The 56,544-nt window shown below is 59.4% G+C and carries 50 protein-coding genes, 1 tRNA gene, 2 rRNA genes and 2 pseudogenes; 15 read left to right on the top strand and 40 right to left on the bottom strand.

From position 1 onward, the window contains the following. Positions 1–59: 59 nt before the first annotated feature. Genes ACQY1K_RS17605 through ACQY1K_RS17595 form a run of 3 tightly spaced genes read right to left on the bottom strand, consistent with a single transcriptional unit; the run spans position 60 to position 2,916 of the window. Positions 60–1,358, bottom strand: coding sequence for an ABC transporter substrate-binding protein (locus ACQY1K_RS17605; protein ID WP_430259932.1), 1,299 nt, complete (start codon positions 1,356–1,358; stop codon positions 60–62). Between the two features lie 29 nt (positions 1,359–1,387). Then, positions 1,388–2,239, bottom strand: coding sequence for a metallophosphoesterase (locus ACQY1K_RS17600; protein WP_430259930.1), 852 nt, complete (start codon positions 2,237–2,239; stop codon positions 1,388–1,390). Between the two features lie 41 nt (positions 2,240–2,280). Beyond that, positions 2,281–2,916 carry a TetR/AcrR family transcriptional regulator gene (locus tag ACQY1K_RS17595; protein ID WP_174197842.1) on the bottom strand — a complete coding sequence of 212 codons (636 nt, stop codon included), beginning with the start codon at positions 2,914–2,916 and terminating at the stop codon, positions 2,281–2,283. Positions 2,917–3,304: 388 nt separating this feature from the next. Here ACQY1K_RS17595 and ACQY1K_RS17590 point away from each other — a divergent pair, with 388 nt between their 5' ends. Beyond that, positions 3,305–3,451, top strand: a complete 147-nt coding sequence (locus ACQY1K_RS17590; RefSeq protein WP_192087224.1) for a hypothetical protein — start codon at positions 3,305–3,307, stop codon at positions 3,449–3,451. 5 nt (positions 3,452–3,456) lie between these two features. On the opposite strand, the gene ACQY1K_RS17585 is transcribed toward ACQY1K_RS17590, so the two are convergent. The 5 genes from ACQY1K_RS17585 to ACQY1K_RS17565 form a co-directional block, all read right to left on the bottom strand. Further along, positions 3,457–4,161, bottom strand: coding sequence for an amidohydrolase family protein (locus ACQY1K_RS17585; protein WP_430259928.1), 705 nt, complete (start codon positions 4,159–4,161; stop codon positions 3,457–3,459). Positions 4,162–4,673: 512 nt separating this feature from the next. Further along, positions 4,674–5,648 (bottom strand): aliphatic sulfonate ABC transporter substrate-binding protein, encoded by a 975-nt coding sequence (locus tag ACQY1K_RS17580; protein ID WP_430260573.1) that lies wholly within the window; start codon positions 5,646–5,648, stop codon positions 4,674–4,676. 46 nt (positions 5,649–5,694) lie between these two features. Then, the gene (locus ACQY1K_RS17575; protein WP_430259926.1) at positions 5,695–6,468 is read right to left on the bottom strand and encodes an ABC transporter ATP-binding protein; all 774 of its coding nucleotides are present in this window, start codon (positions 6,466–6,468) and stop codon (positions 5,695–5,697) included. Then, a complete protein-coding gene (locus ACQY1K_RS17570) occupies positions 6,465–7,199 on the bottom strand; it encodes an ABC transporter permease (RefSeq protein ID WP_430260571.1) in 735 nt (244 codons plus the stop codon). Before ACQY1K_RS17570 ends, ACQY1K_RS17575 begins: the two co-directional genes overlap by 4 nt. A gap of 111 nt (positions 7,200–7,310) precedes the next feature. After that, the gene (locus ACQY1K_RS17565) at positions 7,311–8,747 is read right to left on the bottom strand and encodes a sulfatase family protein (RefSeq protein WP_430259924.1); all 1,437 of its coding nucleotides are present in this window, start codon (positions 8,745–8,747) and stop codon (positions 7,311–7,313) included. 170 nt (positions 8,748–8,917) lie between these two features. On the opposite strand from ACQY1K_RS17565, the gene ACQY1K_RS17560 reads away from it, so the two are divergent. Next, positions 8,918–10,006, top strand: a complete 1,089-nt coding sequence (locus ACQY1K_RS17560; protein ID WP_430259922.1) for a LacI family DNA-binding transcriptional regulator — start codon at positions 8,918–8,920, stop codon at positions 10,004–10,006. Here ACQY1K_RS17560 and ACQY1K_RS17555 read toward each other — a convergent pair. Further along, a complete protein-coding gene (locus ACQY1K_RS17555; protein ID WP_430259920.1) occupies positions 10,003–11,499 on the bottom strand; it encodes a sulfatase family protein in 1,497 nt (498 codons plus the stop codon). The genes ACQY1K_RS17560 and ACQY1K_RS17555 overlap by 4 nt on opposite strands. 159 nt (positions 11,500–11,658) lie before the next feature. On the opposite strand from ACQY1K_RS17555, the gene ACQY1K_RS17550 reads away from it, so the two are divergent. Then, entirely contained in the window at positions 11,659–12,330 is a 672-nt protein-coding gene (locus ACQY1K_RS17550; protein ID WP_430259918.1) for an SDR family oxidoreductase, read from the top strand. A gap of 9 nt (positions 12,331–12,339) precedes the next feature. Here the strand turns inward: ACQY1K_RS17550 and ACQY1K_RS17545 are convergent, their stop codons facing one another. After that, entirely contained in the window at positions 12,340–13,173 is an 834-nt protein-coding gene (locus ACQY1K_RS17545) for a formylglycine-generating enzyme family protein (protein WP_430259916.1), read from the bottom strand. A gap of 249 nt (positions 13,174–13,422) precedes the next feature. Here ACQY1K_RS17545 and ACQY1K_RS17540 point away from each other — a divergent pair. Both ACQY1K_RS17540 and ACQY1K_RS17535 read left to right on the top strand, forming a co-directional pair. After that, positions 13,423–13,587, top strand: a pseudogene (locus ACQY1K_RS17540) (transposase); the annotation flags it as partial. After that, on the top strand, positions 13,556–13,804 hold the full coding sequence (locus tag ACQY1K_RS17535) for a diguanylate cyclase domain-containing protein (RefSeq protein WP_184655523.1): 249 nt from the start codon (positions 13,556–13,558) through the stop codon (positions 13,802–13,804). The pseudogene ACQY1K_RS17540 and the gene ACQY1K_RS17535, both read left to right, overlap by 32 nt. Positions 13,805–14,339: 535 nt before the next feature. Here ACQY1K_RS17535 and ACQY1K_RS17530 read toward each other — a convergent pair. From ACQY1K_RS17530 to ACQY1K_RS17485, 10 genes are read right to left on the bottom strand one after another with little or no spacing between them, the layout of a single operon-like run. Next, entirely contained in the window at positions 14,340–15,206 is an 867-nt protein-coding gene (locus tag ACQY1K_RS17530; RefSeq protein WP_174196913.1) for a D-amino-acid transaminase, read from the bottom strand. 57 nt (positions 15,207–15,263) lie between these two features. After that, positions 15,264–16,199 (bottom strand): 2-hydroxyacid dehydrogenase, encoded by a 936-nt coding sequence (locus tag ACQY1K_RS17525; protein WP_430259913.1) that lies wholly within the window; start codon positions 16,197–16,199, stop codon positions 15,264–15,266. A 32-nt stretch (positions 16,200–16,231) separates the two neighbouring features. Continuing rightward, positions 16,232–16,645 (bottom strand): VOC family protein, encoded by a 414-nt coding sequence (locus tag ACQY1K_RS17520; protein WP_113110352.1) that lies wholly within the window; start codon positions 16,643–16,645, stop codon positions 16,232–16,234. A 35-nt stretch (positions 16,646–16,680) separates the two neighbouring features. Further along, positions 16,681–17,889, bottom strand: coding sequence for a glutamine amidotransferase-related protein (locus ACQY1K_RS17515; protein WP_113110351.1), 1,209 nt, complete (start codon positions 17,887–17,889; stop codon positions 16,681–16,683). A 26-nt stretch (positions 17,890–17,915) separates the two neighbouring features. Continuing rightward, positions 17,916–19,085 (bottom strand): M24 family metallopeptidase, encoded by a 1,170-nt coding sequence (locus ACQY1K_RS17510; protein ID WP_113110350.1) that lies wholly within the window; start codon positions 19,083–19,085, stop codon positions 17,916–17,918. Beyond that, positions 19,082–20,179, bottom strand: coding sequence for a mandelate racemase/muconate lactonizing enzyme family protein (locus ACQY1K_RS17505; protein WP_430259910.1), 1,098 nt, complete (start codon positions 20,177–20,179; stop codon positions 19,082–19,084). The genes ACQY1K_RS17510 and ACQY1K_RS17505 overlap by 4 nt, the downstream gene beginning before the upstream one ends. Next, a complete protein-coding gene (locus ACQY1K_RS17500) occupies positions 20,176–21,339 on the bottom strand; it encodes a M20 family metallopeptidase (protein ID WP_113110348.1) in 1,164 nt (387 codons plus the stop codon). The genes ACQY1K_RS17505 and ACQY1K_RS17500 overlap by 4 nt, the downstream gene beginning before the upstream one ends. 13 nt (positions 21,340–21,352) lie before the next feature. Continuing rightward, positions 21,353–22,102: an amino acid ABC transporter ATP-binding protein gene (locus ACQY1K_RS17495; RefSeq protein WP_430259907.1), complete on the bottom strand. Its 750-nt coding sequence runs from the start codon at positions 22,100–22,102 to the stop codon at positions 21,353–21,355. A 29-nt stretch (positions 22,103–22,131) separates the two neighbouring features. Then, entirely contained in the window at positions 22,132–22,860 is a 729-nt protein-coding gene (locus ACQY1K_RS17490) for an amino acid ABC transporter permease (protein WP_174196911.1), read from the bottom strand. A gap of 33 nt (positions 22,861–22,893) precedes the next feature. Beyond that, positions 22,894–23,703, bottom strand: a complete 810-nt coding sequence (locus ACQY1K_RS17485; protein ID WP_430259905.1) for an ABC transporter substrate-binding protein — start codon at positions 23,701–23,703, stop codon at positions 22,894–22,896. A gap of 277 nt (positions 23,704–23,980) precedes the next feature. On the opposite strand from ACQY1K_RS17485, the gene ACQY1K_RS17480 reads away from it, so the two are divergent. Continuing rightward, positions 23,981–24,919, top strand: coding sequence for a GntR family transcriptional regulator (locus tag ACQY1K_RS17480; protein WP_162728295.1), 939 nt, complete (start codon positions 23,981–23,983; stop codon positions 24,917–24,919). A gap of 207 nt (positions 24,920–25,126) precedes the next feature. Here the strand turns inward: ACQY1K_RS17480 and ACQY1K_RS17475 are convergent, their stop codons facing one another. The 11 genes from ACQY1K_RS17475 to ACQY1K_RS17425 form a co-directional block, all read right to left on the bottom strand. Next, positions 25,127–26,755, bottom strand: coding sequence for a GMC family oxidoreductase N-terminal domain-containing protein (locus ACQY1K_RS17475; protein ID WP_113110344.1), 1,629 nt, complete (start codon positions 26,753–26,755; stop codon positions 25,127–25,129). Continuing rightward, positions 26,752–28,155: an FAD-binding oxidoreductase gene (locus tag ACQY1K_RS17470; RefSeq protein WP_430259902.1), complete on the bottom strand. Its 1,404-nt coding sequence runs from the start codon at positions 28,153–28,155 to the stop codon at positions 26,752–26,754. Before ACQY1K_RS17470 ends, ACQY1K_RS17475 begins: the two co-directional genes overlap by 4 nt. Next, a complete protein-coding gene (locus ACQY1K_RS17465; protein WP_430259900.1) occupies positions 28,152–28,967 on the bottom strand; it encodes a shikimate dehydrogenase family protein in 816 nt (271 codons plus the stop codon). The genes ACQY1K_RS17470 and ACQY1K_RS17465 overlap by 4 nt, the downstream gene beginning before the upstream one ends. Before the next feature lie 44 nt (positions 28,968–29,011). After that, on the bottom strand, positions 29,012–29,821 hold the full coding sequence (fabG, locus tag ACQY1K_RS17460) for a 3-oxoacyl-ACP reductase FabG (protein WP_430259898.1): 810 nt from the start codon (positions 29,819–29,821) through the stop codon (positions 29,012–29,014). Positions 29,822–29,823: 2 nt separating this feature from the next. Next, positions 29,824–30,528: an ABC transporter ATP-binding protein gene (locus ACQY1K_RS17455; protein WP_430259896.1), complete on the bottom strand. Its 705-nt coding sequence runs from the start codon at positions 30,526–30,528 to the stop codon at positions 29,824–29,826. Continuing rightward, positions 30,515–32,296 (bottom strand): branched-chain amino acid ABC transporter ATP-binding protein/permease, encoded by a 1,782-nt coding sequence (locus ACQY1K_RS17450; RefSeq protein WP_430260569.1) that lies wholly within the window; start codon positions 32,294–32,296, stop codon positions 30,515–30,517. The genes ACQY1K_RS17455 and ACQY1K_RS17450 overlap by 14 nt, the downstream gene beginning before the upstream one ends. 35 nt (positions 32,297–32,331) lie before the next feature. Then, positions 32,332–33,219, bottom strand: coding sequence for a branched-chain amino acid ABC transporter permease (locus tag ACQY1K_RS17445; RefSeq protein WP_430259894.1), 888 nt, complete (start codon positions 33,217–33,219; stop codon positions 32,332–32,334). An 87-nt stretch (positions 33,220–33,306) separates the two neighbouring features. After that, positions 33,307–34,509 carry an ABC transporter substrate-binding protein gene (locus tag ACQY1K_RS17440; RefSeq protein WP_184656055.1) on the bottom strand — a complete coding sequence of 401 codons (1,203 nt, stop codon included), beginning with the start codon at positions 34,507–34,509 and terminating at the stop codon, positions 33,307–33,309. A 44-nt stretch (positions 34,510–34,553) separates the two neighbouring features. Then, positions 34,554–36,299 carry an acetolactate synthase catalytic subunit gene (locus ACQY1K_RS17435; RefSeq protein ID WP_430259892.1) on the bottom strand — a complete coding sequence of 582 codons (1,746 nt, stop codon included), beginning with the start codon at positions 36,297–36,299 and terminating at the stop codon, positions 34,554–34,556. A gap of 29 nt (positions 36,300–36,328) precedes the next feature. Further along, the gene (locus ACQY1K_RS17430) at positions 36,329–37,330 is read right to left on the bottom strand and encodes an NAD(P)H-quinone oxidoreductase (protein WP_430259890.1); all 1,002 of its coding nucleotides are present in this window, start codon (positions 37,328–37,330) and stop codon (positions 36,329–36,331) included. Then, positions 37,327–38,391 (bottom strand): zinc-dependent alcohol dehydrogenase, encoded by a 1,065-nt coding sequence (locus ACQY1K_RS17425; RefSeq protein ID WP_430259889.1) that lies wholly within the window; start codon positions 38,389–38,391, stop codon positions 37,327–37,329. Before ACQY1K_RS17425 ends, ACQY1K_RS17430 begins: the two co-directional genes overlap by 4 nt. Positions 38,392–38,561: 170 nt before the next feature. On the opposite strand from ACQY1K_RS17425, the gene ACQY1K_RS17420 reads away from it, so the two are divergent. Then, a complete protein-coding gene (locus tag ACQY1K_RS17420) occupies positions 38,562–39,242 on the top strand; it encodes a GntR family transcriptional regulator (protein WP_430259887.1) in 681 nt (226 codons plus the stop codon). A gap of 240 nt (positions 39,243–39,482) precedes the next feature. Here the strand turns inward: ACQY1K_RS17420 and ACQY1K_RS17415 are convergent, their stop codons facing one another. After that, the gene (locus ACQY1K_RS17415) at positions 39,483–39,833 is read right to left on the bottom strand and encodes a DUF427 domain-containing protein (protein ID WP_430259885.1); all 351 of its coding nucleotides are present in this window, start codon (positions 39,831–39,833) and stop codon (positions 39,483–39,485) included. 166 nt (positions 39,834–39,999) lie between these two features. Continuing rightward, positions 40,000–40,692, bottom strand: coding sequence for a FadR/GntR family transcriptional regulator (locus ACQY1K_RS17410; RefSeq protein WP_430259883.1), 693 nt, complete (start codon positions 40,690–40,692; stop codon positions 40,000–40,002). Between the two features lie 256 nt (positions 40,693–40,948). On the opposite strand from ACQY1K_RS17410, the gene ACQY1K_RS17405 reads away from it, so the two are divergent. Genes ACQY1K_RS17405 through ACQY1K_RS17380 form a run of 6 tightly spaced genes read left to right on the top strand, consistent with a single transcriptional unit; the run spans position 40,949 to position 48,023 of the window. After that, entirely contained in the window at positions 40,949–42,010 is a 1,062-nt protein-coding gene (locus tag ACQY1K_RS17405; RefSeq protein WP_430259881.1) for an ABC transporter substrate-binding protein, read from the top strand. A gap of 53 nt (positions 42,011–42,063) precedes the next feature. Beyond that, complete coding sequence (locus ACQY1K_RS17400; protein ID WP_430259879.1) at positions 42,064–43,479, top strand: BPL-N domain-containing protein; 1,416 nt, start codon at positions 42,064–42,066, stop codon at positions 43,477–43,479. Next, on the top strand, positions 43,476–44,579 hold the full coding sequence (locus tag ACQY1K_RS17395; protein WP_430259877.1) for an ABC transporter ATP-binding protein: 1,104 nt from the start codon (positions 43,476–43,478) through the stop codon (positions 44,577–44,579). Before ACQY1K_RS17400 ends, ACQY1K_RS17395 begins: the two co-directional genes overlap by 4 nt. Further along, on the top strand, positions 44,576–45,439 hold the full coding sequence (locus ACQY1K_RS17390; RefSeq protein WP_184656064.1) for an ABC transporter permease: 864 nt from the start codon (positions 44,576–44,578) through the stop codon (positions 45,437–45,439). The genes ACQY1K_RS17395 and ACQY1K_RS17390 overlap by 4 nt, the downstream gene beginning before the upstream one ends. A gap of 3 nt (positions 45,440–45,442) precedes the next feature. Beyond that, positions 45,443–46,225 (top strand): ABC transporter permease, encoded by a 783-nt coding sequence (locus ACQY1K_RS17385; protein WP_430259874.1) that lies wholly within the window; start codon positions 45,443–45,445, stop codon positions 46,223–46,225. A gap of 10 nt (positions 46,226–46,235) precedes the next feature. Beyond that, positions 46,236–48,023 carry a gamma-glutamyltransferase family protein gene (locus ACQY1K_RS17380; RefSeq protein WP_430259872.1) on the top strand — a complete coding sequence of 596 codons (1,788 nt, stop codon included), beginning with the start codon at positions 46,236–46,238 and terminating at the stop codon, positions 48,021–48,023. 178 nt (positions 48,024–48,201) lie between these two features. Here ACQY1K_RS17380 and ACQY1K_RS17375 read toward each other — a convergent pair whose 3' ends face one another. Next, entirely contained in the window at positions 48,202–48,495 is a 294-nt protein-coding gene (locus ACQY1K_RS17375; RefSeq protein WP_184656067.1) for a type II toxin-antitoxin system mRNA interferase toxin, RelE/StbE family, read from the bottom strand. Then, on the bottom strand, positions 48,492–48,800 hold the full coding sequence (locus ACQY1K_RS17370; RefSeq protein WP_184656068.1) for a type II toxin-antitoxin system RelB/DinJ family antitoxin: 309 nt from the start codon (positions 48,798–48,800) through the stop codon (positions 48,492–48,494). Before ACQY1K_RS17370 ends, ACQY1K_RS17375 begins: the two co-directional genes overlap by 4 nt. 207 nt (positions 48,801–49,007) lie before the next feature. On the opposite strand from ACQY1K_RS17370, the gene ACQY1K_RS17365 reads away from it, so the two are divergent. Continuing rightward, positions 49,008–49,244, top strand: coding sequence for a hypothetical protein (locus ACQY1K_RS17365; protein ID WP_430259870.1), 237 nt, complete (start codon positions 49,008–49,010; stop codon positions 49,242–49,244). A 47-nt stretch (positions 49,245–49,291) separates the two neighbouring features. Here ACQY1K_RS17365 and ACQY1K_RS17360 read toward each other — a convergent pair whose 3' ends face one another. After that, positions 49,292–49,996: an IS6 family transposase gene (locus tag ACQY1K_RS17360; protein WP_430259868.1), complete on the bottom strand. Its 705-nt coding sequence runs from the start codon at positions 49,994–49,996 to the stop codon at positions 49,292–49,294. A 51-nt stretch (positions 49,997–50,047) separates the two neighbouring features. After that, positions 50,048–51,516: pseudogene (locus ACQY1K_RS17355) on the bottom strand (hypothetical protein); the annotation flags it as partial. A gap of 51 nt (positions 51,517–51,567) precedes the next feature. On the opposite strand from ACQY1K_RS17355, the gene ACQY1K_RS17350 reads away from it, so the two are divergent. Then, positions 51,568–52,272, top strand: a complete 705-nt coding sequence (locus ACQY1K_RS17350; protein WP_430259866.1) for an IS6 family transposase — start codon at positions 51,568–51,570, stop codon at positions 52,270–52,272. A gap of 200 nt (positions 52,273–52,472) precedes the next feature. Here the strand turns inward: ACQY1K_RS17350 and ACQY1K_RS17345 are convergent. The 3 genes from ACQY1K_RS17345 to ACQY1K_RS17335 all read right to left on the bottom strand — a co-directional run bounded on the left by ACQY1K_RS17345 (position 52,473) and on the right by ACQY1K_RS17335 (position 55,994). After that, positions 52,473–52,549 (bottom strand) — tRNA-Met (locus tag ACQY1K_RS17345). A 259-nt stretch (positions 52,550–52,808) separates the two neighbouring features. Beyond that, positions 52,809–52,923, bottom strand: a 5S ribosomal RNA gene (rrf, locus tag ACQY1K_RS17340). Positions 52,924–53,180: 257 nt separating this feature from the next. Continuing rightward, a 23S ribosomal RNA gene (locus tag ACQY1K_RS17335) occupies positions 53,181–55,994 on the bottom strand. Between the last annotated feature and the right edge of the window lie 550 nt (positions 55,995–56,544).

Here is a 56,544-nt window from a genome sequence, read left to right as displayed (position 1 = left end):
GGCTTGGTAGAAGTGGGGGCGCGCGTCGTCGCGGATGCAACGCCCCCACTCGCGCGTGGTCAGGGCATCAGCGCCTGGGCATTGACCTGCGCCTCGGTCAGGGTCTTCACCACGTCATTGGGACCGAGCACGGCCTCGGAGACGGCTTCCTTCATCATCGTTTCTGCCTGGCGATAGTTCGGGCCGGGGAAGGCGACATTGGGGGTAAGGCGGGACAGCTGTTCGAGGTTCGGACGGATCAGCGGGTGCGTCGCTGTCCAGGGACCGAGCAGCTTCGGATCGTCGACGATGTTGAGGCGAAGCGGCAGATAGCCGATTTTCGAGGTGATGATGGTGTAGCCGTAGTCGGAGGTGAGGAACTTCATCAACTCGTAGGCGGCGCGCTGCTTGACCGGATCCTGCGAGAAGGCATAGAGCGCCGAGCCCGAATTGGTGGGCGCAGTCGGCTTGGTCCCGAAGGCCGGCATGCCGGTTACGCGCAGTTCCCACTTGCCGTCGGCGGATTTGGACAGGGAGTTCTGCAGGGCGCTGGTGTAGAGATACATGCCCAGCCGGCCGGCGGCAAAAGCCTCCTGCGGATTGGCCGGGTCGAGGCGGGCATGGGCGCCGCTGTCGACCATGTCGCGCAGCATCTGCACCGCTTCAATGCCATTCTTGTCGGCGAAGGTCAGCGTGTTGCCATCGCGGACCTTGCCGCCATTCGACATCAGGATCGCCTGATAGACGAAGGTGCCGTCTGTCGGGCCATAGGCGCCGGGAAAGAAGCCGTCCACGCCGGTCTTGGCGACGATGGCTTCGGCTGCCGTCTTCACCTCGGCCCAGGTCTTGGGTGGCGTCTCGGGATCGAGGCCGGCTTTGCGGAAGAGATCAGCGTTGTAGTAGAGGATCGGCGTCGAGAACGTATAGGCAAGCCCATAGGTCTTGCCGTTGATCTTGCCGAGGTCGACGCCACGCGGGATCAGTCCGTCGGTAAGGGCAGCGTAGCCCTTGGCCCCGGCCAGGTCCTCGAGCGGCTGTGCACCCAGATCGGAGGCAAGATAGATGAGGTCGCGAAACACCAGCTGGGCAACGTCGGGCTGCATGCCGGCGGCCATATCGGCCTGCAGGCGCGTGATGATGTCGTTGGAGGGAACTCCGACAGTCTTCACCTTGATCAGCGGGTTTTCCTGCTCGAACTTGGCGATCATCTCGCGGGTGGCGTCGGCACCGGCGCTCGCCGTGGCGAGGTTGTAGTTGTAGAAAGTGATGGTCACCGGCTTGGTAATCTCGGCGGCCATTTCGGCATGCGCGGCGCCGGTTGTTCCGGCGGCACCGAGGACTGCGGCGACCGCAAGGCCGAGGAAGGTGCGTTTTCTCATCGCGGGAAGCTCCTGTTGGGAGAAGTTGGTCATTCGGTGGCGCCCGCCATGGCCGCATCCTGTTTGTGGCGCAGCAGGGACAGGTCGTAGCGGTTGAGTTCGTTGCGGGTCTGCGGCAGGGGAACGAGCGCCATGGTCAGGCCCGAGGTACGAATGGTGCCGATCCCGAAGGAGGCGCCTTCGACCATGCGCAGGATGTCTGTCGTCAATATATCGGTTGCTGCATGCTGGCCCATGCCGACAATGACGGGGATGCCATGCCATGAGGAGAACCGGTCGTGATGGATATGACCGGAGAGGATCCCGAGGATGTTGCGGCCCTTGAGCAAGCCGGCCAGCTGCTGGCTTTGCCTGAACTCGATCGTGCGCCAGTGGTCCCACGGAACAGCGTCGCCCAGCACCGGGGCATGGTGGGCAACGATCAGCTTGGGCAGATCGCCGTGCCGGTCGAGCGCCTGAGCGAGCCAGGCGAATTGCGCCGGCGTCAGGCTGCCGCCGATCTCGCCGGGGGTCGTGGTGTCGAGCGTGACGATATGGATGCCGCCGATTACCTGGTCGTGGTCATAGGGAGCATCGAGATCGTTGGTTCGGTCAAGCATCGCTTCGTAGAACCCGGCGCGCGTGTCGTGATTGCCGATCGCGTAGACGACCGGCACGTCGGTGGCCGCCATCAGCAACCGCAGCTGGCGGTAGCTCTCGACATCGCCGCGATTGGTGAGATCGCCGCTGGCGATAATGAACTGCGGCTTCTGATCCATCGATCCGATCAGCGCGAGCACCCGCGAAAGCGTGGCCGAGGTGTCGCTGAACAGATGGCTGTCGGCGACGGAAGGATTGCCGACATGTAGATCGGTGATGTGGATGAACGTCGTTTCGACCATGGGGAGCTCCTGCGTTGGAGCCTGTCTAGGCGCTTCCCGTCTCAGCGGGATGACGGCTTTGAAACGCTGTTTGAAATCGGCGTGGTAAACATCGGCTCCGTTGCTGCAACAACGAGGGCAATGATGCTGCTGGCATTGCCAAGATCGAGCTGGTGGTCCGTCAGTTCGTCGGTGCGGCCGCGGCTTCTCGTCATCTGCGTGCGCACCCCGAGAAGGCACGAGATGCGGAATCCGACATCGACCTCGCTCAGCCATGGCGCGATTTTTCTGAAGTGCGGGACGAACTGGCGATGATGCTCGATATCCTCGACCATCGGCCGGAATATTTCCGGGTCGTCGCTGGATTGTGCAAGCGTCGTCAGATGACGCAGCACCCCGTAACTGGAATGGGGATCGAGGCTCCAGCGGATGGATGGCCCGACAAGCGCTGCGATAAGATCGCCGGCGCAGGCAGGTGCCGGATCGGCCCGTTGAACCGCCGCCTGAAGCAATGCCAGGCGCTCCGCATTGAGGCGGAGATAGACGCGCTCGGCAGCCGAAAAAATCAGGTGCTGGAGGGTTCCAAAATGATAGTTGACCGCCGCCACATTGGTGCCCGCCCGACAGGTGATCGTCCGCACCGTCACGTCATCGGGGTGCCGAGCAGCCGACAGCAGTTGCTCGCACGCAGTGCGCAATTTCTCTCGCGTATGGCTTGCTATCATACGGTTGCGTAGCGCAAACTCTGTGACATCCGAGTGAAGGTCCACGGTGAAGGCTGGCGCGGAGACCACGCCTCTCGCGCAAATCGGGTCGGGCAGGCCCGCGAGAACGCCCGTCTCCTGAAAGGGGCTACCGGCGACCGCGCCAGAGAAGCGATGAGGTTTGTCGCAACACGCCAAGCCGGTTGGGGCTTTCAGTGAAATGAGGTCACTCGAAACCGGATATACGTGCGTCGCCAAAGCGGCGGACCTTCCGCAGGGAGAGGATTGCCGCTTAAAATGCTTCTTAAGATGGGAAATGGGCAGCTCGCTGCGGCGGTCCCGAAGCCGATACCGCCGGATTTGTGAAATCCCGGAGTGGAGTATGGCAACGAAGATTTCATCATTCTTAAACAGGCAGGAACGATCGATCGATTTTGTGTTTATTGTGATTTTTCATCGCCCGCTTGGGCAGTTCAGTCGAATGAGCGATGATATTACCGATCTGGATCATCCTCATGCGACGCCTTGACGCGATTACTCGCCGATCGACCGAAGCTTTTGACCCTTGAAGCGCTTGCCTTCATAGATCGAATACCCTGCCGAACTCAGCACGTCCGACCGTTCGAGCGTCCACTCTGCATCGACATCGGTCATCGTAAGCTCGGCGTCCATACCGGTCGCCATCGACCCCTTAGCATGGTCGAGCCCCATGAGCCGAGCCGAGTTCGTGGACGTCAACTTGGCAATTCGCTCCAGCGACAATCCACGCTTGTGACGACCGTCGGTCAACGATACCGGCAGCATGGTATCCAAACCTGGGCAACCGTGCGAGGACCCCTGGATGTCGGCTGACTTGGACGAGATGTCGCGGTGGACATGGTCTGTTCCGATTGTATCAATCTCTCCGTTCGGCAGCCCCTGCCGCAGGTGCTCGCAATCGCTGCGCACGCGCAACGGCGGATTGATCTTGCCTTTCTTTCCGCCCTCCCAAAAAATGTCGTGCGTCTGGTAATGCGTCCATGTCTCGAAAAATACTTGGGTACCACGCGTACGTTGCATGAGGGCAAGTTCAAGGGCTTCACGGGACGAAGTGTGAACGACGTAGAGCGGAGCGCCGGCCTGTCGCGCAAGGTAGGCAGAACTCTGTACCGCATCTGCTTCCAAGAACGGCGGCCTCGATGTATTTGAGAGTGCAAGGTCATCCAGTCCTGGGCTGTCCACCTTGAGGCGGTCGCGCAAGACCCACGCGAACGAGATATATTCCGGATGAGCGCACACCATGCCGTTGTTCGCAGCCGCGAGCTCGCAAAGCTTGAACAGGAAAGCATGATGGAAGCAAAGTTCGAGGCAGTGGTGGAAGGACGTCCTGCCGTTAGCTTTCAGGTAAGCTTGACAATGAACGCAATAAGCAAGAGCTCCTTCCGGCTTATGCCCGGGAGCTTTTGAGAAAACAACTTGGACGGAGAGTGTGTCAAGTCTCGGTAGTTGCGGAGCCTGAGCGCACCGAGACGTGTAATTTCAGCTACCTTGATGAGGTCCGAACCTTCGGCGCCGGGTTACGTTATTGGAACCCTTCCGACGCGTTTCGAAGGGTCTAAAGCCACGTGCCCACGTTTGGTCTGTTCGCTCAAACGCAAACCGATATCTACAGTAAACCTTTCAGGTCCCCCCAGATTTTGCGTGCTAGTAGAACAGTCGGGAGCCATCCCCGACTGTCGTCCGTTCATGACGTCAACTTCTGTTAGCAATGCTTAAGCGCTGGTGAAGAGCTCGCCCGTGTAGAACTTCTCCGGCGCCAGCGGGTCCTTGACCGTGCCGAAATCCTGGAACATCTTGTTGAAATCAGCCAGCCATCTGTTGACCGTGCCGTCCTTGGTAAAGCCTTCAAGTTCCCTGGATGTCAGCATCTTGCGGCTGCGGGCAACCTTGTCGGTTGCTTCCTTCGGTGCGTTGAGAAACGCCGTGGTGATCTCGATCGAGTGATCGAGATTGGCGACGCGGTAATCCATCGCCTTCTTCATCACCCGCAGGAATTTCTTCACCAAGTCCGGGTTCTGTTCGACGATTTCGTTGCGTGCCACAAACGTGTTGATGAAGGACGTCTGCGGATAGAAGTCCTGGTTAGAGGCTAGTTCCTTCATGTCTGGCACGCGCGGCTTGATCGTGTCGATCAGCGGGTACCAGATGCCTGCGCCATCGATTTGTTTCGACGTGAATGCCGCGACAACGGTCGACGGGTCCATCGGCACCATCTGGATGTCGGCGATCGTCATGCCGGCTTTTGTCAGCGCCATGCGCAAGATCATATCGCCAGACGTTCCCTGCGGAACGCCGACCTTCTTGCCCTTGAGATCGGCCATCGACGCGATACCGGCCTGGGCGATAACGCGGTCAGAAAAGCCGATATCGTTGACGCCAACCACCTTTGCGCGGCCGCTCGCTGGCAACCAGAGGGCGCCGGGGCCGATCGTCCCGAAATTGAGACTGCCCGCACCCATCGCTTGGATCTGGATCGGACCATTGGTAAAGACCTTCACCGTTGGCTCGAGACCTTCTGCTTCCCACAGCTTCTGGTCCTTGGCGATTGCCAGCACACTGGCATTCGGGAAATCGGCGATATAACCGATCGTCATCTCGGCGGACTGGGCACGGGCCCGGCCGCCGATGGAAAACGCGCTGGCGCCGGCAAGTGCGGCGCTCGTTACCATAAGATGTCGTCTCGTCAGCATGGTCATTCCTCCTTTGACGGGCTGCAATTTTTTTTGGCAAGGATCAGGCGGCTGCGGCAGGGTGATACACTGCCCGCCAGACTTCGTTGCGCAATTCGGAAAATTCAGACGAAAGCCGCATGTCCTCGGTGCGAGGATAGGGCAGGTCGACATTGACAATCTTGTGAAGCCGGCCCGGCCGGGCTGCCATGACAACGACACGGCTTGCGAGATAGACGGCCTCGTCGACATCATGGGTTATGAACACCACCGTGCGCCGTTCCTTGCTCCACATCGTCAGCAACTGATCCTGAAGCTGCACGCGGGTCAAAGCATCGAGCGCTCCAAACGGCTCGTCCATGAGCAAGATCTTCGGATTGACCGCATAGGCACGGGCAATCGCGCAGCGTTGCTTCATGCCGCCAGACAGAGTCTTCGGCAGTGAATTCGCAAAGTCGGTCAGCCCGACAAGGGCGATGAAATGATCGGCGATCCGCCGCCGCTCATCCCGTTTGTGGCCGGCAATCTTCAGGCCGAACTCAACATTCTGCCGCACAGTCAGCCACGGGAAAAGCGCATATTGCTGAAAGATCACGCCGCGTTCCGGTCCCGGCCCACTGACTGGCGTGTCATCGACCAGAACCTGTCCGGAAGACGGCGCGGTGAGGCCGGCCGCAATATTCATCGCCGTCGACTTGCCACACCCGGAGGGTCCGACGACGGTGATGAACTCGCCGTCCTCGATATCGAGGATCAGCCCTTCGAGCGCCGTAAACGCTGTTCGGCCGGCAATATCGAACGTCTTGCGGACGTCTCTGAACGATATTTTCGGGGTCATAGCTTCTCCTGCCAGGCAGTCAGCACACTGTCGATCGCCATGACGATGCGATCCATGATCAGTCCAAGAATGCCGATCGAGATAAGGCTGACGAAAATGGTCGCCAGGTCGTAGTAGAGTTGTGCCTGCTGCATCCGGAAACCGAGGCCCGACTGTGCTGCGATCAGCTCGGCAGCCACCACGGTCGACCACGAAGAACCAAGACCGATACGCACCCCCACCATGATATAAGGCAGCGAGGCCGGCACGATGACGCGTCGGAAGATGGTGAAGTCGTTGGCGCCCAGCACACGCGCCGCGTTGATCATGGTCCGGTCGACGCTGATGACGCCCTGATAGGTGGCGACGACGGAAGACAGGAAGGATGCGAGGAAGATGACGAAGATCTTCGGCGTCTCGTCGATGCCCATCGTCACGATTGCCAGTGGAATGATGGCAAGCGGCGGAATGGTGCGAAAGAACTGGACGTAGGGCTCGATGATGGCGCGGGCGACTTTGTACCAGCCCATCAGGAAGCCGACTGGAATGGCAACGAGAATGCCAAGCGCGAAACCGGTAAAGACGCGGCCGAGGCTTGCAATCGCGTCGGACCATAGAAGGCCGCTTTGCGCCTGGATTACAGCCTGTCTGGCGACCGCCAGCGGGGTCGGAAGTCCGACCACGCCATAGGATGTCACTAGGGCCCACATCGAAATACCGAAAACAACGGCAACGATGTTGATCCCCAGCATGGCGAGGGGACCCGTCGGCAAAGGTATCCCCCTTGCTTTATCCGATGTATTTTCACTTTCCATAACTGCCAAGACCACTCCTCCCGAGCATTCGGCCAGTCCGTCATCCGGTCAGCGCGCCGCCGCCATAACATCCCGAGTCTTGAAATTTGATTCGATCAGCCAGTCGCGCATCACGTCCAAAAGCTCGCGCTTGCGATCCTGATAGTCTGAATCGCTCCAGAGGTTTCTAACCTCCTTCGGATCATTCTCGAGGTCGAACAACTGTCCGTCGGTCGAGCCCTTGAAATGAACCAGTTTCCATCTGTCGCTGCGCACACCGGTCATGAATTCGACGCCGCCGGCCATTGCCACGTCCCCGATCTGCTCGCAGAAGACGTGCGTGCGGGGCGTCCAGTCTCTGCCTTCCAATGCAGGCCGCAGGCTTTTCGCCTCAAAAGTCTCGGGCGGCGTGATGCCGGCATAGTCGAGAATGGTCGGCCCCAGGTCGAAAAGCTGGCAGAGCCCGTCCACGGTTCGGCCGCCCTCGAACCGGCCGGCAGTCGACCAGACGACCGTCGGAACGCGGGTCACGATGTCGTACATCGACCATTTCTGGATCAGCCCATGTTCGCCAAGGCACTCCCCATGATCCGAGGTGAAGATGACGATCGCGTCCTCGAGATATCCACGCTCGTTCAATGAGGCGAGCAGTTCGCCGACCTTTTCGTCGATCAGCGTCACATTGCCGAGATAGTGAGCCCACAGCCGCTGCATCTGGTCTTCGCTCGGATCCAGGCTCCAGACGACGGAATCATGGTCAACCTCGACATCGTGCTGACGCTTGTCCTTCAGCTCCTGATGCAGGCCTTCGAGTTCCTCTTTCGTCGGCTTCGGCAGCGGCAGATCGTTGCGCTTCAAATAACGCTCGGTATAGCGCGCCGGCGGATCGAACGGTGGATGGGGGCCGGGGAAGCCGACCTGCAAGAACAATGGCTCTGTCGGCGGATAGGTCTCGACCCACCACTTCGCCATGTCGCCGACGAAGGCATCGGAATGCATGTTTTCTGGAAGCTCCCAGTCAAAACATCCAAGCCGCTCTCGATAGTCCGCACGCTCGCGGTAGAATTCGCGCTGCTGCTTGACGAGACCTTGAGCGGCGAGCGCCTTGTCCCACTCGTCAAAGTACCAACGTCCTTCCATGTAGCGGTCCTTGTTTTCCACGACGTAACGCTCGTGGAACCCGCTGTCCGAGTTATAGGGAATGGTGTGCATCTTGCCGACATTGACGCAGCGATAACCGGCATCGCGCAGGCTTTCCACCCAGGTCCGCTGCCATTTCTGGCCGTTGGCGAGAACGCCAGTCGTATGCGGGTAATAGCCGGTAAACAGGCTTGCGCGTGATGGCACGCAACTCGGCGCGGTAATGTGGCAGTTGGTCAGCGCCACGCCTTTTTCGATCATCGCATCGATATTCGGCGTATGGGCGTAAGGGTAACCGAGCGCCGAAATGGAATCGTAGCGCTGTTGGTCGGTCATGATCAAAATGATGTTCGGCCTGTCAGCCATCAACAGCTCCTCCCCGCTGCAGCGACACCGCGCGGCGGACATTTCCGGCAAGCGAAGGATCCTTCTCCCTCTTTCGCTTGCCTCCCGAAGCAATGGATGACACAAAGTTATCGATAACGCAACGATCACTAACGCTGCTCGAACGACGTTAGTTGGCAGGTTTTGGACCTATGACGATCAGTACGAACGCCAGGGACGGGGACGACGACCGAAGTGCGAGTGAGAGGAAGGACCGCCCTGCCCCAACGCTCGCCTCGATCGCCGAACGGGTGGGCGTTTCCGTCAACACCGTATCACGCGCACTTCGGGCACCCAATACGGTAAGGGTCGAACTGCGCAAACGCATCAACGTGGCGATGGAAGAACTTAATTACGTTCCGAACCGCCTGGCCGGTGGCCTGTCCGGCGCGCGCACCGACATCGTCGGCGTCGTGGTGACCTCGCTGTATTATTCGGAATTTGCCAGCATCATCGATACGCTGCAGTCATCCCTGCTCGAACACGACCTTCAGGTCATGCTTGCCAATACCCGCTACAATCCCGACCAGGAGTTGAAACTGGTCCGCTCGATCCTGAGCTGGCGGCCGGCGGCCGTGGCAATCATCGGCATCGACCATCCGCCAAAAGTGGTCGAGCTCCTGAAGTCCTCCGGCATTCCGATCATAGAGATGTGGGATACCAGCGGCCCGGTAATCGACACGGCGATCGGTTTCGACCACCAGGCGGTGGGGGCAGCCCAGGCCCGCCATCTGATCGATCGCGGCTACCGAAAACTCGCCTTCGTCGGCAGCCTGCGTGAAAACGACCGGCGCGCGCGAAAACGTCTTTTCGGCCTCGAAACTGAAGCGGTCAAAGCCGGGATTGCACCAGTCGTCACCTGCACAGAACCGATAGGTGGCAGCCCCGATCTCGGCGAAAAGCTGGCGCTTGACCTGCTCCAGACCCATCCCGGCATCGATGCCATCGTCTGCAACAGCGACGTCGTTGCTTTCGGCGTGATGCGCCGCCTGAGAAAGCTTGGCAAACGCGTGCCCGAGGACATCGGCGTGATCGCCTTCGGCGACAACGAAGCCGCCGCCTGCATCACTCCGCCGCTGAGCACCATCCGTCCCGATCGCGAACGGATCGGTCGCCTGACCGCCGATGCCATCGTCGCCCGCATCAACGGCGGCGAACCGCAGACGACGATCGTCGACTGGAAACTGGTTGCTCGCCAAAGCACGCAACGCGATACGGTGGAACCGACGGACGCGGGCTAGGCTCCTTCCTGCCGCGACTTGCTTTCCGGCGTGCGGCTGGAACTGGCGCCAAGGCGCACACTCGCAAGCGTCCACCCTTGCGTCTTCAGCGAGCTTTCGATGCGCCAAGCCAAGATCGCGTTGATCAGTTCCTGCTTCACGGCCTGGTGCGCTGGGTTGGACCAGAGATTGTTGACCTCCGTCGGATCGTCGTCCATGTCGAACAACTGGCCTTCGTCGCTGTCGACGAAATGCACGAGCTTGTGGCGCCGACTGCGGATCATCGTCATGAACGTCGTTCCGCTGAATATGCGGTCGCCGGCATGTTCGGAAAAGACGTATCGTCGGGGCTCGCACTCCTCACCGCGCAGATAAGGCATCAGCGACTGTGCCTCCATCCAGTCCGGCACCGGCACGCCAGCCATGTCCAGAACAGTCGGAGCAAAGTCAAAGAGCGAGACGAGATCGTCGACCACCCTGCCCTCGGCCACCCGCCCCGGCGCCCAGACAATAGCCGGCACACGAACACTGTGCTCGTACATCGACCATTTCTGGCTGTGTCCGTGATCGTTTAGGCTGTCGCCGTGGTCCGACGTGAAGATGATGATCGTATCGTCCAGCACGCCGCGCCTTGTCACGGCCTCGATCAGCTTGCCCATCTGTGCGTCGATCATAGAAACGTTGGCGAAATAGTGCTGCCGCTGGCGGCGCGTCTGTTCCCTTGTCGGCTCGGCTAGATGCACGACGGCATCGTGGTCGACCGCCAGATGCTGATCGCGCAGCACTTTCAGCGCCGCCGGCTGCGCGGCGATGTCATCCTTGCTGAGAATAGGTTCCGGCAGCTCGGCATCCGCATAGATGTCGAGAAATTCCTGGGTGGGATCATAGGGCGGATGCGGCCCCGGGATACCGATCTGCAGAAAGAAAGGTTCATTGCCGGTGTAGGTATCGAGCCACATTTGGGCGAGCGCCGAGACGAAGTTGTCGGAATGCAGGTCCTCGGGCAGGTTCCAGACGAAGGCGCCGAGCGACGAGCGGTAATCCTCGCGCCGACGATAGGTGACACGGCTCGGCTTTTCAAAGCCACGCGTCCAGATCGCCTTGTCCCACTGGTCGAGGAAAAACGGGAGCCGCGGCGTGGCGCGGTCTTTGTTTTCCACCACGTGCCGCTCGTGAAACCCGAACGAATCCTCGAAGGGAGACGTGTGCATCTTGCCGACGTTGACGCAGCGGTATCCCGCCTCGGCCATCAGTTGCACCCAGCTGAACGCCCACGGCTCGTCATTGCGGAACACGCCGTTGGTATGCGGGTAGACACCGGTAAACAGGCTTGCGCGCGACGGCGCGCAGGAGGGCGAGGTGACGTAGGTCTGGCGGAAGTAGGTGCCTTCCCTGACCATCCGGTCGAGATTGGGCGTCTTCATGTAGGGGAAGCCGCCGGCAGCAATTGTGTCGAATCGCTGCTGGTCGGTGATGACAAAGATGACGTTCGGCTTTTTCTTCTCGTTTGACATGATGTTCCTCCCAGTCCGACACCCGCTTACAGCCCGAGCGACCGCAAGCCTTTCACTCTCAACAAGCAGCTGTTCTCATCTGCCAAAAAACTCTAGTACCAGATATGATGCTGCGCCCGATGCGGACGCAAGCCATGCCGGCGAGCAGGAGGAGGACCAATGGCGACCGTTCTGATCACCGGGTGCGATCGCGGGCTTGGCGAAGAATTCGCGCTTCAATACGCGGCCAAAGGTGATCGTGTCATCGCCACTTGCCTTGATCCCGACGCTTTCGGCGAACGGCACAAACGTCTCCGCACTTTGGAAACCGTCATGCTGGACGTGACCGACGAAGCATCGGTCCTTCGCCTTGCTGCGGAGCTGGACGGCGTTGCGATCGACGTGCTGGTCAACAATGCCGGCATTCCGGGCCCGCATCCGGACTTGCACGAAACGGACCTCGTGCTCTGGCGAAACATGCTGGAAGTCAATCTGATCGCGCCTTTCGTCGTCACAAGGGCCTTCACCGAGCACGTTGCCCGCAGCGAGCGCAAGGTGATCGCTTTTATAACAAGCCGCATGGGGTCGATCGGGCTCAACAATACAGCCAGCTCCTACGCCTATCGATCCAGCAAGGCAGGCCTCAACATGGTCATGAAGAGCCTCGCCATCGATCTCGGTCCCCGTCAGATCTGCGTGCTTGGCCTCCACCCCGGCAAAGTCGCCAGCGAAGGGGACGGAGGACTGAGCATATCCGAGAGCATCGCGCGGATGCGCGAGGTCATCGATCATTGCGGCCCGCACCAGACCGGCAGCTTCTACGATTACAATGGCCAGATCCTCCCCTGGTAACAGACACGGTTAAGGCAGCACGTCATAGGCGACACGGAAACCCGTATTGCTCGAAGCACTGTCGGCCGAAAGGCCCATGCGGGCAGCTATTCGGTAGCGATAGCAATAGCTTTTGTGGCAAAGGAAGGAGCCACCCTTCAGAACCTTGTCAGCGGACTTTTTCGCCTGGTCGTTGCGAAGTTTCGCCAATTTGGACAGCGAGCGTATCTTGAAGGGATCCGCGGTCCATTCCCAGACGTTACCGGAAAGGTTGTAGAAACCTGCTTCTGATGGTTCGAAGCTGCGTGCCGGCGCCGTTCCGAAATAGCCGTCGACGAGCGTATTGTGGCTCGGGAACCGGCCCTGCCAGATATTGCAGAAACTCAACTCGTCGCTTGGCTCCGCGTTGCCCCAGGGATAGCGGCGTTTTTGGTTGCCACCTCGAGCGGCATGCTCCCACTCGGCTTCGCTCGGCAAGCGGCCACCCACCCATGCGGCAAATGCCGCAGCATCGTGCCAGGAAACATGCGTCACCGGATGATCCAGACGGTCCTCGATCGAGCTACCGGGGCCTTCCGGCTCCCTCCACGTCGCGCCGTCGACGCGTGTCCACCAAGGCGTGTTGACGACCCCGCCGGTTACGAGGGCTTGGTTCTTGAGGAGCGGCGAGAACACGGCCGACATGCCGAACCGCTCCGATTCCGTCACATGGCCCGTCGCCTCGATGAAGTCGGAAAACCGGGCGAGCGTGACGGTTTCGATCTCAAGATGGAAATCCTGCAGCAAGACCCTCCGCTCCGGACCTTCACCATCAGCGGCGATGACGGGATAATGGGTACCGACGAAGCTCTCTCCTCCCTTCACCGCAATCGTCTGGCCAGGGCAACCTCGAACCGTGAAACTTCTGGCTCCTGCCGCCGCCTGGCTGTCCCCGGCTCGTGCGGCTCCCGAACAACATCCACTCATGTGTCCCTCCTAGAAAGCGGTTCGACCCGCCTTAAATTGCGAAACCTGTATCAGCCCTTGAGGCCGACAGCGCAATACTCATCCAGAGATGGCTCGGGCAGTTTGCATAGCGGGGAAAAGTGGAATGTCTGCCTGTCCTCGCCCTAAATGCCGGGAACAGGACATATCGATACGAGACGACCGCGCGGGGACCATAGCCCGGCTTTCAAGGCAAAGATGGCGCTCGCTGCGATCCGTGGCGAGCAGACGCTGGTGGAATTGTCCCAGCAGTTTGACGTGCATGCGAACCAAATCAAGCAATGGAAAGACCAGACGGCGCGAAGAGATCACCAGCACCATCGTCACAGCAGGAAAGCAAAAGATCAGCTTTACCACCAGCGTTGGTTGCGCATTGGGGACCACTTCAGCACGCGCTTTGGAGGATGTCATCCAGCGTGCAGATACTGCTCTATACGAGGCTAAGACAAGCGAGCGCAACTGTGTGACAATGGACGGCGTTGCTGCGGAAAGCCGACGAACGGCCGCTTGAGATCATTGCACCTCATTATCGGTGTGAAAATAGTGACTGAATTTCGGGTGGACCGCCACCCTTTTAGGGTAGTGAACATTCACGATTGCAGTGCGAGGGCGTGGCGTCACCAAAAAGGCAGGCCTCTTTCCGCGCCCGCTGACCTGCTCATCTTGAATTGCGAGCCTGTTTTGGTTTGTCAGATGGCGATGCTTGTAAAGTTGCTTCGAATAGCGGCGAAAGTGCCACCCAGAACGAAGCGTCGTTGGTTATTGCCGTTCTGACAGCCTGCGTCATCCTGTGTGTGCCAGTTCCCTGACGCATCGCCCCCCCGACTGAGACACACCATGCAATTGACTCACCAACGTCCGGTGAAAAATTTGTTTCTAGTGGAACGTGACAGACCTTCTCGCCTTGAAGGGAATCGAACCTTCACCCTCTTAACACCCTGAAATCCGCCGTGTTGCTTTCGTTGTGAAAATGGCTCCGAATGGGAATTGTAAAGGCCGCGCGCTTTCCGGAATGCGCGGCCAATTCGATCGAATTGCGGCTCGACTTATATCCGCGCGCCGACGGCCTTATCGATATAGATTTCCCGAAGGCGGCTGCTGACAGGACCGATCTTGCCATCGCCGATTATATGATCGTCGACCGTCAGGACCGACATCACGAAGGATGTTGCCGAGGTGATGAAGGCTTCCTTCGCCTCAAGTGCTTCTGCGACGGAGAACGGGCGCTCTTCCAGAACGTAGCCCGCTTCCTGCGCAAAGCCGAGAACGGCTGCACGGGTGATGCCGTGAAGAATGTCGGCGGATAGTCCACGGGTGACGATCTTGCCGTCAGCGGTGACGATATAGGCATTCGCGGAGGAGGCTTCGGTAACGAAACCGTCCTGCACAAGCCAGGCATCGTCGGCACCGGCTTCATAGGCGACATTCTTCGCCATCGAAGGATAGAGAAGCTGTACGGTCTTGATGTCACGGCGGCCCCAGCGAATATCGGGGAGCGTGATGATCTTGAGGCCGCGCTTGGCAAGCGGGCTTTCCAAAACTGGACGGGCCTGGGTGAACATGACCACGACCGGCCGCGTATCCTTGGATGGAAAGTTGAAATCGCGATCGGCATTGCCGCGCGATATCTGCATGTAGATCAGGCCTTCGGCGACATTGTTGTCGGCGACCAGCTTGCGATGGATGGCCAGCAGTTCCCGCGGGCTCATCGGCATGGGCATGTCGAGTTCCTTGAGGGAGCGCACGAGACGGACCATGTGGCCGTCGAAATCGACGAGCTTGCCGCCGATGATGCAGGTCACTTCGTAGATGGCATCCGCGAAGAGATAACCACGGTCGAAGATCGAAACCTTGCCCTGCGATTCCGGGCCATAATGTCCATCGACATAGACGATGCGTTCAGAAGAGGTCATGTTCGTTCCGTTCCCAAGAGATGATGCTGTGATGGTCGGGCCGTGGCGCGGCATGCTTCAATAGCCGCGCGCCAGATCGACGGTGGATGGAAGAGCGCCGGTTTCGCGATAGGTCAAGATATTGCCGGCGACGATCGCGGCCGCCGTCTCCCGGTCCGTCGGAGCTGAGATATGCGGCAGGACGGTGATCGCGGGATGATCCCACAAGGCATGGTCGGCAGGCAGCGGCTCGACGTCGAAGACGTCGAGAACCGCGTGTTTCATGGCACCCGAACCAAGCGCCGCGATCAGCGCGTCGGTGACGACGATCGGACCGCGCGCGAAATTCATCAGGGAGGCGCCCTTCGGCATCATGGAAAGCCGGTCGCCATCGAGCAGCCCCTTCGTTTCGCCGGTCAGCGGCAGCAGGCAGACCAGAATTTCCGGGCGGCTCAGAAGCTGGTCGAGGCCCTGTTCGCCGTGGAAGGTTTCGACACCCTCCAGCGATTTGGCAGCCCGGCTCCAGCCGATGACGTTGAAGCCGGCTTCCTTCAGCCGGGCCGCGGACGCGGCGCCGAGCGCACCGAGACCCAGGAGACCGACCGTGACCTGCTCAGGTCGCCTATAGGCGAGCTGCTGCCAGACACGCTGCCGCTGGAACTGCGCATAGGCGGGCATGTCGCGGAACAGATAATATGTCCAGGCCAGCACCGCTTCGGCCATGGTCCGGCTCAGTTGCGGATCGACGAGGCGGACGAGCGGCAGCCGGCTGTCGCCAAGCTCGCCGACCAGACGTTCGACACCGGCCCAGACGCTGTGGATCCATTGCAGGCCCGGCAGCTGCGCAATATCCGCCGGATCGGGATTGGCGACGATCGCGATATCGACCTTTTCCCGCGACGCCTCGTCGAGTTCTCGGAACGGGATGATCGTTTCAACCGGCAGTTTCTGCGAAAGCGCAGTCAGCCAGAGCTGTTCCACGTCAGCGGTCATACGCGTCACAAGCGCAATCATCGCACAGTCTCCCCTTTGCTTGCCTTATGAGCTCAGTGCGCAAAAACGCTGTCGAAATCCTTGAAACCCTTGACCTCGATTGGGTTGCCGCTTGGATCGAAGAAGAACATCGTGCGCTGCTCGCCCGGTTCACCTTCGAAACGGACGACCGGCGGGATGTCGAAGGCGATGCCGGCATCCTCAAGGCGCTTGGCGAGCGCCAGCCAGGCGTCGAGCTCCAGGACCACGCCCAGATGCGGCATCATCACCATGTGATTGCCGACCTTGCCGGTACGAGCCGTCTCGAAAGGCTTGCCGAGATGCATGGAGATCTGGTGGCCGAAGAAATCGAAATCGACCCAGGTGTCGGTGCTACGCCCTTCCTGGCAACCCAGAACGCCCCCGTAGAAACGGCGGGTCTCATCAAGATCGGTGACGTGATAGGCGAGATGGAAAAGAGAGCGCATGGATGTTCCCGTGTTTTTTGAGGAAGAAACGGCTGCTAGTCGGCCGCCCGCGATTGCTTGAGAAGCGCCGCCTGTAGAAAGGCGACGATCAGCGGATGGGGGGCGCGGGGACGTGACGACAGTTCAGGATGTCCCTGCATGCCCATGTAGAACGGATGGTCGACCACCTCGATCGCATCGACGACCGCTCCATCGACGCCGCGGGCGGAAACCTGCAGACCGTGTGCTTCCAGATCTCCGACAAGGTTCGGATTGAGCCTGAAGCGGTGATTGCACCGAATGACCGTATCCTCGGAAATCAGGTCCGCCAGCCGGGTGCCTGGCATTGCGCGCGTTGTCTGATCGCCGCTCCGGTGTCCGGACAGCAAGCCGCCATCGGCCTTTTCTTCACCGGCCATGGAAAGGAAAGTCTTGATGCCGGCATCGGGATCGGCCTCGGCCAGATTGGCATTGCGGCGGCCGAAGGTTTTCCAGGCGACGGCGGTTGCCATGGTCTGCATGCCGAGGCAGAGGCCGACGGCCGGAAGTCCGTTGTCGAGCGCAAAGGCGGCCACGGCCGTCTGCCCGGCCACATTCTTCATGTCTGACCCGCCCGGCAGAAGAACGCCGGCATAAGGTCGAAGCAGCCTGTCCGCATCGGCTTCGCGGAACGCGACCGGATCGATGAAATCTATATCCACCGCGACAGACAGACTGTCCGCAGCGTCGCCCAGGCTTGCCAGGGCTGCCGGGTATACACCGAGATGATCGCGGCTTGCGCCGACCAGCGCGATCCTCAGCGCGGCAGCGGGTGCGGTCTCGGGCTGTTCCAGCATGATGCGACCGAAGCGATCCCGCCAGGCAAGAACTGTCTGCGTCTCCCGATCGACGAAATGATCGCCGCGGCCCACCACGGTAATCATTTCGTCCGCGTTTGCCGAAAGAGTCTTCGCCGCATCGTCATCAGCCATGAAAGCCGGATGAACGGGCACGACGAGATCGGTGAGGCGGGCTGCATCGAGCACAGCCTCTATCGTTGCGGGCGGCGATACCGGCTTTCCCGACAGCCGCTCGAACCAGCAAAGTCCGCTCGCAGCAAGTCCACCGGTCGCCACCACGTGCTGTTCGGCATCGGCATGACGGGACGTATCGAAACGAGCAGCAATGTGCAGGAACACGCAGTTCCGTGTTGCAGCAATTGCTGCTGCAACAGCCCCATAAAGAGCCGGACTGTCGGTATCATGGTGAACGAGGATCAAGCCCATCGTCAGCTCCGTTCGATCCGCATGTTTCAGACGATCAGCAGATCGCGGTCGATCGTGCCAAGCGCGCGATAACCGGTATCGGTGATGACGATCGTTTCGCTGACACCGACCGTGAAGCGGCCGTAGATGCGCAGGGCCGGCGGCAGGTGGAAAGTCATACCCGGCTGCAGCTCGGTTTTTACGCCCGCATTCAGGCTGAGGATGGCGCCCTCGCCCCAATCCGGCGCAAAGGAGATGCCGACGCTGTATCCGAGGCGCTTCTTGAAGTTTTCGGTATAACCGGCACGATCGATCACCTTCTGGCAGGCGATATGCGGCACCTCGCATGCCTCGCCCGGACGGATGGCATCTAGGGAAACCTGCAAGGCCTCCTGGCAGACCTTCATCATGTCGGCCGCTTCCGCCGGCGGTTCGCCGATCCACGCCGAGCGCATCAGGGCTGCGTGGTAACGATCATGGCAGGCTGCCATTTCAAGGAATGCCGGATCGCCGGCCGCAATCGCGCGGCGGCGCCAGGTGCCGTGCGGCACGCCGGTGCGCGGACCAACGGAGACGAGCGGCTCCATGCCGAGATATTCGGAACCGGCCGCGATCGCAGATCCCATCATCGCGGCGACGAGATCGTTTTCGGTGGCACCGACGCGAACGGCGGCGAGGCCGGCGCGCATGCCTTCGTCGACGTAGGCTGCAGCCTTTTCGAGCTTTTCCACTTCGAGCGGCGACTTGATGGCGCGGAATTTCTCGATGACGCCGGCGCCATCGCCGATCGTGCCAAGCCGGGCCTGCAGCGCCTCATAAACGGCAATCGGCAGGAACCAGCCACGCTTGTCGATGGCGATCCGCTTGGCGGCCAGACCGCGGCTCTCGATCAGCTTCACCAGCAGGCCGAGCGGATCCTCGCCGTCCTGGTAGACGACAGCGTCGGAAATGAACGTGTTGGCGATGAAGTTGAAATATTCGAGCTGACGGATCAGGAACACTGGATCGCCGTCGGCCGGCAGGATCAGCGCTTGGAACGTATAATAACCCGGCGTCTGCTGGCCGGTCAGGTAGAAGATGTTTTCCGGGCCGGTGACGACCAGCGCGTCGAGACCTGCCGCCGCAAGCCCTTCACGGGCGAGTGCCTGACGGCGTGCGTATTCTTCTCTCGGGAATGCGGATTCCTGTCCCTGAACGATATCGCCTTGAATGCTCATGCTTCAAACTCCTTGACCAGATGCGCCTTCGACGCATCGAATTCCAAACCCAAACCCATGGTGGCAGGTTCTTCGACACCGCCATCCCGGTAGACCAGCCCGGCCGCCGCATCGTTCTCCAGACCATCGGCTCCATAAAGTTCGGCAAACCGGGGACCGACCGCGCAGCTCAGATGAAGTGCCGCCGCCGTCGCGACCGCGCCTTCGTTCATTTGCCCGACCATGAACGGGATGTTTGCCTCCGAGAGCCGCTTTGCAGCAGCCAGACTGGCAGCGATGCCGCCGAGTTTGACGAGCTTCAAATGCGCCCAGAGATGACCCTTGGCGGCGACGATCGCATCGATATCCGCGGATGTGGCAACGCTTTCGTCAAGCATCAGCGGCAGCGGGCTCGCCGTCGCCAGACGGTTCAGCATGTCCCAGTCGCCCGGCGCGACCGGCTGTTCGACATAGGCGAGCCCGAAGTGGGCGAGCGTCTGAAGATTTGCAGCGGCCTCCTCTTCGCTCCACGAACCGTTGGCATCGACCGCAAGCTTGACCGAATCGCCGAAACGGTCGCGCAGGGCTGTAAGCCGTGCAACGTCCTCGGCAAAGTCACCCCCGCCGAAGCGCACTTTCAGATCGCGGAAACCGCGTGCCACATAGGTTTCCGCCTGCGCCAAGAACAGTTCCGTCGAGGAAATGAACAGGGTCTGGTTGGTGGCGTAACGCACGATCGGCGCAGCACTGCCGCCGAGCATTGCAAAAACCGTGACACCCTTCTCACGGGCAATCAGATCGTGAAGGGCGATATCGATCAGCATCCGCACCGGCGCGATTACATCCGCCTGCACGGCCAGTTCGGCCTGCATCGCGACGGGGTCCAGCGACCAGTCCAAACCATCCAGCACGTTCAAAGCCTGTTCGAGGCAGGTCTCCGGGCTCATGCCGTTTAGATAGGCGACATTGATGCGGACTTCGCCGATCCCGGTATGCCCGCCATGCTCCAGCCTCAGGTAAAGCGTGTCGAGACCGCCGATCGGACCAGACGAGGCCGTACGAAGGAGAAGCCCGCCGCCATATCGGAGCATGGCTCTGTGGAGGGAGGCTCTCATGGGTTCGGCCGCAGCATCTTTTTGGCAACGTCGCGATAGATGACGCTGCAGGTGACGAATTCGTCCAGCGCCACGAATTCGTCCGCCTTATGGGCCACGGAAAGACTGCCGGGCCCGATTACCGTTCCCTGCGCGCCGAGGGAGCGGAAATGCACCAGATCGCAGCCGCCTTGGAACCCGAACGGGCCCGGATCGGCCGTGCCATTCTCCTTGCATGCCTCCAGGCTTGCGAGCACGACCGGATGGTCACCGGCCGTTTCCGTTGCGCTGCCCGTGGTCGCCTTGTAATCGACGATCTCAGCCTTCACGCCGAAACGATCACGGGCATCTTTGAGCAAAGCGGCGAATTCCTGCTTTACCGCATCCTCGTCTTCTCCCGGCACCATGCGCCGGTCTAGCAGCATGTCGCAGGAGCCGGGTAGCACGTTGTCCGCATGGCCACCGGCAATACGCGTGACGGTCAGGCTCGCTTCACCGACCAGAGGATGCGTCCGCTTGCGCACGACCTCGTTGTGATGGGCCTCGATCAGGGTCAGAAGCCGGCCGGCGCGATAGATGGCGCTGTCGCCGAGATGCGGCGTGCCGGAATGGGCTGTGACCCCATGAACGCGCACGACCGGTCGCAGGCTGCCCTTATGGGCCGAATAGGTCGTGTTGGATGTCGGCTCGCCGACCACCGCAAAGTCGATCTTCGGCTTGGTCGCGGCATAATATTTAGCGCCTTCGCTGGCGATCTCCTCGTCACCGACGAAAACGCCGAGAAGCGTGCCCGACCAAGTCGTGCGGTCCGCCGCCAGCATCCGCATCGCTTCGATCATGGCGATCAACGGTCCCTTGCAGTCGCAGGCACCACGCCCGAAAAGCTTGCCGTCCTCCTCCCGCAGCGTGAAGGCGTCGGAGGTCCAGCCCTCGCCGGCAGGCACCGTATCCATATGGGTATTGAAGGCAAAGACCGGACCCGGACCGTTTTCCAGCCTGGCTTCGACATTGAACCGTCCCGGCTTGTATTCGGTAAGAGAAACCGAGAAACCCTCGTCCTTCATACGCCGCTCGACATAAACGGCGACATCGGCCTCGCCACCCGGCGGGTTTTCGCTGCGGATGGCGATGATTTCCGCAAGCTCGCGCTTCATGCGTTTGATGTCTGGCGTATTGGTCATGATTGCATGTCACCTAGTGCAGGATCTGGTCGAGGAAGCGTGTGGCCCGTTCATTGACGGTTCCGCCGAAGAAGGAATCCCGCGAGGCGTTTTCGATCACTTCTCCGTTTTCCATGAAAACGATCTGGTCTGCCGCGCGCTTGGCGAAGCCCATTTCGTGGGTCACCACGATGCTGGTCATGCCTTCGCTGCTGAGCTCGGCCATCACGTCCAGCACTTCGCGGATCATTTCGGGATCCAGTGCCGATGTCGGCTCGTCATACAGCATCAGCTTCGGCCTCATGGCGAGCGCGCGGGCAATCGCGATGCGCTGCTGCTGGCCGCCAGAAAGTTCGTCGGGGAAGAAATCGGCTCGCTCGGGAATGCGCACCTTCCTCAGAAGATCCATAGCGACGTCATGGGCATCGCTGCGGCTCATGCCAAGCACCTTCATCGGAGCCAGCATGATGTTCTCGATCGCCGTCAGGTGCTGGAAGAGTTCGAAATTTTGGAACACCATGCCGATCTGGCGGCGGATTTCCGGCGCGCGACGCAATTCGTAGGCAATGTCATTGCCTTCGAAGAAGATATTGCCGTCATCGGCCGGCTCAAGCAGGTTGATGCAGCGCAACAGGGTCGACTTGCCGGAGCCGGACGGGCCGATAATGACCATGGTCTCGCGACTGCGGACATTCAGGCTGCAGGCCTTCAAGATCTGGAGATCGCCGAAGCTCTTGTTGATCCCCATGATTTCGAGTAGCGGCTGGCGGTCGCAAGCTGTCATCGCCTTATCCTTTATCGAGGATTTGTCCTTCATCGGGCTTCTGTCTTTTCGGTGAGCGCCGTCAGGCGCGCCATTAAGGGAACGGAGCGACGCTTTTCACGCGGCCGTTTACGGTCGAGAGCACGTTCGAGAAGATATTGGAGGCCCATGAAAATCGTCGTCAGCAGTAGGTAATAGATGCCTGCCGCGGTTAGCGCCTCGAAATATTTGAAGTTGGAACTTGCCGTCTGGTTGGCGACGAGAAGCAGCTCTTCCACGGCCACGACCGAAACGAGGGCACTCGTCTTCAGCATGCCGATCATCTGGTTGCCCGTCGGCGGCAGGACGATGCGGGCGGCCTGCGGGACGACGATGTAACGCATCACGGCAAACCGGCTCATGCCGAGCGCCAGACCCGCCGTCCGCTGCCCCTTCTTGACCGCCTGCAGGCCGGAACGGATGATTTCCGCCATATAGGCGCCCTCGTTCAGGGAGAGCGCAATGACCGCACTGACGAAAGCCGACAGCATGATGCCGAAGGTCGGCAGCACGTTGTAGATGAAGATGATCTGGAACAGGACGGGCGTGCCGCGGAACAGCCATAGATAGATCAGCGTGAAGATCTGCAGCGGCTTGATGCGCGATTCCTGCAGCAGAGCGATCACCAGCCCGGCAATCATTCCGAAGAACAGCGAGACTATCGTGATGACAAGCGTCAGCAGCGCGCCATGGAAGAAAGCGGGTGAAAAGACATAGTCGAAGACTAGATCAAGCGACATCCCGCTCTCCTTTTCTCTTTGTTATCGGACAGATCAGTTGAAGATCGCGACCGATGCCGGCAGCTTCCACTTTTCGATCAGGGTCTTGTAGGTGCCGTCAGTGACGATCTCGCTCAGGGCATCCTTGATCGACTTCTGCACTGCTGCATCGCCCTTGCGGAATGCCATGCCGATGCTGGTGTTGGATTCGAATTCTTCGCCGACCGTCTGGTAGACGCCGGGAACGGAGCTCTGCAGCACGACGGCGCCCGGTGTGGAATCGAAGGTCGCGTCGGCGCGGCCCTGACGCAGGGTCAGCGCGGAATCCTGGGCGGTCGGAAAGGTCAGAACCTTGACGCCTTCGAGGTTCTTGGCCTTGCAGCGTGCATCGTCGGCACGCGCCTGGCTTTCCTGAATGCCGCCGAGCGTGACGGAGACCGTCTTGCCGCACAGGCTGTCATCGCGGCCGGTGATCTTCTTCGGATTGCCCGCCTGGACGATCACCATATTGCCGATCTTCAGATAGGGGATGAAATCGACCTGCTCGGAACGGGCCAGGTTGATGTACATGGCCGAGTTAATGAGATCGAGGCGACCGCCGATCAGCGCCGGAATGAGGCCCTTGAACTCCATGTTCATCGGCTTCGTCTCAGCCTTCAGCTTTTTAGACAGAGCAGCGATGAGATCGATGTCGAAACCGGCAAGCTGACCGTCCTTCTGAAATTCGAACGGAGCGAAGGTCGCGGCGACACCGTATGTCAGCGCCCCCTTCTCTGCCAGCCCGCTGGCCGGAAGCTCGGCAGCGGATGCCGAGGCGGCAATACCGAGCGGCAGGATCAATGCGGCGAGGACGTTCTTGAGCATGCGAGTTCCCTTACTGTTAAGTCAACATTGCATTTTCTAACTACAACAATACAATCCAAAAAATTCGAGAGTCAAGCAAGAAAGTGAAATATTATGCACTCTTAAATTATGCCTATTTTTTGATCTTGCTGATCTTTATCGTTGCATACTATGAGCGTCTAATCCTAAACCGACGTTCTACGCGCAATTCAGCGCAGGCAATTTATCCAGGGATAGACTTTTCCTTATGCATGCCTTTTAGTCAGGCACACGGTTGTCAGCCACACGATTGTACAATATGTCCGTCAAAAATACAAAAATCGCACCGGTGGTTACGACAAATGCACAGCAGGGTCGGCATCGCCTTGCCAACCAGATTCTCGACCTCATTCGCGACGCGAAATTCGAGATCGGGCATCATCTACGCGAACAACAGCTTGGCGACATGCTTGGCGTCTCCCGGACGCCAGTCAGAGCGGCCCTCAACCTGCTGGCAGACCGCGGCATCGTCGAGGCGAGAAAGAACCAGGGGTTTTTCCTGAAGGCGCAACAGGTCGCGCTTCATCGGACCGAGTTAGAAGTGCCGGCCACGGCCGATCAGGATCTCTATGCGCGTATTGTGGAAGACAGGCTGTCCGGCATTCTCGGCGACAGCATCACTCAGGCTGAACTCACACGGCACTATAATATCGACCGGACACTTTTGCAGCGAACCCTGACGCATCTGGTCAATGACGGGCTGCTTTCCCGCAATAGCGGCCGCGGCTGGACATTTCGGCCGACGCTCGATTCCAAGGTCGCCCTGCGGGACAGCTATGACTACCGCAGCACTCTGGAGCCGGCCGGGCTGCTGTTGAGCAGTTTTAAATTCGACGCAGGCCTGCTTGAGCGATCGCGTCTGGAACACCTCTACCTTGAAGGACATCCCGACATAGCCAGCGTCGATCCGCGCCAGCTGTTCGAAACGGATGCGCAGTTTCATGAAATGATCGCCGCGTTCAGCGGCAACATTTTCTTCCTGCAAGCCATTCAGCAGCAGAACCGGCTGCGGCGGCTTCTCGAATTCGGTGGGTACTCCAACAGACTTCGTGTACGCAACTGGTGCCGCGAGCACCTCGACATCATCTCGGCTATTTCAGAGGGTGCCAGGGAGAGAGCGTCGGCGTTGATGTTGAACCATCTCAGTGAGGCGAGAGGAGCCGCACGGCACTATCCAAAGTGGGATGAGAAGTCCTAAGCCGTTGCTAGGTCAACAACACCTCAGGTCTTGAAGGGATCCGAACCGGCGACATCTTAATCGAGAGATCAAAGCCTTGTTTTTATCGTTGCGGACACGGCTGCAAATACGAACGATCCCAAGGCCCCTCGGCAACTGCCCAGTCACGCAGGATCGCCGGTATTCTCAGCCAGGCTACCCGCTTATGGTGAGATACAATGCTGCCGATCATACCGCTGAAGTCGCAGCACGAAGCAACAGGGTTGCAGCCTTTTCAGCGATCATGAAAACGGCAGCCTGGGTGTTGCCGGAAACCATCGTCGGCATGATGGAGGCATCGGCGATCCGCAGGCCGGCGATCCCGTTGACCTTCAGGGTCGGATCGGTGACTGCTGCCGGATCGCCGCCCATTCGGCAGGTACCTGCAATATGGTAGATGGTCTGGCCGTTGGCGCGCGCGAAGGCGAGCCAATCCTCATCGCTGCGGCATTCGGCGCCCGGGCTCGTTTCGCGCTCGCGATAGGTATCCATGGCCGGTTGCTCGACGATATGCCGGGCAATCTTCATGCCTTCTACTATCGCACGGCGGTCTTCCTCGGCAGCCAGAAAATTTGGTCGTATCACGGGACCGATAGAAGGGTCTGGGGAAGCGGCGTGAATCGAACCCCGTGACTGTGGCCGCAACTGAGTGACGCCGAGCGTCATGCCTGGATGATTATCGAGAACCCGTTCCGCTGCATTTGCGTAGCTCGCATGCATGAAGAAGTATTGCACGTCCGGTCCGTCAAGGCCTTCGCGGCTGCGCACGAAACCATGCACCAGCCCCGTCCCGAGCGTCAATATCCCCTGACGCGTCGCTGCGTACTGTGCGACAGCTTTCACTAGCTGCAAGCCGCGAGTCTGCTCGTTCAACGTGACCTTCTGTTTGACCCTCCAGTTCATGCGAGTGCAGAAATGGTCGATATAATTCTCACCGACGCCGGGCAGCGCATGCTTCACCTCGATGCCAAGCGCATGCAAGACTTTCGGACTGCCGAGGCCGGAAAGTTCCAGCAATTGCGGTGTCTGGGCAGCGCCTGCCGTGAGGACTACCTCGCCTCGCACCCTGAAGCTGCGCCGTTCACCCCCAACTTTGGCCGTCACTCCAATGGCGCGTTTGCCATCAAGGTCAACGGTGAGCACATGCGAATTGGTGAGGACCTTGAGATTGGGACGTCTCATGGCCGGTTTTAGGTAGGCGTCTGCGGCGCTGATCCGCCGGCCGTTTTTCTGATTAACCTGATAATATCCGAAGCCATCCTGGCTTTCGGCATTGTAATCCGGATTGCGGCCGTAACCGGCCTCGCCTGCCGCATCGATAAAGGCCTCACCGATTGCCGGCCGGATAGCAACTGTTGTAAGAGGTAGCGGCCCGCCCTTTGCCCTCAATGGGCTTACAGGTCCGCGGTCAGGTCCATCGTAATCCTCCAGCTTGCGGAAAAATGGCAGCACATCGTCGAAACTCCAGCCGCGGCAACCAGCCTGCGCCCAACCGTCGTAATCCGCCGGTTGGCCGCGCACGTAGATCATGCCGTTGATCAGCGTCGAACCGCCTAGCCCCCTTCCGCGCGGCACCGAGATGACCCGGTTGTTGGTGGCTTGTTCGGGCTCGGACTTGAAACGCCAGTTATAGACCGGGTCTACGAGCAGCTTGGAAAAACCGGCAGGGATGCCGATCCAAACGCTGCGCGCAGCACCGCCTGCTTCCAGAAGCAGTACCGTATGGCGACCGCTTTCGGTCAACCGGTTTGCGAGAACGCAGCCGGCATTGCCGCCGCCGACAATGATGTAGTCGAAGATTTCAGTGTCCGATGTCATACGGCGTCTCCCTTCGCCTGTTTTGGCAGGAGCTTGCCGGGATTGAACAGACCTTCCGGATCGATTGCCTGCTTGATCGCCCGCGAAAGTCGCTGCTCGCTTTCGGGCTTGGTTCGCAGCCATTCAGAAAGACGATACCGGCCGATGCCGTGTTCTGCCGAGATCGACCCGCGATGGTTAACAACGGCATCATGGACGGCGCGGTTGACGGCGTCCGCATTCGTCGCGCCGTTCAGAAGCACGTTGTAGTGCAGATTGCCATCGCCCAGGTGGCCGAAGATATTGAAGCCAGCGCCGGGACATACTTCGAAAACCGCGTTTCCGGCATCCCCAAGGAAATCCGCCATCGCCCCGAGCGGCACCGAAATATCATGCTTCACCCCCCCGCCCTCGCGGGCCTCCGCCTCCGTAACATGCTCGCGCAATTCCCAGAGGGCATGCGCCTGCTGTCGGCTCGACGCAACGACGCCATCAAGCGCAAGCCCCTGTTCGAAAGCATCGGACAGCAGCTTCTCCATCGCCGGTTCCAGTGCGGACAGGCTCGAAGCAGCCTCCACCAGCAGATACCACTCGCCGGCAGCGATCGGGCTCTTCAACCCGGCATGCCGTTCGACAAGGTCGATGGAGGTTGCCGAAATCAGCTCGAAGGCCGAAAGCGCCTCACCAACCGTATCCTGGGCAAGCGCAAAGAGCGTGAGTGCCGTGCCGACATCGGCGACCGACAGAAGTGCGGTAACGGTTTCGCGTGGCAGCGGCACAAGGCGCAGGACAGCGGCTGTGACGATGCCGAGTGTTCCCTCGGCGCCGACGAAAACCTGTTTCCAGTCGTAGCCGGCGTTGTCCTTGCGCAGATGACGAAGGCCATCGACAATTGTGCCATCCGAAAGCACCACTTCTAGCCCCAGCACCAGGGCACGGGTCATACCGTAACGCAGAACGTTGATGCCGCCGGCATTGGTGGAGACGATGCCGCCGATGGTTGCCGACCCTTCGGCCGCAAAGCTTACAGGCAACAACCGGCCGTGTTTTTCCGCTTCTTCCTTTACAACCTGCAGAATAGCCCCTGCCTCGACTTCAACAGTCATGGCAACTGGATCGAGCGCGCGGATCGCTTTCATGCGGGTGAGAGACAGCACAACCTCGTCTGCGTCCTCACCAGGTGTCGCCCCCGCGGCAAGGCCTGTATTTCCACCCTGCGGCACGATCGATGCGCCATGGCTGCGACATGTCTTAACCACCGCGGCAACCGCCTGGCTGTCGGCAGGGCGCACGACGCAGAGCGGCGTTCCCCGCGAGCTGCGCTTCCAGTCAGTAGCATAAGGTTCAATATCTGCGGCTGCGGTCAGAACGTGAGCGGCGCCGCAGATGTGACGCAACTTCTCGATCAGCAAGATCGTCATGCGATCGCTCCCATATGCCGTGCCATCAACTCGATCTGGCACTGGAGCATGGGCAGGCCGCGCTGGATACGGCAGCCCTTTGCTTCGGCGGCGTTCAGCAACGGCGTCATCACCGGATCCATGATCGCATCGGCCACTACCTGATCCGGCGACAAAAGCGAAAAATCGAGCGGCGGCCGATCTTCGGGTTTCATTCCAAGCGACGTACCATTGACGACCAGGTCATGGTCGGCCACCGAACCGGCGTCAGTCGAGAGTTCGAGTTCGGGATGGACCTGACGCAGCCTTGCCGCCAGTGCTTGCGCCTTGTCCGGCGTCCGGTTGGCGATCGTCAGGCGGCGGACGCCGGCATCGGCAAGCGCGAAGGCCATGGCGCAGGCGGCACCGCCCGCACCCGCGATATACGCCGCTTTGCCGTGCGGATCGAAGCCGGTAAGGGTCGTCAGCGCGATAACGAAGCCGAGCCCATCCAGCATCGTCCCTATCATCCGGCCGTCAGCTTCCCGCCGGACACAATTGACGGCACCGATATGCCTCGCCTCGTCGGTGACATCATCGCAGAGGTTTAGCATTACCGACTTGTGGGGAACGGTAGCGATGAACCCCCCGAAGTTCTCCATGGCCGACAAGCCGTTGAGCAGAGCTTCCAGTCCCTCGGGCTTGACGTGGAAGGGGATCAGAACCGCGTCCAGACCATGCCGACGGAACACCTCGGCCATCACCTGTGGCGTCTTCACATGATAGATCGGGTCGGCCAGGATACCGTAGATCAGGGTGCGCCCGGTTATCGTGCTGTGGTTCTTCTCATTCATGGCCAAATGCTCGATCTGCCTGCTTTCAACGATGCGGTCGTGCTTCAGGTCATGTAGAGACCACCGGCGACGTCGATCGTCTGGCCGGTCACGAAGCTGGATTCCGGCGATGTCAGGTAGACTGCAGCGTCAGCGACCTCCTCCGGTTGGCCGAGCCGCGCCAGCGGCGTCATCTTGACCTGCTCGTCGTTGATCTCGGCCGCGACGCCGCGCACCATCGGCGTTTCGATCCGTCCCGGCGCGAGCGCATTGACGCGGATGCCGAACGGGCCAAGTTCTGCCGCAAGGTGCTTGGTGAAGCCAATCAACGCCGACTTGGTTGCCGCATAATGGCAGGCCACGATCGGCGAATAGGTCTTCCCCGCGACCGACGACATGTTGACGATCCAGCCGCGCCCGGCCTCGCGCATCGACGGCGACAGCGCCCGGATGGTGTTGAAGACGCCACCGAGATTGACCGCGACGACACGGTTCCATTCGGCCGGGTCCATTTCCCACACTTTATGGGCTACGCCGTCATGCTTGGGCGATATACCGGCATTGTTGATGACCGTATCGAAGGCACCGCCCATCATGCCAGCTGCTGTTCCAAGCGTCGAAGACACGGCCCCGTAGTCCGAAACGTCAAGCACCAGCGGCAAACCCTGCCCGTAGCCTGCCGCCTCGATCAACCCTACAGTCTCCGCGATATCGGCTTCAGTCAGGTCAGCGACGCCCACGGTCGCTCCCCTCGCGGCAAAACCCATAGCGATAGCCCTGCCGATTCCGCGGCCTGCGCCTGTTACAAGCACGCGGCGGCCTGCATGGCTCGGACGAGTAGCGATGGCGTGTGGATTATTCTCTCTATGCAGCATGTTCAGATTCCCAGATAGGCTTGACGGACATGATCGTTGGTCAGCAGCGCTTCGGATGTATCCGAGAGCACGATCTCGCCGTTTTCAAGCACATAACCACGATCAGAAGCTTTCAACGTGTTGAATACGTTCTGCTCGACGATGAGGACGGTGGTGCCGGTCGAGGTGATCGCTTCGATCACCTCGAAGACCTGCTGCACGATGATCGGGGCAAGCCCCAGCGACGGCTCGTCGAACATTAGAAGGTTTGGCCGAGCCATCATGCCACGGGCAATCGCCACCATCTGCTGCTCGCCGCCAGACAGCGACCCGGCGCTCTGACCAAGCCTCTCCCTGACCCTCGGAAAAAGGGACAGTACGTGTTCCAGCGTCTCGGCCTGGCGACCGCGCGCGTCCTTGCGGTAGGCGCCCATCGACAAGTTCTCCTCGACGGTCATGTCGGGAAAAAGCTGCCGGCCCTCCGGAATGAGAGTAATGCCGAGATCGACGACCTCATGGGCAGGCATGCTGGTGATGTCTCGATCCTCGAAGAAGATTTTACCTCTTGTTGGCTGGATCAGACCCGCAATTGTGCGCAGGGTAGTAGTCTTGCCGGCGCCGTTAGCCCCGACGATAGTGACCACCTCACCCCGATCGACTGTGAGCGAAATGTCCTGCAGAATGGTGGTCTGCCCGTAGCCGGCATGGATGCCCTCAAGCCTCAGCATGAACAAAATCCTTTCCAAGATAAGCTTCGATGACCTGCCGGTCGCGCACCACGTCCTGCGGTTTACCCTCAGCGATTATCTGGCCTGAGCTCAGCACCACGACCCGGTCGGAAAGCGACATGACCGCCTGCATCACGTGTTCGATTGCGATGATCGACACGCCGGTATCGCGGATCGACAGCATCAAGTCGATGGCGCGGCGGACGTCTGTCTGGTTGATGCCGGCCATCACCTCGTCCAGCAACAAAATGCGCGGTTTCATTGCCATCACGCGCGCGACTTCCAGCCTTTTCAAGCCACCGATCGTCAGTCCCTGCGCTTCGGCATCCAGCCAGGGACCGAGACCCATGCGAAAAGCCGTCTCGCGCGCAACTTCGCGCGCCTCGCGCACATCGGCATGCCGGTGGAAGGCACCGACCATGATGTTTTCTTCGACCGTCATCGCCGCGAACGGCTGAACGATCTGGAAGGTGCGGCCCACACCGACGGCTGCGAAGTCGCCGGGCGTTACTGGCGTCATCATCGTGCCGTCGACGGATCGGATCTGCACCGTGCCGCTTGAAGGTTTGAGAAAGCCGGACAGCATGTTGAAGACGGTGGTCTTCCCGGCCCCGTTCGGCCCGATAAGGCCAAGGATCTCGCCTTCCTTCAGCGTAAGGCTGACGTCGCGGGTGACATGTAGGCCGCCAAAATGCTTATCGAGATGTTCTGCGACCAGAAGATCGTTGCCGATCACCGGCTTGGTAGGCAGCCGTGGGGTAGCGGCGACAGACTCCGCTTGCACGCCCCTTTTGTTAGTCGATTTGCCGAGGTAGCGGCTGGTAAGCCCGACGATGCCGTTCGGCATAAACAGCACTACAAGAACCAAAACCGCGCCATACACGAAACCATGAAGGCCAAGAGCCTGCGCACCGAGCCAGCCGCGCGCTAGCTCCGATAATGGCACAAGGAAAATGGCGCCGATCAGCGGTCCGATGATGGTGCCGAGTCCACCAATCAGCGCGAACATGGCAATCTGGATCGAGGTTGTCAGAGAAAACACGGAGCTTGGATCGATGAAGGTGAGATACATCGCGTGGAACGTACCGATCATGGCCGTCAGTGCCGCGGAAGCGGCGACGGCTATCAAGCGTACCTTGACCGTATTTACGCCGGCCGCCTGGGCGGCACTTTCGCGCTCGCGCGTCGCGACTAGATAAAAGCCCAGCCGGTGCGAGCGGATCCACCAGGCGACGGCGAGCGTAACCAGCAACATTCCGAAGGCGATCAGCAAGCCTGGTGTGCGATCCCGGAACACCATCCATTCCCAACCGATCTTCAGCGGGATCATCAGGCCGGTGGCACCGCCGGTAAGTTCGCGGAAATGCAGCGCAAGGACCCGGAAAACCTCGAGAAAAGCGATCGTGGCCAAAGAGAAAAACGGACCGCGTAGGCGGAAGCAGGGATAACTAATCGCGACCGCAACGACCGCCGCCACCCCAGCGCCGACGAACATGCCTAGCCACGGCGTGATGCCGACGTTCATTAAGATGATGCCGGCATATGCGCCAATCCCGTAAAAGATCGCATGTCCAAGCGACAGCTGGCCGGCGAAACCGCCGACGATATTCCATGCGGTTGAAAGTCCCGCAAAGATGAAAATGGTGACAAAGATATGCGCGATGAACTGATCGCCTATGACGATGGGGACCACGAGCAGTGCGAGCAGGACGACCGAGAATAATAGCAGCCGCTTCCAGGGCAGCGTCGTCTGGCGCGCGGATGTCATGGTGGTATCAAGTGTTGTGTCTGTCACGGTCTTCCTCATGGAGATACGTGCGAAAGATTAAGGCGATCGCTAAACAGGCCGGCCGGCTTCAGGATCAGGATCAGCAGGAACACGCCGAAGACGACGACTTCCCGGACATCCGAGCCGATGTAGAAACCGGCGAAGCTGTCGATTAGGCCGATGATCATGGCGCCGGCAAAGGCGCCGCCGAGCGAGCCCAGGCCCCCGAGCACAACGACGACGAAGGCCGTCAGCACAAAATAGGTTCCGATATTCGGAGATGTCGGATAGAGCGGCGCGACCATCGAGGCGGCGAGCCCGACGCATGCCGCACCGATGCCGAAGGTCAGCATATACATGCGGTTGACATTAATACCCATCAGCTGGGCCGCAGCTCGGTTCTGCGCGACGGCACGGATGGCACGGCCGGTCTGGGTCCGCTTCAGGAAGGCCTGCAGGCCGATGACGAGCAGGATCGAAGCCGCCAGGATGACCAACTGCCCAAGTAGTACGCGCACCGGACCAATGACGATCGGCAGACGGAGCCCGGATGGCGGTGTGTTCGCGATGTCCGCGCCAAAGATAAGCAATGCAAGATTAATCAGCGCGGTCGACAGGCCGACGGTTGCAAAAATTTGGACATGGTCATCCCGAGCCGACATCAGCGGCTGAATGATAAAGCGCTGGGTGGCAACGCCGGCGACGAAAAGAAGCGGCGCGACGATGACGGAGGTCAAGAGCGGGTGGATGCCGAGCTTCGTGGTGAACAGATAGACCAGATACATGCCAAGCATCAGAAACTCGCCATGGGCGAAGTTTACGACCTTGACGATGCCGAAGATCATGGTCAGCCCGACGCTGACGATCGCGAACAACGCGCCCAGCATAAGGCCATTTACGAGCACTTGCAAAAACGTTTCCATATGCCTCCTCCTCCGGCAGGTGGCGGGCAAAACGACCGCCAGGCGTGGGAGGGCGGCAACGCATGCCGCCCTCCTCGACTCTGAAGCCTATTTCACCACGTTGAGCTTGCTGACGGCGGCGGCATCCGGATAAACGGCAATCAGCTTACCGCCCTGCCACTGCATGCCCATCATCGCCGCCCGTTCGTTCTGGCCGTTCTCGCCGAACTTGATGCCGTAGCCGGCAGCAGTCGAGCCATCCGGAATGTCGATCGCCTTGACAGCCTCGACGATCGTGTCTGGCTCGAAGTCCTTCGCCTTGCCGATCGATTCCAGCAGCGCCTTGGCGCCCACATAATTGTTCAGCGAATGGCCGGATCGCGGGCCAGTGCCGTATTTCTTCTTGTAGGCTTCAACAAAAGCTTCAAGCCCCGGGGTCGCCTTGGTGTTGACCAGGAACTGGGTGAAGTCGACATCAAGCACGTTCTCGATCACGTCATGGCCGACGGCATCAGCGGTCGGCTGCATCGAGTAGCCGCCACCGCCGCCGATGACTGCCGAAGGCTTATAGCCCGCCTCGTTGGCCTGTTGCAGGAACAGAACCGAGTCGTTCTGGTAAGAAGTCTGCAGGACGACATCGGCGCCGGCCTGCTTCAGCTGCAGGACCAGCGACGACATATCGACAGTCGCTGCTGGATAACCGGAGGACAGGACAACGTTGAGACCTTTTTCCTTGGCATAGGTCGTCTCGTGCTGGGAGACCGAGGTACCGTAGCTTGAGTCCTCGTAGATGATGCCGATCTTCAATTCCTCGGGCTTCTTCCCAAGGCCCGGTGCGATCTTGTCGACCACCATGTCGATGACCAGTTTGCCCATGTCCTTAGCGTAGGGATTGGTGCGGAACAGGTATTTCAGGCCACGGCCGGTGACTTCGTCGGCCACGGCCCCAAGTTCGAAATAGGGAATACCCGTGAGCTCTGCCACTTGGCTTGCAGCGATCGAACGCGCCGACGAATAGGTGCCGAAGATGGCCGAGACCTTTTCCAGTGAGATCAGTCTGCGGGCCTCGCCGATGGCCTGGTTATTGTCGACGGCGTCGCCCTTCACGAGCACCACTTTCTCACCCTGGATCCCGCCTGCGGCGTTGATCTCATCGACGGCGATCTCCAGACCGCGCGCGCTCTCCTCCCCAAGAAGCGCGAGCTGGCCGCTGAACGGATACAACGCACCGAACTTGACGTCAGCATGGGCTGCGGATGCTGACAGCGCGATGGCTGCAGCGGTGATTTTCAACAGTACCGGCAATTTCATGTTTTCCTCCCGAGAAAAGCTGTGAATGCGTTTGGTATCAAGTCCTAGTAATCGAGGGCCTCCTTGCCCTGGAAACTGGTGATCGGCGGATGCGCGCGCTCGTCGGTGACGACATCGATGACGGTCAGCGTGTCGGCAGCCAGCGCCTCCACCAGCACACCCAGAAACTCCTCCGGCTTTTCGACGCGCACACCGCGGCAGCCGACGGCGCGGGCGATTGCCGCATGGTCGACGGCCTCGAAATCGCAGACATCGGTGAAGTTGCCGAACAGACTGAGTTCGGCATGTTTCTGGTAACCGAGGATCTGGTTATTGAGGACGATCACCACGACCGGTAGCTTCATTCGTCGTGCGGTTTCCATTTCAGACCAGACATGGCCAAAACCACCATCGCCGGTGAGGCAGACAACCGGGGCATCGGGGCGGGCTGTTTTGGCGCCCAGAGCATAAGGCAGTCCCCAGCCTAAGCCAGCAATCCCGCGCGGCGTGATGAAGCGCTGGCCGGCTCTGCGGGCGGTGAGGAAGTTTGCAACCCAGATCGACGAGTAGCTCGCATCGGCGACGACGATGCTATCAGGAGTTAGTACGCTATCGAGGTCGGCCATCAGGCGCTCCGGGCGAACTGGAGACGCATCAAGGTCGACCAGCTTCTTCATGTCGTCCTGATGCGCGGCCCGCCCGGCAGCGATCTTGTCTTCCAACACCTTGCGACGGTCGGTGATGGCGGACAGATCAACGCCTCTCAATGCCTGCGTGAGCGCCGCGACCGTGAGCTTGGCATCACCGGCAAGTCTCATCGCTTCATAATTGCGGCCGATCTCCCCGCCGTCGATATCGAGATGGATGAAGGTCGCGTCCTTTGGATAGAGCGACCAGCTGTCCGTGCCGTTCTGATTGGTGCGATTGCCGATCAGGAGGACAACATCGGCCTCTGTCACCAGCTCACGCAGGTGCGACGAGCGTCCGCGAGGAGCCATGAAATACCCCACAACACCGAGCGACAGCGGGTTGGTCTCGTCGACGGCGCCCTTGCCCATGACGGTCGTCGCTACCGGTAGGCCGAGCGCCTGTAGCGCCTCGACCTCGGCTGCAGCCTGCGAGGCATGCACGCCGCCGCCGGCGATCACCAGTGGACGCTTGGCTTTGGCGATCAGGCTGGCTGCCTCGGCAATCCGGGCCGGGTCGGCAACGGTGCGATCGAGCGGGAACGTCCCCAGCCGCGCATCGCGGCGCGGCGCCTCCGGATCGATGTCCGGCCGTTCGTCTAGGACGTCGAGCGGCACCAGCAGCACGACCGGACCAGGCCGGCCGGTGGCCGCAACGGCAAAGGCCATGTCGACATAGTCGTCGATACGCGCAGGGTCGGCGACGCGGCGCACCCATTTGGCGACGCCGCCGAATAGCGCGAAGTGATCTAGTTCTTGGAAGGCGTTCTTGTCGGTGAAACGGCGAGACACATCCTGAACGATGGCAACGATCGGGATCGACGCCTTCAGCGCCTCGGCAAGGCCTGGAACCAGAAGTGTCGCGGCCGGACCATTCTGGGCGGTGACGACCGACACCTTGCCGGAGACCCGCGCAAAGGCATCGGCCATGGCGGCGCCTGCATTTTCCGTACGGTAACCGATCTGGCGGATCCCATAGTCAGGCGCGGCGAGAAACAGGGCCGAGGGAATGCTCTGCCCAAAGATCTCCTTGACGCCGTGGCGGCTGAGTGCCGCGGCCAGAACATGGGCGCCGGTCATGTTGTCCGTAGTGGTCGGCGTCGCGGGCTTGCTCATGACGTTCATGCTCATTTCCTCCTATGCGGGCCGAAAAGTCAGGCCCGATCCTCCATGACGAGTACGATCTTGCCCGTGTGGCTGCCGCCATCCATGCGCGCATGAGCGTCGGCAACCTTGTCGAATGCGAATTCGGAATCAATCAGAGGCCGGACAGCAGATTGTGTCAGCAACGGCAGGACATTCGCCTCCAATGCGGCTGCAAGCCTTCCCTTCATCTCCAGTGGGCGGGCTCGCAGCGTCGAACCAGCCATGGTGACGCGCTTCATCAGAAGCGGCAGCAAGTCGAGCTCGGCCTTGGACCCCTGCTGGAAGGCGATCTGGGCGATGCGACCATCGGCAGCGATTGCTTCTAGATTGCGCTGGATATAGCTGCCACCGACCATGTCGAGAATGACGTCTGGGCCGAGTCCTTCGGTCAGTTCCTTCGACCGGGCGACAAAATCCTCGCGGCGGTAGTCGATTGCGCCATCGGCGCCGAGATCGAGGCAAGCCTGGCATTTTTCCGCCGAGCCTGCAGTGACAATCACCCGTGCGCCGAAAGCTTTTGCAAGTTTCAGAGCCGTCGTACCGATGCCGGAGGTGCCGCCATGGATCAGCAGTGTTTCGCCCCGCTTCAGGCCTGCCCGTTCGAATACATTGCTCCAGACGGTGAAATAAGTCTCCGGAAAAGCGCCGGCCTCCACGAAGGACATTGCGTCCGGGATCGGCAGTGCGGACGCTTCCTGGACGAGGGCCCGCTCGGCATAGGCGCCGCTATGGACCAGCGCCATGACCCGGTCGCCGGCCTTGAAACGCGCAACACCCGGCCCAATCGTTTCGACAACACCAGCAAGTTCAAGGCCGAGCACGTCGGTGGCGCCCGGCGGTGGCGGATAATTACCCTGGCGCTGCATTACGTCCGGCCGGTTGATGCCGGCAGCTTTTACGCGCACAACCAACTCGCCGATGCCAGGTGCTGGCAGCTGCCGATCGACGATCGCCAGAACCTCCGGCCCGCCCGCACCTGTGGCAATCACCGCCCGTGTTAAGCCACTCATGCGGTCTCTCCTCGGATATTGACGCCATTACCTTCCGGCAACAGCAGGACCTTGACCGCCTGCCGGCTACGGGCGAGTTCAAATGCCTCGATACCCTCCGACAGTGGCAGGCGATGAGTAATCAGAGCCGACAGCGCCTGCGAGTTTTGGGCGAGAAGCCGGATCGCCTCGCCGAGTGCCCGCTCTGTAGTGTCATGGGCGCCGCGCAATTGCTTCTTTTCGCGAACGAACCGGGTAAGATCGAGACTGAGCGGTTGAGAATGGATGCCAGCCACGACGAAGATGCCGCCCGGTCTCAGTACTGCCAGCCCATCGGAGACGGACCGGGCAATGCCGGTCGCCTCGATCACCCGATCGGCCGGCTGACCAAATGCATGCGACACCGCCCGTTCGAGGGTTTCGTCCATCAAGTCGGTTGTATGATGGATACCCATGTCACGCGCCAGCGACAGGCGCCGCTCGTCACCGAAACCAGCAATCAGCACGTGCGCGCCGCGATGGGCTGCGGCCCACGCGATGCCGAGACCGATCGGCCCCGGCCCAAGCACCACGACCCGCGAACCGGCCTGCACGTCGGCCACATCGACCGCATTGACAGCGACCGCCAACGGTTCCGTCAGTGCGGCGATGGCAAGATCCAAATCATCCGGAACATGGCGGCAATTGCGGGCGGGAACAATGACAGTGTCGGCAAATCCGCCATCGCAGTGCAGACCGATAATGAGGCGGCGGCTGCAGTTCTGCGGCTCGCCGGCAAGGCATGCCGGGCAGCTGCCGCAGTTCATGGTAGGCCAGCAAACGACACGATCGCCGGCGGCAAAATCCTTGACGCCATCTCCCACCAAACGCACCACGCCGGAAAACTCGTGTCCGACCGTGACCGGCAGACTGGCGGTCATGAATTCGTAACCCGGCGTCCATTCATAAGCATGGAGATCGCTGCCGCAGATACCGGCCGCCGCGACATCGATCAGAACCTGACCTGGCAGCGGCGCCTGCATCGGGTCGAGCGATACCAGCTCGAGCCCGAATTCGGGCGCGGTCTTGCGCAGCGCTATCATGAACTCCTCCAGTTCAATCCAACAGCTCGTCCTGGCTTCGACTGGCCTCCTCGCCGGTCTTTGGTGTACGATTATGCTTCGCACACGCCGAAGGTTGCTGTATGTTATTTGTTATAACACTATCCGCGTGAAGGTGACGGGTGTCAAGAAGTCCATTGGAAAATAATAGTATGCCGATGATGGAAGCAGATTGGGCCCAGCCCATCGTCAAGGAAAATCTAAGCGACCGCGCCTATCTCGGTCTTCGCCAGGCGTTGATGCGGGGCCAGTTGAAGCCAGGTGAGATGCTTCGCCTGCGGCCAATGTCCGTGCGTTTCGGCATCAGCGCTACGCCCATGCGAGAGGCGCTACTCAGGCTCGTCAGCGAAAAAGCCCTCACTCTCGATGCACGCGGGACGGTGACCGTGCCGACGCTGACGCTCGACCAGTTGCTGGAAATCCGCAGTATTCGCATCGATCTCGAAGGCCGTGCGGCCGCGGCGGCAGCGGTCGTTGCGAATGGAGAGGAGATTGCCAACCTGGACGCGATCCATTTGCTGATCGCAGAATGTCATAGAGCAAAGAACTTCGAAAAGGCAGTGGACCTCAATACCGAATTTCACCTCAACCTGTGTCGAATGGGGAGACTTCCGATCGTCTATGATATCATTGAAACACTTTGGATACGGTGCGGACCGATCTTATCCCATCTTTACGACGCCGGGCTACCGGACTGGGAACCACACCCGCATTTACGCATCATCGCAGCGTTGCGGGGAAGAGATGCTCAGACCGCTCGCGACGCAATTCGCGACGATATCGAGTTTGGCGGGAAAGGGTTGCTGATGCATGCCAAGGACAACACGGCATAGCAAGGTCGTCAGAGCTAATTATTTCGTATATCGGTCTGCAGCATCGCTGGTTCATCTCAAGCCTACTGGACGTGGTCTGACCCAATCACCAAAGTTCTGTCCCAGGCGGACCTTTGAACGGGCCAGCAACGGCTGAGGTAATCCATCCGCCGTAGAACGTCCCGGCCTGGGGCACAACGGCCTCGCCGTCTACGAGGCACAAGTCCATGGTCTGCGGGTAGAAGGCTATGAAATCCTTGATCAGGGCAAAGGATGTCGTGGGATGCGGATAGGCCAGGCCGCGCTTCGGCTCATCTTGTCACCAGATTGAATATCGAAATAGCGCGCCTGTCCTTTCCACTCGCAGATCGACCTGCTGCTGCTTTCGCGGAGCACAGAGAGATCTACGTCCGCTGGCGGAAAATAATACGTCGGCGGATGACTTGTTTCAATCGTGCGCATTGCGGCCGTGGTCTCCGCGAAAACGTGACCGTTGTAGATGATTTTCAAATAATTGTGTACCGGCTGGGCGATGCTCGGCCTCGGGAAAGACCAGACACTCTCCTGCCCGGGCAGGCATGGGTTTGGAATAGGATGCGCAAGCTTAGCCATGATGTCCTCCAGTCTGAGCCAAGCGTGCAGCAGCAACGATAATTTGCAAGGCCGGAATGGTTTCGCAGAAGGGCGAAATGGCTGGTTCTCGCAATCGGCCGTCGCAACAAGACACCTAACCTCCCGCGCCTTTCGAATACCTCGGGAAAAGACAAGCGCAAGGCGATCAGGCCCAGTGTTCGTGTTCTCCCTCATGGATACGCACACCCGCTGTCAATATATGAGTTAGCATAGCGCTCTCAGCGGCGTTAGTGTTGCGAGTCTGGATAGCCTCAACAATAGCTTGGTGTTGCTGGACCATCTCTTTGCTTACGCCAGCGATAAAGACGCGGGACCGCGAATTAATCCAGTGATGTTCCTTTCGTACTGAGTTCATTAATCGGAATATACTCCAGTACATACCGTTTCGCACGCTCTCGGCGATCTTTGAATGAAATGCGCTATCCCATTTTTCATAATCGTTGGGACTGTCTGCCGCCGCGGCGCGGTGCACGAAGTGCTTCATTTGATCGATTTCTACCTGTGTTGCTCGTATCGCGGCCAGGCCCGCCAGGATCGGTTCGATCTGCTGACGGACTTCTATGATGTCGTGCGGACTGGTACGGTTGGCTAGCGACTTGAGGCTTGTGGTCTTGACGTTGACCTCCCTGACAAACGTGCCCTGACCCTGCCTGCGAAAGATCAGCCCCTCGCCCTCCAGCATGTTCAAAGCGTCACGCAACAGTCGCCGAGGGATACCGAGTGCGGCGCTCAGGTGCCTTTCTGGCAATAGGCGGTCGCCGGTGACGAACCGAATGTCGGCCTCACTGATCGCTGATCTTAGCGTCTCGACCACCCGGCTTTGTTCTTCCGACCACATTGCTACTCGCTCCAGCTACACTATCGGCATTTAACTGGGTGAACCAATTCAAACCAATTTGCAAGATAGGCACACAGCTTAAAAAACAGGCCGCTCCGCACTGAAGCCAAGATTTCAGCACCTAACAGCTGATTCTCGTTGACTCTCGTGAGCTTCGCTATGAAGAATTGTCGCATGAGAACGATACATTCTTAAAAATCGCAGATTGGCTTCAAACCTTTCGCAATTGGTTCAACGAGAATCTGGGGAACTCGAAATGAAAAGACGTGATTTCCTGACGCTGGCAGCGTCGACCGCTGTACTGCCCGTTCTAGGATCCGGAAGCTCTGTTTTCGCACAATCCAAGCCTGAACAGCTGGCGCTGATGACTTGGGGCGGTTTGTGGGGCGACGGCATGGCCAAGTATGTCGACACTCAGTTTGCCGAGAAGACGGGCGTAAAGATCTTACAAGACCGTGGCTCGAGCCCTGTCGAGCGCATCACCAAGCTGAAGATCAGCATGGACAACCAGGTATTCGACCTAGTTCAACTCCATGACGGCATCGTGCCTCTGGCCGAAGCGCAGGGCGTGCTGGAAGATCTCGATCCGAACTCGCCCAACCTTCCTTTCCTATCAGCCGTACCAGATCGCTTCAAGCGCAAGGGCTGGGTAGCGATGATCTACTCGGCGCTCGGAATCGTCTACAATCCTAACTTGGTTAAGACCCCGCCGAAGAGCTTTGCGGACCTGTGGAACGAGGACTATCGTGGTCAGATTGTGCTGCCGGAAATCACCCATTCGATCGGCCCCTACATGATCCCGATCGGCGCGATGGCAGCCGGAAAGGATGCCAAAGATGCCGACGCCGGATTCGATATGCTGGCCAAAATGAACGATCTCGAGCCTATCTGGGCAAAGGATACAGATACCATCATGAGCTCACTCGTCAGCGGCGAGGCGGCCGTCGGACTGCTCTACAAGTCGCAGACCTATACGGTGCTGAAGCAGGGCGGCAAGGCCGAGTGGGTCTTCCCGCAGGAAGGCGCAATCTCCTATCTTTCCGGCACCGGCATAGCCAAGGGCACCAAGAACAAGGTGCTCGCCGAGCAGTATGTCAACGCCACGATCGATCCCTCGACCCAGGGCTGGGTCGCCGAAGTGTTCAATTACGGCGGCACCCATCCCGATACGCTGAAGACCCTTCCCGTCGAGTTACAGCAACGCGTGCAGTTCCCCGATGAGGAAATTGCTCGCATCATCGACCTCGACCATCAGTTCATCTCGTCCAACCGCGGCGAGTGGACCGACCGATGGAACCGCGTGGTCGCCGGCGGCTGAAGACATGACGGGCGGCACGGCGTGCCGCGCTCCCCTCGCAGGACAAGAATAGCATGACAAGTTTCGGCCTTGCCGATCGCGGGGCTTTCTCCGGGGATACCCTCACATTCCTCAACCGCTGCCGCCTACACGGTATCGGCGTGAACGAAAGCGATGATGGTTTCGAGATCGCCGCCGTCGCGAGCAATGCGGCAGCGCGGTTCGGGCTAACCCCTTTGGGCCAACCGGCAGGGGAGGGCCGCAATCCCGAACTACTCTCCTCCGCTCCCCGCATAGCTATCTATGCCGGGGAAGCAGTCGGTTACCCCTACTGGGGCTACTATTCCCACGCATTGCTGAGCATTGGTCTCAGCTTCCATGCAGTAACGGGTGCGGACGTCGCCGCGGCCTGCCTGAACGACTACGATCTGCTGGTCATGCCGGGCGGATTTGCCACCTGGGGTCTAGACCGGGCGGAAGACATGGACGGCATCGACGCGGCGATCGCTGCCTTCGTCCGAGACGGCGGCTCGTATATTGGTTCTTGCGGCGGTGCCTTCTACATGTCGGAAGGCCGGCCCGGCTGGCATGGCGCGATCGATGCGATGCCGAAGTTCACCCAGGAATATCTTATGACCGGGGCGGCCGTCCTTGGCATTTCCGTCGACGGTCCCGTGATCGGACGCGGCCTGCCGGAAACTGTCGAACTACCCTACTATCATGGGCCGATCTATGCGGAGGCCAAGCGCTCCACAGAGACGCTCGGCCGCTTCGGCAACTACATTTCCGAAAGCCGCCTGTTCATCGAGAACCCTCTTTCGCCGACCCTTTTCGACAAGGAGATGAAAGACACCCCCGCAATCTTCATGGCGCCGTTCGGCAAGGGCAACGTGCTGACCTTCTCGCCTCATCCGGAAATGGGAGAGCTCGTTCGCAAAGGCATCGGGCTAGAAGGTTATATCCGACATTACCTGCCGATCCGCGGCTTCAAGGTCATGGACCAGACGTTGCGCTTTTTCATGAAGGAGGATTGCGCCGGTTTCCGCCTCATCCATAACGCGATCGCATGTCTCGGCCTGTTTGACCGCGTACAGGCGACGGCGCCATTACAGGCTCTGCGTGCCGACGACCTGGGTCCGATCCTGCTGCGACTGGATACCACGATGGCAAGACAATTTGCCGCTATCAGCGACATGGCTGCAACCGAGACCGATGCCATGCAGGAGATCGTCGCGGCGGAAGCATCGAGACTGAGGTCCGAATGGGCGCACGTATGTGCTAGTCTCAGATACGCCGTCGAAGTCGCGCCGATCGACAGTCGTGTCGCGACCGGCCTGTCTTCGGTCCTCCACGCTGCGGCGCAGGTCCAACACAAGATCCGACTGGCGGAACTCATCGTCATGACCGAACTACCGATCCGCCTCGTGGCGGCGGCCCTTCGCATCATCGCATGCGACCGCGCTCTGGGCGCCGAGGAGATTACCGAATGAACGCTATGACTTCCCCGGCCGCCTCCCCTGCTGACGTCTGTTTCGTCCAGGTCGAAAAGAAATTCGACACCACCACCGCGCTCCATTCTCTCGACCTCGAGATCGAACGCGGCAGCCTATTTGCGCTGCTCGGACCAAGCGGCTGCGGCAAGACGACGACGCTGCGACTGATCGCCGGCTTCGAACAGCCGACAGCCGGACACGTCTATATCCGCGGTACGGATGTGACCGGCCTGCCGGCCTACAAACGCAGCTTTGGGATGGTATTCCAGAGCTTTGCGCTGTTCCCGCACCTGACGGTCGCAGAGAATGTCGCCTTCGGGCTGAAGATGCGCAACGTTCCCAAGCCGGAGATCGCCGCCAAGGTGGCCGCTGCCCTCGAACTCGTGGAACTCGGCACCTTCGCAGACCGTTATCCGCGCCAACTTTCCGGAGGGCAGCAGCAACGGGTGGCACTTGCCCGTGCCGTCGTATCCGAGCCCGACGTGCTGCTTCTCGACGAGCCCTTGAGCGCGCTCGACAAGATGCTGCGCGAGCAGATGCAGGTCGAGATCCGACACCTGCAGCAGCGGCTGAAGATGACCACGGTCTTCGTGACGCACGACCAGGAGGAAGCCCTAACGATGGCGGACCGAGTCGCGGTAATGAAGGATGGGCGCATTCAGCAGGCCGGAACGCCGCGCGACATCTACGACCGCCCGCTCAACGAATTCGTCGCTACGTTCCTGGGTGCCAGCAACATCATCGAAGCGACCGTCAAGGGCACGGAAGACACGGGTACCGTGATAGACGTGGCCGGCAACACCCTGAGGATCCGCGCAATCCCCGCTACAACGGGGACCCGGCTTCGCTTTGCGCTCAGGCCGGAAAAGATCTCCATTGGCCCGATCACCGGCAGCACCACGACAGGCGTGTCCGCTACCGTTCGCGAAGCAATTTATCGTGGCTCGCAGACTCTCCTTTATCTCGACATCGGCGGCATGCCTGTGAATGCCGTGGTCCAGAATGCCGGCGTCGAGCCGATGAACCTTGAACCGGGCGCGGTCGTCGCCCTGCATTGGGACAACGCCAACATGGTGGCACTGGAGCCGACACCATGAGAACCACGCTTTCCCGGAATTCGCTGGCCTGGGCGGTAGCGCTTCCGCCCCTCATGGTACTCGGCGTCTTCTTTCTTATGCCGCTCGCCTACCTGCTGTTCATCAGCTTCATGACGAATTCGGCAACGTCGCTGTTCGACATTCAGCCTACATTCGCCAACTATACGGAGATTTTCTCCGATCCGTTCTATTGGGTGATCATCCAGCGCACCCTGCTGTCGACTGCCACGGTCCTCATCCTCTGCCTGCTGCTTGGATATCCCGTCGCCTTCTATGCGGCGCAGCTATTGCCCCGCGGCCGGCTGATCATGCTTATGGTAATGATGGTGCCGCTCATGGTCAGCAATGTCGTGCGTGCCTATGGCTGGGTCGCCATCCTCGGCCGGCGCGGGGTGCTTTCGAGTACTCTGACGGGTACCGGGATCATCGACCGGCCGGTGCAATATCTCTATTCGTTCGAGGCAGTGACGCTCGGTCTTCTCACCATTCTCCTGCCCTTCATGGTCGTGTCGCTGACCAATTCTCTGGCGACCATCGACAAGCGCTATACGGAAGCGGCTCATTCCCTTGGAGCGGGACCGTGGCGTACCTTCTTGCGCGTGACGCTTCCCCTCTCCAGCCCGGGCATAGCGTCAGGCCTGATGCTGGTGACCTTCCTTGCGCTCAGTGCCTATGTCTCGATCGCACTGCTTGGCGGGCCCCGCTACAAGCTGTTGGTCAGCTTCGTGTTCGACAGCGTCTCAACCTTCCGCTGGCCCCGCGCCGCGGCCCTGTCCTTCGTGCTTCTCCTGATAGCGCTTATCATCGCCGTGGCAATTCAGCTCGTCATCCGACCACAACGCGTCCAGGGAAAGGGCTAAACCATGGGTGCCTTCGTTCTGCGTCTTATCGTCGGTATCGTGCTGGCGCTGGTCATCGGCCCGATTCTCGTCGTTATCATCGCCGCGTTCAGTTCGGGGGAGGCGCTGAGCTTCCCACCGCCCGGCCTCTCGCTGCGCTGGTTCATCGAGTTTTTCCGCATTGCAGAGATGCGCAACGCCTTCCTGCTGTCGATCGGGCTGGCCGTGGTATCCGCCTTCGCGTCGGCCGCCCTTGGCCTGCTCGGCGCAGTCTACGTGTCGCGCCACCGCAACGTCTTCTCGACCATCCTGCAGATGCTGATAATGGCGCCGCTGGTCTTCCCAGCCCTGATCCTCGGTCTGGCTTTGCTGCTTCTGTACAAAACCGTCAACATGAGCGTTCTGCCCGGCCTGTTTATTGCCCACGTGGTGGTCTGCCTGCCCTATGCGTTCCGCTCGGTGCTGACGTCGCTGCAGAGCTTCGACACGACGCTGGAAGAGGCCGGCCAAAGTCTCGGCGCAGGTCCTGTGCGCTCCTTCCTGCTGATCACCATGCCGATCATCTGGCCGGGTGTGCTTTCCGGCTGGCTGTTTGCGTTCGTTGTGTCGTTCGGCGAACTCAACACGGCGCTCTTCCTCACCGGGCCGGGGGTCGTGACCCTTCCCATCGAGATATTCAGCTACCTGCAGTTCCAGGGTAACCAACTCGTCGTAGCGGCAGCGTCGGCCCTTCAGGTTCTCATCATCCTCGTCGTGCTATTTCTGGCGGAACGTCTCGTCGGCGCACGGCAGCTCGTCCAGAGATAGGGCATATTTCATGGTTGCGTTCACCACCCGTCCCGAAATCAGCGGCACGTTCGGTGCCGTCAGTTCGACCCATTGGCTCGGAACCGCGGTCGGCATGGCCGTACTCGAGCGCGGCGGCAATGCCTTCGACGCGGCGGTCGCCTGCGGCTTCACGCTGCAGATCGTCGAGCCGCATCTGAACGGCCCGGGCGGCGAAGTGCCGATCATTTTGAAAAGCGTGAACGAGGACGAACCCGTCGTCATCTGCGGTCAGGGCGTCGCCCCGCAGCTTGCGACCGTCGACAGGTTCAGGTCCTTCGGCCTCGACATGGTTCCCGGCACCGGCCTGCTTCCGGCCGTGGTGCCCGGTGCTTTCGATGCCTGGATGCTGATGCTGCGCGACTACGGCACGCTGCCGCTTGCCGACGTGCTGTCCTATGCGATCGGATATGCGGGAAACGGCTATCCGCTGCTGCCACGCGCGTTCGCCTCGATCATACCCGTTGCAGATTTCTTCCGTCGGGAATGGCCGACCTCGGCCGAGGTCTGGCTGCCAGGAGACACCACACCGAAGCCGGGCGCACCGATGCGCAATCCCGGCATTGCCGCCACGTACCGGCGGGTCGTCGCTGAGGCCGAGGCTGCAGGCAGCGACCGGATTGTGCAGATCGAGGCAGCGCGCAACACCTTCTATCGCGGCTTTGTCGCCGAGGCGATCGACAGCTTCTATAGCACGGCCGAACTGTTCGACACTTCAGGTCGCCGCAATGGAGGTCTGCTTCGCGGCGACGACCTTGCGCGCTGGTCGGCCACGAAGGAAAAGACGCTCTCGGTCGAGTTTCGGGGCCTGCGGGTCCACAAGACCGGCGCTTGGGGCCAAGGTCCCGTCTTTCTACAGCAGTTGCAGCTCCTGTCACAGTTCGATCTTGACCGGCTGGACACAATGAGCGCTGAATATGTCCATACGGTCGTGGAAAGCGCCAAGCTCTGCTTTGCTGACCGCGAGGCCTTCTATGGCGATCCGGACACAACTGACATCCCGATGGACGTTCTTCTGTCCTTGGACTATGCCCGCGAGCGGGCGAAACTGATCGGACGGGACGCGTCTCTGGAACTCGTCCCCAGCCATCTCGAAGGCGCCGCGGAGCGGCTGGCGAAGATCGCCGCCCGCGGTGGCAGCGAAATCCCGCAGGGTCCCGGCGGCGGCGAGGTTACGTTTGCGGCCGTTCCGGAAATCGAAGGTGATACAGTGCATCTCGATATTGTTGACCGTTTCGGCAACATGGTTTCCGCCACGCCGAGCGGCGGATGGTTGCAAAGCTCTCCGGTCGTGCCCGGTCTCGGCTTTCCGATCTCCACCCGCGCCCAGATGTTCTGGCTTGACGATGGGCTGCCGTCGACACTCCGCCCCGGTACGCGACCGCGCACTACGCTGACACCGACGCTTGTCACCCGCGACGGCGAAGGTTTTCTGGCGATCGGTACGCCGGGAGGCGACCAGCAGGATCAGTGGCCGCTCACCGTCTTCCTGCGCCACGTGCTCCATGGCCACGGACTTCAGCGAGCAATCGACGCCCCGATGTTCCACAGCCGTCACTGGCCGGGATCGTTCTATCCGCGTGAGTACGAGCTTGGACGGCTCCAAATCGAAGATCGTTTCGGCGAGGCCGTCATCGACGACCTGCGTGCCCGCGGCCATATGATATCCGTCATGGAAAGCTGGTCGCTCGGACGCGTCTGCGCTGTAGAGCGGCGAGGTGGACTGTTTTACGCGGGAGCAACCCCTCGGCACATGCAGAGCTACGCAGTCGCTAGATGACTGAGGGTAGATTGGGTCGCATCAAGCCTTGCCTTGCACCATTCGCCTTGATGGGATGCGAACCTTTGGCATCCGACGTTAAGCGGAAATTATTTCCGCATAACGTCCATTTGCGGCTCCGACGCCTTGAACCAGTTCGAACCAAAGACCCGTTGTTTCTCAGCACCGAGAACAAAGTTTAGCTCGTTGGCAAAGTGTCTGGCCATTCCTGCGCACCATGGAGGACGCGAAGAATACGGACCGCTGTTTCGGAAATTGCATATGCCGCGACGTACGGCGTGCCGCTAATGACCAGTTCGCGGGTGCCGGCAATTCTGCCAACACGACCGCTCGCGGGAAAATCCCTCAACCGGCGGACGGCGGCAACGATCCGCTCATCGACCAGAATGGCCGCTGACGGACTCTCTAATTCGATATACGTAAAGATGGCGTCGCGATCGGATAGCGCGAACGCAGACCAGGTAAGCTTCACGCTTTGCGCTCACCCGCGTTGAGACGGGCTGCCGCTCGGCGTTTAGCGAAATGCAACTCGACTTCATCGTCCGAAACGTCCGGTCGAGTATCGGTTAGCGCTTCAAGTACCTTGGTGCGAAACCAAGCGTCATGCGCCTCACTGCCAGAAAGAAGTTCCAGCGGCAGCGCACCCTCGTTGGCCGTCCGGGTGAGTAATATACGGACCGCGTCCGAGACGGTCAGTCCCATATTTCCAAGCACCGCTGAGGCACGATCCCGGACCTCGGCGTCAATACGAGTTTGTACCAGTGCATTTGCCGCCATAACCAATCTCCACTTTGGCCAAGATCATAATTCATATGAATGACAAATGCCATAGCTAGTAGGGCTGCCGTCGCCAGTTCTCGTTTCACTCACTGCTCTTGAGCACCTGGCCCCAAATGCTTGCAGCTGTGGCAAAACCATTTCTTAATTATCCGCTCCTATTGCGGCCCGCCCTCGGCACTGGTGTCGAGAAAATGGAATAAGAGCATGGCAATAAACAATCTTTCAACTCATCACTTTCAACGAAAAATCTCTGATTTCTGCGAAGTGCGCCTTGCGCCAATCGCCTCAAAGCGAATGCTGGAATGCATTCGGCCCTACCTCATAAGTCTCGTCGTCCACCGCCAGCCGCCCCCGATCGCGAACGGCCGCATTGACTGGACGATCATTGGCCAGGCATGCGGGATTGAAGGCGAATTGACGGCTGAGTTGAAGAAGGGGTGATGTCAGGTTAAGCTCGACAGCTACGGGTCGGGCATTCTTCGGTGTGATCAGGCAGAAAATCCGGCAACGTCGTTCCAATGGGCCATCGCTGAAAGGCGATGTAGCTGAATGGCCGAGGCCGAGTGCTGAGATCGTGTGGGGACGAAGAGGTTTCGAACCGCGGAGAAGATGCTGACGAAACGTTGCAGTCCTCCCGGCGATCGAAAGCGCTGCATCATTCGTTCTCGCTTCCGCAGAGGAAGATGAGAGTTTTCGGCGCGGTTGTTCAGTCCCTTGTGTGATCGATGCTCAGTTGTGGGCATCAACTGCCGTCGGGCCTCACCATAGGAGCGAAGTTTGTCGGTAACGATGCGTTTTGGCCGGCATCCCCGCTTCTTCATCAGCCGGATCAGCAGCCGCTTTGCAGCCTTGGTGTTGCGGCGGGTCTGAACGATCTCGTCGAGAACATAGCCATCTTGATCCACAGCGCGCCAGAGCCAGTGTTTCCGGCCACCGATCATCGCGGCCACTTCATCCAGATGCCAAATATCATTGGGACTTGCTACCTTCCGATGCAAGCGAGCGGCATAGTCCGAGCCAAACTTCTTTGCCCAACATCGGATCGTCTCGTAGGAAACGACGATCCCACGCTCCAACAGCATTTCCTCGACCAGTCGCAGGCTCAACGGAAATCGGAAATACAGCCAGACCGCATGGGCGATCACAGCGGGCGGAAAACGATGGCGCTTGTAACTGACGGGGCTCATGCTCATCACGGCGAAATAGCCGCAAACCTTTCAGCCCAAGTTAACCTGACATCACCGGAACGATCGTACGGCCTCTGCGGCCGGCCGGGGATAGCGGTTTTCGTCCGGCATTCGCTTCAGGATCTCGTCTGTGATCTTGCGATATTCTGCCAGCGGGCTGTCGGCCTCTAGGATCACCATGATCGGCTCGAACGGGTCGCGATGCACACGCATGACCCGCTGGATTTCCTTCGAGCGATTGGCGGCGTGCCGATGGAATGCATCGCATGCGCCGTGCCAGTCGCGTGCTGCAAATTCTATCTCCTCTGGCGCGATCAGCCCTTCGATTGGCTGAACCTTTTTCAGGAGCTCCGGATGCTGGCGGATCCAGCCCACCTCCGCCCGCGTGAGAGCTTGCGCCACCATCAGCATGTCTTCTTCCCATTTGGTGTAGAAGCCGCGGCGCTGCTCCCGCCATTGGAGGTACCAGTCCCAGACGCCCGGGAAGATCAACAGGCCAAAGGTTAGTTGGCTGAGCGGCACACCGCGCCCTTTGACGACGCCGGCGGGTGAGGCAGCGAGTGCACCGAACATGAGGCCGAGATGCTCGACCTTCTGGGATGCGGTTTCCTCTCCCCAAACTCCATTTCGTTGGAAGTCGATTGCGGTCAGCGTCGATGTCTTGAAGCGGATCAGATCGGCCATCTCCATAGCCAACCGCGGCGGCGCATCGACGACGCCGGACACGAGATCAGGATCTTCAAAGGCCTCGGGATTGTGGCTCGTGCTGTCCGGGTTCATTGTGGTCGTGGAGACAGGGTGCCTCTGCCATAGGTGATCCCCGGAAATCGTATTGCATAACGCTGTTTGGTTGCCGCCGCCTGGTAGCGACGATAGTCGGTTGAGCCCGAGATGATGACCCGGCGCACCCATTCGATGGTTTCTTCCCGCTTGGAGAACGGCAAGCTGCTGAAATTGTCCGGAAGATGCCATGCAACTCGTCGCCGCTCCGCAGCGCTGATGTCGCCCATATCATGGCCGTATATGGAGCGGGACTGGTACGGCAGTTTCGCTTTGAAATAACCCTGTCTCAGTCGGTAGCGCCGCTCGATACGGGACAGGATCTCGAAGCCTGTCAGAGATCGCGGCACGCGCTCGCCCTGAACCCATGACAGCAGGGTCTTGTCATCGAAAGTCTCGCCCACGCGAACGACGGCGCGGTAAAGCTGCCAGTAGCTCTCGCCAAACCGGCGCATTTGATACACGAGCGCATCGTTAAAGCTCGCCGGATCATCGGTCGCCTCAAGCAATGGCTCAGGGAATGGACTGATTGGTTTCGGTTGTGGTCCCCTCGGCACTGACAAAGAGGTAGCCTGGGTCTTGTCGGAGAGGATCTGTCGCGGTCTGGAACGCGTCGCAGTTTCCAGCTTGCGGCGAACAGCATTGTTCGATTTCGCACGTTGTCTTGTGGACCGTATGTCCTCAGCGGCAGGTGGCGCTCCGAGCCAGCGGATAATAGCGTCCAGGCCCGGACGGAGCGCCTTCTTCGGTGATGTCAGCTTAACTTGGGCTGAAAGGTTTGCGGCTATTTCGCCGTGATGAGCAAGAGCCCCGTCAGTTACAAGCGCCATCGTTTTCCGCCCGCTGTGATCGCCCATGCGGTCTGGCTGTATTTCCGATTTCCGTTGAGCCTGCGACTGGTCGAGGAAATGCTGTTGGAGCGTGGGATCGTCGTTTCCTACGAGACGATCCGATGTTGGGCAAAGAAGTTTGGCTCGGACTATGCCGCTCGCTTGCATCGGAAGGTAGCAAGTCCCAATGATATTTGGCATCTGGATGAAGTGGCCGCGATGATCGGTGGCCGGAAACACTGGCTCTGGCGCGCTGTGGATCAAGATGGCTATGTTCTCGACGAGATCGTTCAGACCCGCCGCAACACCAAGGCTGCAAAGCGGCTGCTGATCCGGCTGATGAAGAAGCGGGGATGCCGGCCAAAACGCATCGTTACCGACAAACTTCGCTCCTATGGTGAGGCCCGACGGCAGTTGATGCCCACAACTGAGCATCGATCACACAAGGGACTGAACAACCGCGCCGAAAACTCTCATCTTCCTCTGCGGAAGCGAGAACGAATGATGCAGCGCTTTCGATCGCCGGGAGGACTGCAACGTTTCGTCAGCATCTTCTCCGCGGTTCGAAACCTCTTCGTCCCCACACGATCTCAGCACTCGGCCTCTGCCATTCAGCTACATCGCCTTTCAGCGATGGCCCATTGGAACGACGTTGCCGGATTTTCTGCCTGATCACACCGAAGAATGCCCGACCCGTAGCTGTCGAGCTTAACCTGACATCACCGACCTGCGGCATCAACAATCTTCGGAGTTCGCCCGCATACGTTCTGCTGGAGAGTTCAAGTCACTTGCCGACAAGACAAAATTCCTGCACCGCTGCGAAGCCTTGCTGGCCGAGCGTGAGCAGCAATGGATGCTGTTACAAGTTACAGTGGTTGCGGGGGCAGGATTTGAACCTGCGGCCTTCAGGTTATGAGCCTGACGAGCTACCGGGCTGCTCCACCCCGCGCCAAGCGAATTTGGCTTTGCCAAATTTCGCGTCTGCGTAAACCACGTTGCGGTTTACGTGTAGTTCCGGAGCAAATCCGAAGGATTTGTCTCCTGTGAGGGACGCACCGGCTACAGACCGAACGTCCCATTATTTCGTTAAACCCCAGCAACGACAAAAGGCCGCTTTGGGAGCGGCCCTTGGTTTGGCCAGGGGCCGGTTGGTTTGTGTGTGAGAAGATTGTTTGATCCATCCTTATGGATGGCATTGCCTTTAATAGACCTGGCAGCGACCTACTCTCCCGCGTCTTAAGACGGAGTACCATTGGCGCAGGGGTGTTTCACGGCCGTGTTCGGAAAGGGAACGGGTGCAGCCACCCCGCAATGACCACCAGGTCGATTAAGGGCAATGTATGCGTGGCAATGGGCGACCATTGCAACGCTTTATCGAGAAGCTGGCGGAGGCGAACCCCCTTTTGTCTTGATTGAACACGTCTTTGTTTGCCGGCTGGTTTGTCGGAGCGTAGCTCCGCAAGGCCAGAGGCCGTCGTGACCAGTGTCACGGCCCGTCCGGAGCGTTTTTTTTGCGCGTCAGGACAAAACAGATGTCATCATCAAGGTGCGCAGCACCTTGATGAGCATAGTCAATGAGAACGATGAAGCCAATCGGGCTATTAGTAAGGCTAAGCTTCATGCATTACTGCACGTCCACACGCCTCCTATCAACGTGGTCGTCTTCCACGGCCCTGATAGGGAATACTCGTTTTCAGGTGGGTTTCCCGCTTAGATGCCTTCAGCGGTTATCCCTTCCATATATAGCTACCCTGCTATGCCGTTGGCACGACAACAGGTCCACCAGAGATATGTCCATCCCGGTCCTCTCGTACTAGGGACAGATCCTGTCAATATTCCTACACCCACGGCAGATAGGGACCGAACTGTCTCACGACGTTCTGAACCCAGCTCACGTACCGCTTTAATTGGCGAACAGCCAAACCCTTGGGACCTGCTCCAGCCCCAGGATGCGATGAGCCGACATCGAGGTGCCAAACAACCCCGTCGATATGGACTCTTGGGGGTCATCAGCCTGTTATCCCCGGCGTACCTTTTATCCGTTGAGCGATGGCCCTTCCACGCGGGACCACCGGATCACTATGACCGACTTTCGTCTCTGCTCGACTTGTCAGTCTCGCAGTCAGGCGGGCTTATGCCATTGCACTCGACGACCGATTTCCGACCGGTCTGAGCCCACCATCGCGCGCCTCCGTTACTCTTTCGGAGGCGACCGCCCCAGTCAAACTACCCACCATACACTGTCCCGGATCCGGATAACGGACCGCGGTTAGACATCCATGACGATAAGGGTGGTATTTCAAGGATGGCTCCACGAGAACTGGCGTCCCCGCTTCAAAGCCTACCACCTATCCTACACATGCCGACACGAATGCCAGTGTAAAGCTATAGTAAAGGTGCACGGGGTCTTTCCGTCTAACCGCAGGAACCCCGCATCTTCACGGGGAATTCAATTTCACTGAGTCTATGTTGGAGACAGCGGGGAAGTCGTTACGCCATTCGTGCAGGTCGGAACTTACCCGACAAGGAATTTCGCTACCTTAGGACCGTTATAGTTACGGCCGCCGTTTACTGGGGCTTCAGTTCAAAGCTTGCACCTCTCCCTTTAACCTTCCAGCACCGGGCAGGCGTCAGGCCCTATACGTCGTCTTTCGACTTCGCAGAGCCCTGTGTTTTTGATAAACAGTCGCTACCCCCTGGTCTGTGCCACCCCTTTCCACTTGCGTAAAAAGGGGTCACGCTTCTTCCGAAGTTACGCGTGCAATTTGCCGAGTTCCTTCAACATAGTTCTCTCAAGCGCCTTGGTATGCTCTACCTGACCACCTGTGTCGGTTTCGGGTACGGTCTATACGGTGGAGCTATTTCCTGGAACCGCCCCGCTGCACATCCAATCCAATAAGGAGGTACAACTTACGCGATCCGTCACTACCACCAGGCCCACGAATATTAACGTGGTTCCCATCGACTACGCATTTCTGCCTCGCCTTAGGGGCCGGCTAACCCTGCTCAGATTAACTTTAAGCAGGAACCCTTGGTCTTTCGGCGAGGGGGTCTCTCACCCCCTTTATCGTTACTCATGTCAACATTCGCACTTCCGATATCTCCAGAGGCCCTCACGGGTCCTCCTTCACAGACTTACGGAACGCTCCGCTACCACATACACTTGCGTGCATATCCTCAGCTTCGGTGCATGGCTTTAGCCCCGTTACATTTTCGGCGCAAAGACCCTTATTTAGACCAGTGAGCTGTTACGCTTTCTTTAAATGATGGCTGCTTCTAAGCCAACATCCTGGTTGTTTTGGGATCCTCACATCCTTTCCCACTTAGCCATGACTTGGGGACCTTAGCTGGAGGTCAGGGTTGTTGCCCTCTTCACGACGGACGTTAGCACCCGCCGTGTGTCTGCCGACTAGTACTCCTCGGTATTCGGAGTTTGGTTAGGATCAGTAAGACGGTGAGTCCCCATAGCCCATCCAGTGCTCTACCCCCGAGGGTATTCGGTCGACGCTCTACCTAAATAGATTTCGCGGAGAACCAGCTATCTCCGAGTTTGATTGGCCTTTCACCCCTAGCCACAAGTCATCCCAATCTATTGCAACAGATGCGGGTTCGGCCCTCCAGTTGGTGTTACCCAACCTTCAGCCTGCTCATGGCTAGATCACTCGGTTTCGGGTCTAATGCATCTAACTAAATCGCCCTATTCAGACTCGCTTTCGCTGCGCCTACACCTACCGGCTTAAGCTTGCTAGATACACTAAGTCGTTGACCCATTATACAAAAGGTACGCCGTCAGGCCCCTTACTAAAAAGAGCGCCCTCCGACTGCTTGTAGGCATCCGGTTTCAGGTTCTATTTCACTCCCCTTGTCGGGGTGCTTTTCACCTTTCCCTCACGGTACTTGTTCGCTATCGGTCATGCACGAGTACTTAGGCTTGGAGAGTGGTCTCCCCATGTTCAGACAGGATTTCACGTGTCCCGCCCTACTCAAGGACAATGTCTGTTCTACGCTTACGGGGCTATCACCCACTCTAGCCAGGCTTTCCAACCTGTTCAGCTTTATTCAACATTGCCACTGGCCTGGTCCGCGTTCGCTCGCCACTACTTACGGAGTCTCGGTTGATGTCCTTTCCTTCAGGTACTTAGATGTTTCAGTTCCCTGAGTTCGCTTCTTGTCCCTATGTATTCAAGACAAGATACCTTATTAACAATACCTAGAAATCTAAACCGTCCCGAAAGACGACTTAAACTTTCTAGGTATTTAAGGTGGGTTGCCCCATTCGGAGATCCATGGATCAAAGCTTATTCGCAGCTCCCCACGGCTTTTCGCAGCGTATCACGTCCTTCTTCGCCTGTGCATGCCAAGGCATCCACCAAATGCCCTTAAAACACTTCATCGTTCTCATTGCCAATGCTCATCAATATAGCTCACTCCAAAGGAGCAAGCGGAAGGGCTACCTTTTACAACCCAACCTTCTCATGATGCCATCAACGTGTTCGATCAGGCCACTTTATTGGAACCACGCCGAGCGGTTCGCTTGTGTCCTGATCTTTAAGACCAGCTTCTCGAGATTAAATCCGGGTCCGCGCGGTTAGCAAACGGACATCAATAAGTCGTCAGAGATGGTTTAGGGCCAAGCCCCAAAACACCAACAACGACCGACCAGAGTGACATGCTTCCTACCTACTCCAGCTCTTCCTCCAGATCCGACCGGCTAGGTCATCCTTGGTATCATCAGAACCGGGCTCGGACATCCTTGGATTAAAAACCCAAAAATACCTGGAAGCATCCAGATCAATCTTCTCTTCACAATTTTGCAGAACAGGCACAAACGCAGATGCGTCGTGCAAACCTTTATTTCTTCAGAAGACAATGGAGCCTCAACAGCCAACGAAGCGAAGCTTCGCAAGGCCAGAGGCCGGCGCCGATCCCGGGTTTTTGCAAAGC

It is taken from the genome of Neorhizobium sp. IRS_2294 (assembly GCF_050500145.1).
Classification (GTDB): Bacteria; Pseudomonadota; Alphaproteobacteria; order Rhizobiales; family Rhizobiaceae; genus Neorhizobium; species Neorhizobium soli.
Note: the sequence above shows the minus strand (reverse complement) of the source record. Positions and strands in the feature narration are given on the sequence as shown.

Bases quoted from the DNA above. Each gene is read 5' to 3' on its own strand.
- ACQY1K_RS17440 (WP_184656055.1), bottom strand. From the start codon at position 34,509: ATGAAATTGCCGGTACTGTTGAAAATCACCGCTGCAGCCATCGCGCTG.
- ACQY1K_RS17485 (WP_430259905.1), bottom strand. From the start codon at position 23,703: ATGCTCAAGAACGTCCTCGCCGCATTGATCCTGCCGCTCGGTATTGCC.
- ACQY1K_RS17415 (WP_430259885.1), bottom strand. From the start codon at position 39,833: ATGGCTAAGCTTGCGCATCCTATTCCAAACCCATGCCTGCCCGGGCAG.
- ACQY1K_RS17520 (WP_113110352.1), bottom strand. From the start codon at position 16,645: ATGCGCTCTCTTTTCCATCTCGCCTATCACGTCACCGATCTTGATGAG.
- ACQY1K_RS17410 (WP_430259883.1), bottom strand. From the start codon at position 40,692: ATGTGGTCGGAAGAACAAAGCCGGGTGGTCGAGACGCTAAGATCAGCG.
- ACQY1K_RS17360 (WP_430259868.1), bottom strand. From the start codon at position 49,996: ATGAGCATGAGCCCCGTCAGTTACAAGCGCCATCGTTTTCCGCCCGCT.
- ACQY1K_RS17575 (WP_430259926.1), bottom strand. From the start codon at position 6,468: ATGACCCCGAAAATATCGTTCAGAGACGTCCGCAAGACGTTCGATATT.
- ACQY1K_RS17430 (WP_430259890.1), bottom strand. From the start codon at position 37,330: ATGAGTGGCTTAACACGGGCGGTGATTGCCACAGGTGCGGGCGGGCCG.
- ACQY1K_RS17395 (WP_430259877.1), top strand. From the start codon at position 43,476: ATGAACGCTATGACTTCCCCGGCCGCCTCCCCTGCTGACGTCTGTTTC.
- ACQY1K_RS17420 (WP_430259887.1), top strand. From the start codon at position 38,562: ATGCCGATGATGGAAGCAGATTGGGCCCAGCCCATCGTCAAGGAAAAT.
- ACQY1K_RS17565 (WP_430259924.1), bottom strand. From the start codon at position 8,747: ATGGCTGACAGGCCGAACATCATTTTGATCATGACCGACCAACAGCGC.
- ACQY1K_RS17435 (WP_430259892.1), bottom strand. From the start codon at position 36,299: ATGAACGTCATGAGCAAGCCCGCGACGCCGACCACTACGGACAACATG.
- ACQY1K_RS17570 (WP_430260571.1), bottom strand. From the start codon at position 7,199: ATGCTGGGGATCAACATCGTTGCCGTTGTTTTCGGTATTTCGATGTGG.
- ACQY1K_RS17590 (WP_192087224.1), top strand. From the start codon at position 3,305: ATGGCAACGAAGATTTCATCATTCTTAAACAGGCAGGAACGATCGATC.
- ACQY1K_RS17445 (WP_430259894.1), bottom strand. From the start codon at position 33,219: ATGGAAACGTTTTTGCAAGTGCTCGTAAATGGCCTTATGCTGGGCGCG.
- ACQY1K_RS17530 (WP_174196913.1), bottom strand. From the start codon at position 15,206: ATGACCTCTTCTGAACGCATCGTCTATGTCGATGGACATTATGGCCCG.
- ACQY1K_RS17525 (WP_430259913.1), bottom strand. From the start codon at position 16,199: ATGATTGCGCTTGTGACGCGTATGACCGCTGACGTGGAACAGCTCTGG.
- ACQY1K_RS17505 (WP_430259910.1), bottom strand. From the start codon at position 20,179: ATGAGAGCCTCCCTCCACAGAGCCATGCTCCGATATGGCGGCGGGCTT.
- ACQY1K_RS17535 (WP_184655523.1), top strand. From the start codon at position 13,556: ATGCGAACCAAATCAAGCAATGGAAAGACCAGACGGCGCGAAGAGATC.
- ACQY1K_RS17470 (WP_430259902.1), bottom strand. From the start codon at position 28,155: ATGACGATCTTGCTGATCGAGAAGTTGCGTCACATCTGCGGCGCCGCT.
- fabG (WP_430259898.1), bottom strand. From the start codon at position 29,821: ATGCTGCATAGAGAGAATAATCCACACGCCATCGCTACTCGTCCGAGC.
- ACQY1K_RS17500 (WP_113110348.1), bottom strand. From the start codon at position 21,339: ATGACCAATACGCCAGACATCAAACGCATGAAGCGCGAGCTTGCGGAA.
- ACQY1K_RS17405 (WP_430259881.1), top strand. From the start codon at position 40,949: ATGAAAAGACGTGATTTCCTGACGCTGGCAGCGTCGACCGCTGTACTG.
- ACQY1K_RS17425 (WP_430259889.1), bottom strand. From the start codon at position 38,391: ATGATAGCGCTGCGCAAGACCGCGCCCGAATTCGGGCTCGAGCTGGTA.
- ACQY1K_RS17465 (WP_430259900.1), bottom strand. From the start codon at position 28,967: ATGAATGAGAAGAACCACAGCACGATAACCGGGCGCACCCTGATCTAC.
- ACQY1K_RS17605 (WP_430259932.1), bottom strand. From the start codon at position 1,358: ATGAGAAAACGCACCTTCCTCGGCCTTGCGGTCGCCGCAGTCCTCGGT.
- ACQY1K_RS17515 (WP_113110351.1), bottom strand. From the start codon at position 17,889: ATGGGCTTGATCCTCGTTCACCATGATACCGACAGTCCGGCTCTTTAT.
- ACQY1K_RS17370 (WP_184656068.1), bottom strand. From the start codon at position 48,800: ATGGCGGCAAATGCACTGGTACAAACTCGTATTGACGCCGAGGTCCGG.
- ACQY1K_RS17490 (WP_174196911.1), bottom strand. From the start codon at position 22,860: ATGTCGCTTGATCTAGTCTTCGACTATGTCTTTTCACCCGCTTTCTTC.
- ACQY1K_RS17480 (WP_162728295.1), top strand. From the start codon at position 23,981: ATGTCCGTCAAAAATACAAAAATCGCACCGGTGGTTACGACAAATGCA.
- ACQY1K_RS17365 (WP_430259870.1), top strand. From the start codon at position 49,008: ATGGCAATAAACAATCTTTCAACTCATCACTTTCAACGAAAAATCTCT.
- ACQY1K_RS17390 (WP_184656064.1), top strand. From the start codon at position 44,576: ATGAGAACCACGCTTTCCCGGAATTCGCTGGCCTGGGCGGTAGCGCTT.
- ACQY1K_RS17380 (WP_430259872.1), top strand. From the start codon at position 46,236: ATGGTTGCGTTCACCACCCGTCCCGAAATCAGCGGCACGTTCGGTGCC.
- ACQY1K_RS17555 (WP_430259920.1), bottom strand. From the start codon at position 11,499: ATGTCAAACGAGAAGAAAAAGCCGAACGTCATCTTTGTCATCACCGAC.
- ACQY1K_RS17495 (WP_430259907.1), bottom strand. From the start codon at position 22,102: ATGACAGCTTGCGACCGCCAGCCGCTACTCGAAATCATGGGGATCAAC.
- ACQY1K_RS17600 (WP_430259930.1), bottom strand. From the start codon at position 2,239: ATGGTCGAAACGACGTTCATCCACATCACCGATCTACATGTCGGCAAT.
- ACQY1K_RS17450 (WP_430260569.1), bottom strand. From the start codon at position 32,296: ATGACATCCGCGCGCCAGACGACGCTGCCCTGGAAGCGGCTGCTATTA.
- ACQY1K_RS17550 (WP_430259918.1), top strand. From the start codon at position 11,659: ATGGCGACCGTTCTGATCACCGGGTGCGATCGCGGGCTTGGCGAAGAA.
- ACQY1K_RS17400 (WP_430259879.1), top strand. From the start codon at position 42,064: ATGACAAGTTTCGGCCTTGCCGATCGCGGGGCTTTCTCCGGGGATACC.
- ACQY1K_RS17510 (WP_113110350.1), bottom strand. From the start codon at position 19,085: ATGAGCATTCAAGGCGATATCGTTCAGGGACAGGAATCCGCATTCCCG.
- ACQY1K_RS17475 (WP_113110344.1), bottom strand. From the start codon at position 26,755: ATGACATCGGACACTGAAATCTTCGACTACATCATTGTCGGCGGCGGC.
- ACQY1K_RS17350 (WP_430259866.1), top strand. From the start codon at position 51,568: ATGAGCAAGAGCCCCGTCAGTTACAAGCGCCATCGTTTTCCGCCCGCT.
- ACQY1K_RS17385 (WP_430259874.1), top strand. From the start codon at position 45,443: ATGGGTGCCTTCGTTCTGCGTCTTATCGTCGGTATCGTGCTGGCGCTG.
- ACQY1K_RS17560 (WP_430259922.1), top strand. From the start codon at position 8,918: ATGACGATCAGTACGAACGCCAGGGACGGGGACGACGACCGAAGTGCG.
- ACQY1K_RS17455 (WP_430259896.1), bottom strand. From the start codon at position 30,528: ATGCTGAGGCTTGAGGGCATCCATGCCGGCTACGGGCAGACCACCATT.